The organism is Streptomyces sp. BK208 (genome assembly GCF_004364245.1).
Classification (GTDB): domain Bacteria; phylum Actinomycetota; class Actinomycetes; order Streptomycetales; family Streptomycetaceae; genus Streptomyces.
The window spans coordinates 311,519-369,189 of record NZ_SOAV01000007.1 but is presented as its reverse complement, the minus strand read 5'-3'; the positions used below and the strand labels follow the sequence as shown (position 1 = coordinate 369,189).

The 57,671-nt window shown below is 72.9% G+C and carries 50 protein-coding genes, 1 pseudogene and 1 riboswitch (2 of these 52 running past the window's edge); of the genes and pseudogenes, 9 read left to right on the top strand and 42 right to left on the bottom strand.

Annotation, left to right across the window (positions count from 1 at the left end; translation table 11 throughout):
• A riboswitch (FMN riboswitch) is annotated at positions 1–61 on the bottom strand (it extends 70 nt beyond the left edge of the window).
• A gap of 216 nt (positions 62–277) precedes the next feature.
• Complete coding sequence (locus EV562_RS20010) at positions 278–2,647, top strand: chitinase C-terminal domain-containing protein (protein ID WP_133888162.1); 2,370 nt, start codon at positions 278–280, stop codon at positions 2,645–2,647.
• A 99-nt stretch (positions 2,648–2,746) separates the two neighbouring features.
• Positions 2,747–2,893 (top strand): annotated as a pseudogene (locus EV562_RS35625) (nucleoside-diphosphate sugar epimerase); the annotation flags it as partial.
• A 76-nt stretch (positions 2,894–2,969) separates the two neighbouring features.
• On the opposite strand, the gene EV562_RS20000 reads toward EV562_RS35625, so the two are convergent.
• Complete coding sequence (locus EV562_RS20000; protein ID WP_133888161.1) at positions 2,970–4,169, bottom strand: ROK family transcriptional regulator; 1,200 nt, start codon at positions 4,167–4,169, stop codon at positions 2,970–2,972.
• A 130-nt stretch (positions 4,170–4,299) separates the two neighbouring features.
• Here EV562_RS20000 and EV562_RS19995 point away from each other — a divergent pair, with 130 nt between their 5' ends.
• Positions 4,300–5,511, top strand: a complete 1,212-nt coding sequence (locus EV562_RS19995) for an MFS transporter (protein WP_133888160.1) — start codon at positions 4,300–4,302, stop codon at positions 5,509–5,511.
• On the opposite strand, the gene EV562_RS19990 is transcribed toward EV562_RS19995, so the two are convergent.
• A complete protein-coding gene (locus EV562_RS19990; protein ID WP_133888159.1) occupies positions 5,471–5,929 on the bottom strand; it encodes a thioesterase family protein in 459 nt (152 codons plus the stop codon). The genes EV562_RS19995 and EV562_RS19990 overlap by 41 nt on opposite strands.
• Before the next feature lie 184 nt (positions 5,930–6,113).
• Between EV562_RS19990 and EV562_RS19985 the strand changes: the two genes are divergently transcribed.
• The 3 genes from EV562_RS19985 (at position 6,114) to EV562_RS19975 (ending at position 9,402) form a co-directional block, all read left to right on the top strand.
• A complete protein-coding gene (locus tag EV562_RS19985; RefSeq protein ID WP_133888158.1) occupies positions 6,114–7,538 on the top strand; it encodes a solute carrier family 23 protein in 1,425 nt (474 codons plus the stop codon).
• Positions 7,539–7,662: 124 nt separating this feature from the next.
• On the top strand, positions 7,663–8,358 hold the full coding sequence (locus EV562_RS19980) for a DUF5995 family protein (protein WP_133888157.1): 696 nt from the start codon (positions 7,663–7,665) through the stop codon (positions 8,356–8,358).
• Positions 8,359–8,469: 111 nt separating this feature from the next.
• Complete coding sequence (locus EV562_RS19975) at positions 8,470–9,402, top strand: LLM class F420-dependent oxidoreductase (RefSeq protein WP_133888156.1); 933 nt, start codon at positions 8,470–8,472, stop codon at positions 9,400–9,402.
• 35 nt (positions 9,403–9,437) lie between these two features.
• Here EV562_RS19975 and EV562_RS19970 read toward each other — a convergent pair whose 3' ends face one another.
• The 15 genes from EV562_RS19970 to EV562_RS19900 form a co-directional block, all read right to left on the bottom strand.
• Positions 9,438–11,135: an NAD(P)/FAD-dependent oxidoreductase gene (locus EV562_RS19970; protein WP_133888155.1), complete on the bottom strand. Its 1,698-nt coding sequence runs from the start codon at positions 11,133–11,135 to the stop codon at positions 9,438–9,440.
• A gap of 47 nt (positions 11,136–11,182) precedes the next feature.
• A complete protein-coding gene (locus EV562_RS19965) occupies positions 11,183–11,971 on the bottom strand; it encodes a carbon-nitrogen hydrolase family protein (protein ID WP_133888154.1) in 789 nt (262 codons plus the stop codon).
• 217 nt (positions 11,972–12,188) lie between these two features.
• Positions 12,189–13,439: an MFS transporter gene (locus EV562_RS19960; RefSeq protein ID WP_133888153.1), complete on the bottom strand. Its 1,251-nt coding sequence runs from the start codon at positions 13,437–13,439 to the stop codon at positions 12,189–12,191.
• A 140-nt stretch (positions 13,440–13,579) separates the two neighbouring features.
• Positions 13,580–14,032: an Lrp/AsnC family transcriptional regulator gene (locus EV562_RS19955; RefSeq protein ID WP_133888152.1), complete on the bottom strand. Its 453-nt coding sequence runs from the start codon at positions 14,030–14,032 to the stop codon at positions 13,580–13,582.
• Positions 14,033–14,047: 15 nt separating this feature from the next.
• Positions 14,048–15,538 (bottom strand): amino acid permease, encoded by a 1,491-nt coding sequence (locus EV562_RS19950; RefSeq protein WP_133888151.1) that lies wholly within the window; start codon positions 15,536–15,538, stop codon positions 14,048–14,050.
• A gap of 508 nt (positions 15,539–16,046) precedes the next feature.
• Positions 16,047–16,442, bottom strand: a complete 396-nt coding sequence (locus EV562_RS19945) for a hypothetical protein (protein ID WP_133888150.1) — start codon at positions 16,440–16,442, stop codon at positions 16,047–16,049.
• Positions 16,443–16,512: 70 nt separating this feature from the next.
• Complete coding sequence (locus EV562_RS19940) at positions 16,513–17,955, bottom strand: GuaB1 family IMP dehydrogenase-related protein (RefSeq protein WP_166661893.1); 1,443 nt, start codon at positions 17,953–17,955, stop codon at positions 16,513–16,515.
• Between the two features lie 108 nt (positions 17,956–18,063).
• Positions 18,064–18,417, bottom strand: coding sequence for a barstar family protein (locus EV562_RS19935; protein WP_133888148.1), 354 nt, complete (start codon positions 18,415–18,417; stop codon positions 18,064–18,066).
• A gap of 40 nt (positions 18,418–18,457) precedes the next feature.
• The gene (locus EV562_RS19930) at positions 18,458–19,501 is read right to left on the bottom strand and encodes a sugar-binding domain-containing protein (RefSeq protein WP_133888147.1); all 1,044 of its coding nucleotides are present in this window, start codon (positions 19,499–19,501) and stop codon (positions 18,458–18,460) included.
• Between the two features lie 77 nt (positions 19,502–19,578).
• Positions 19,579–20,265 carry a ribulose-phosphate 3-epimerase gene (gene rpe / locus EV562_RS19925; RefSeq protein WP_133888146.1) on the bottom strand — a complete coding sequence of 229 codons (687 nt, stop codon included), beginning with the start codon at positions 20,263–20,265 and terminating at the stop codon, positions 19,579–19,581.
• Positions 20,266–20,402: 137 nt separating this feature from the next.
• Positions 20,403–21,620 carry an extracellular solute-binding protein gene (locus tag EV562_RS19920; RefSeq protein WP_133888145.1) on the bottom strand — a complete coding sequence of 406 codons (1,218 nt, stop codon included), beginning with the start codon at positions 21,618–21,620 and terminating at the stop codon, positions 20,403–20,405.
• Positions 21,617–22,555: a hypothetical protein gene (locus EV562_RS19915; protein WP_133888144.1), complete on the bottom strand. Its 939-nt coding sequence runs from the start codon at positions 22,553–22,555 to the stop codon at positions 21,617–21,619. The genes EV562_RS19920 and EV562_RS19915 overlap by 4 nt, the downstream gene beginning before the upstream one ends.
• Positions 22,552–24,015 carry a VWA domain-containing protein gene (locus EV562_RS19910; protein ID WP_133888143.1) on the bottom strand — a complete coding sequence of 488 codons (1,464 nt, stop codon included), beginning with the start codon at positions 24,013–24,015 and terminating at the stop codon, positions 22,552–22,554. The genes EV562_RS19915 and EV562_RS19910 overlap by 4 nt, the downstream gene beginning before the upstream one ends.
• Before the next feature lie 208 nt (positions 24,016–24,223).
• Positions 24,224–26,578, bottom strand: a complete 2,355-nt coding sequence (locus EV562_RS19905) for a tetratricopeptide repeat protein (protein WP_166661892.1) — start codon at positions 26,576–26,578, stop codon at positions 24,224–24,226.
• Positions 26,579–26,627: 49 nt separating this feature from the next.
• Positions 26,628–28,343 (bottom strand): serine protease, encoded by a 1,716-nt coding sequence (locus EV562_RS19900; protein ID WP_133888142.1) that lies wholly within the window; start codon positions 28,341–28,343, stop codon positions 26,628–26,630.
• 75 nt (positions 28,344–28,418) lie between these two features.
• Between EV562_RS19900 and EV562_RS19895 the strand changes: the two genes are divergently transcribed.
• Entirely contained in the window at positions 28,419–28,715 is a 297-nt protein-coding gene (locus tag EV562_RS19895) for a trypco2 family protein (protein ID WP_208298380.1), read from the top strand.
• Between the two features lie 244 nt (positions 28,716–28,959).
• On the opposite strand, the gene EV562_RS19890 is transcribed toward EV562_RS19895, so the two are convergent.
• Both EV562_RS19890 and fmt read right to left on the bottom strand, forming a co-directional pair.
• Entirely contained in the window at positions 28,960–30,387 is a 1,428-nt protein-coding gene (locus tag EV562_RS19890; protein ID WP_133888140.1) for a transcription antitermination factor NusB, read from the bottom strand.
• A gap of 83 nt (positions 30,388–30,470) precedes the next feature.
• Positions 30,471–31,403 carry a methionyl-tRNA formyltransferase gene (gene fmt / locus EV562_RS19885; RefSeq protein ID WP_133888139.1) on the bottom strand — a complete coding sequence of 311 codons (933 nt, stop codon included), beginning with the start codon at positions 31,401–31,403 and terminating at the stop codon, positions 30,471–30,473.
• Between the two features lie 304 nt (positions 31,404–31,707).
• On the opposite strand from fmt, the gene EV562_RS19875 reads away from it, so the two are divergent.
• Positions 31,708–32,259: a hypothetical protein gene (locus tag EV562_RS19875; protein WP_133888137.1), complete on the top strand. Its 552-nt coding sequence runs from the start codon at positions 31,708–31,710 to the stop codon at positions 32,257–32,259.
• Between the two features lie 392 nt (positions 32,260–32,651).
• On the opposite strand, the gene EV562_RS19870 is transcribed toward EV562_RS19875, so the two are convergent.
• The 14 genes from EV562_RS19870 to pyrR form a co-directional block, all read right to left on the bottom strand.
• Positions 32,652–34,802 carry a primosomal protein N' gene (locus tag EV562_RS19870; RefSeq protein ID WP_133888136.1) on the bottom strand — a complete coding sequence of 717 codons (2,151 nt, stop codon included), beginning with the start codon at positions 34,800–34,802 and terminating at the stop codon, positions 32,652–32,654.
• A 129-nt stretch (positions 34,803–34,931) separates the two neighbouring features.
• The gene (metK, locus tag EV562_RS19865; RefSeq protein ID WP_133888135.1) at positions 34,932–36,140 is read right to left on the bottom strand and encodes a methionine adenosyltransferase; all 1,209 of its coding nucleotides are present in this window, start codon (positions 36,138–36,140) and stop codon (positions 34,932–34,934) included.
• A 239-nt stretch (positions 36,141–36,379) separates the two neighbouring features.
• On the bottom strand, positions 36,380–37,582 hold the full coding sequence (coaBC, locus tag EV562_RS19860) for a bifunctional phosphopantothenoylcysteine decarboxylase/phosphopantothenate--cysteine ligase CoaBC (RefSeq protein WP_166661891.1): 1,203 nt from the start codon (positions 37,580–37,582) through the stop codon (positions 36,380–36,382).
• A gap of 136 nt (positions 37,583–37,718) precedes the next feature.
• Positions 37,719–37,991, bottom strand: a complete 273-nt coding sequence (gene rpoZ, locus EV562_RS19855) for a DNA-directed RNA polymerase subunit omega (protein ID WP_003977348.1) — start codon at positions 37,989–37,991, stop codon at positions 37,719–37,721.
• Between the two features lie 62 nt (positions 37,992–38,053).
• Entirely contained in the window at positions 38,054–38,647 is a 594-nt protein-coding gene (gene gmk, locus EV562_RS19850) for a guanylate kinase (RefSeq protein WP_133888133.1), read from the bottom strand.
• Positions 38,648–38,684: 37 nt separating this feature from the next.
• Complete coding sequence (locus tag EV562_RS19845; RefSeq protein ID WP_003977346.1) at positions 38,685–39,008, bottom strand: integration host factor; 324 nt, start codon at positions 39,006–39,008, stop codon at positions 38,685–38,687.
• Between the two features lie 223 nt (positions 39,009–39,231).
• Complete coding sequence (gene pyrF / locus EV562_RS19840; RefSeq protein ID WP_133888235.1) at positions 39,232–40,077, bottom strand: orotidine-5'-phosphate decarboxylase; 846 nt, start codon at positions 40,075–40,077, stop codon at positions 39,232–39,234.
• A gap of 5 nt (positions 40,078–40,082) precedes the next feature.
• Positions 40,083–41,189: a quinone-dependent dihydroorotate dehydrogenase gene (locus EV562_RS19835; protein WP_133888132.1), complete on the bottom strand. Its 1,107-nt coding sequence runs from the start codon at positions 41,187–41,189 to the stop codon at positions 40,083–40,085.
• An 82-nt stretch (positions 41,190–41,271) separates the two neighbouring features.
• Positions 41,272–44,580, bottom strand: coding sequence for a carbamoyl-phosphate synthase large subunit (carB, locus tag EV562_RS19830; protein WP_133888131.1), 3,309 nt, complete (start codon positions 44,578–44,580; stop codon positions 41,272–41,274).
• Positions 44,573–45,715, bottom strand: a complete 1,143-nt coding sequence (carA, locus tag EV562_RS19825) for a glutamine-hydrolyzing carbamoyl-phosphate synthase small subunit (protein ID WP_133888130.1) — start codon at positions 45,713–45,715, stop codon at positions 44,573–44,575. The genes carB and carA overlap by 8 nt, the downstream gene beginning before the upstream one ends.
• Positions 45,712–46,290, bottom strand: a complete 579-nt coding sequence (locus EV562_RS19820; RefSeq protein ID WP_133888129.1) for a hypothetical protein — start codon at positions 46,288–46,290, stop codon at positions 45,712–45,714. The genes carA and EV562_RS19820 overlap by 4 nt, the downstream gene beginning before the upstream one ends.
• Complete coding sequence (locus EV562_RS19815; RefSeq protein WP_133888128.1) at positions 46,287–47,573, bottom strand: dihydroorotase; 1,287 nt, start codon at positions 47,571–47,573, stop codon at positions 46,287–46,289. Before EV562_RS19815 ends, EV562_RS19820 begins: the two co-directional genes overlap by 4 nt.
• A 4-nt stretch (positions 47,574–47,577) precedes the next feature.
• Positions 47,578–48,558, bottom strand: a complete 981-nt coding sequence (locus tag EV562_RS19810) for an aspartate carbamoyltransferase catalytic subunit (protein ID WP_061445774.1) — start codon at positions 48,556–48,558, stop codon at positions 47,578–47,580.
• A gap of 123 nt (positions 48,559–48,681) precedes the next feature.
• Positions 48,682–49,311: a bifunctional pyr operon transcriptional regulator/uracil phosphoribosyltransferase PyrR gene (gene pyrR, locus EV562_RS19805; RefSeq protein WP_133888127.1), complete on the bottom strand. Its 630-nt coding sequence runs from the start codon at positions 49,309–49,311 to the stop codon at positions 48,682–48,684.
• A gap of 298 nt (positions 49,312–49,609) precedes the next feature.
• Here pyrR and bldD point away from each other — a divergent pair, with 298 nt between their 5' ends.
• On the top strand, positions 49,610–50,113 hold the full coding sequence (bldD, locus tag EV562_RS19800; RefSeq protein ID WP_007447547.1) for a transcriptional regulator BldD: 504 nt from the start codon (positions 49,610–49,612) through the stop codon (positions 50,111–50,113).
• 225 nt (positions 50,114–50,338) lie between these two features.
• Here the strand turns inward: bldD and nusB are convergent, their stop codons facing one another.
• From nusB to EV562_RS19755, 9 genes are all read right to left on the bottom strand, one after another.
• A complete protein-coding gene (gene nusB / locus EV562_RS19795) occupies positions 50,339–50,767 on the bottom strand; it encodes a transcription antitermination factor NusB (RefSeq protein WP_133888126.1) in 429 nt (142 codons plus the stop codon).
• Between the two features lie 2 nt (positions 50,768–50,769).
• Positions 50,770–51,336, bottom strand: coding sequence for an elongation factor P (gene efp, locus EV562_RS19790; RefSeq protein ID WP_133888125.1), 567 nt, complete (start codon positions 51,334–51,336; stop codon positions 50,770–50,772).
• 63 nt (positions 51,337–51,399) lie between these two features.
• A complete protein-coding gene (locus EV562_RS19785) occupies positions 51,400–52,506 on the bottom strand; it encodes an aminopeptidase P family protein (RefSeq protein ID WP_133888124.1) in 1,107 nt (368 codons plus the stop codon).
• 203 nt (positions 52,507–52,709) lie between these two features.
• Positions 52,710–53,630, bottom strand: coding sequence for a Pro-rich N-terminal domain-containing protein (locus EV562_RS19780; protein WP_133888123.1), 921 nt, complete (start codon positions 53,628–53,630; stop codon positions 52,710–52,712).
• A gap of 166 nt (positions 53,631–53,796) precedes the next feature.
• Positions 53,797–54,888 carry a 3-dehydroquinate synthase gene (gene aroB, locus EV562_RS19775; RefSeq protein WP_133888122.1) on the bottom strand — a complete coding sequence of 364 codons (1,092 nt, stop codon included), beginning with the start codon at positions 54,886–54,888 and terminating at the stop codon, positions 53,797–53,799.
• Complete coding sequence (locus EV562_RS19770) at positions 54,885–55,400, bottom strand: shikimate kinase (RefSeq protein WP_133888121.1); 516 nt, start codon at positions 55,398–55,400, stop codon at positions 54,885–54,887. Before EV562_RS19770 ends, aroB begins: the two co-directional genes overlap by 4 nt.
• Positions 55,397–56,581 (bottom strand): chorismate synthase, encoded by a 1,185-nt coding sequence (gene aroC, locus EV562_RS19765; protein ID WP_133888120.1) that lies wholly within the window; start codon positions 56,579–56,581, stop codon positions 55,397–55,399. The genes EV562_RS19770 and aroC overlap by 4 nt, the downstream gene beginning before the upstream one ends.
• Before the next feature lie 173 nt (positions 56,582–56,754).
• Positions 56,755–57,144, bottom strand: a complete 390-nt coding sequence (locus EV562_RS19760; RefSeq protein ID WP_133888119.1) for a hypothetical protein — start codon at positions 57,142–57,144, stop codon at positions 56,755–56,757.
• 47 nt (positions 57,145–57,191) lie between these two features.
• Positions 57,192–57,671, bottom strand: partial view of a shikimate dehydrogenase gene (locus tag EV562_RS19755; RefSeq protein WP_133888118.1) — the 3' portion only. 360 nt of this gene lie beyond the right edge of the window; 480 of the gene's 840 nt are visible here — the last part of the coding sequence; its start codon lies beyond the right edge, outside the window; the stop codon is at positions 57,192–57,194.

Genomic DNA, 57,671 nt, shown 5'->3' with positions numbered 1-57,671 from the left:
GGCGACCGGGTCGCGGACTGTAACCGCCGGTTCGGACTTTCACCGACCCCGGAGTGCGCTGCTTCTGGTACAGGGCCAGTCTGCCACGACTGATCCCCCTCCATACGGACAGTGCGTGTGGGGTGGCTCACAGGACACCCGGATCCCGGCGGCCGGGGCGCGCCACGGCGACCCAACTGCACGGCCGCGCCGACGCCTTGAGATTGGTCCATACCTATTGACTCACTGGTCTAGTCCTCTCTAGGGTCTGCGCAACTTCCGTGGAGAGGAACCGACTGTGCCTTCCCCGTCACGCTCCAGATCCCGCCACAGAGCGGGTCCGGCCCTGTTCGCGGCGGTCGCCGCCGTGGCCGGCCTGCTGCTCGCCGGTCTTCCGGCCACCGCGTCGCAAGCCGCCGACCAGGAGTCCTGTCGACCCGACGGGCTCTACCGGACCCCCGGCACGGACGTCCCCTACTGCTCGGTCTACGACTCGGCGGGCCGGGAGAAGATGGGCGCCGACCATCCGCGCCGGGTGATCGGCTACTTCACCGGCTGGCGTACGGGCAAGGACGGCACGCCGGCCTACCTCGCCTCGGACATCCCGTGGGACAAGATCACCCACATCAACTACGCCTTCGCGCACGTCGACGGCGGCAACCGGCTCTCCGTGGGCTCGGACGGCGAGAAGAACGCGGCGACCGGCATGACCTGGCCCGGGGTCGCGGGCGCCGAGATGGACCCGGGCCTCCCCTACAAGGGTCACTTCAACCTGCTCAACAAGTTCAAGAAGCAGCACCCGGACGTCAAGACGATGATCTCGGTGGGCGGCTGGGCCGAGACGGGCGGCTACTTCGCGGACGACGGCTCACGCGTGGACTCGGGCGGCTTCTACTCGATGGCCACCAAGGCCGACGGCTCGGTCAACCAGACCGGCATCGACACCTTCGCGGACTCGGCGGTCGACTTCGTCCGCAAGTACGGCTTCAACGGCGTCGACATCGACTACGAGTACCCGACCACGATGAAGGACGCGGGCAACCCGCTCGACTGGTCCTTCGCGAACGGCCGCCGGGCCGGACTGGTCAAGGGCTACGCGGCGCTGATGAAGACGCTGCGCGAGAAGCTCGACCGCGCGGGCGCCGCCGACGGCAGGCACTACCTCCTCTCCGTGGCCGCGCCGTCCTCCGGTTACCTGCTGCGCGGCATGGAGACCTTCCAGGTCCAGAAGTACCTGGACTACGTCAACATCATGTCGTACGACCTGCACGGCGCCTGGAACGAGTACGTCGGCCCGAACGCCTCGCTCTTCGACGACGGCAGGGACGCCGAGCTGGCCGCCGCGGGCGTCTACGGCAGCGCCCAGTACGGCGGCGTCGGCTACCTCAACACCGACTGGGCCTACCACTACTTCCGCGGCTCCATGCCGGCCGGCCGCATCAACATCGGCCTGCCGTACTACACGCGCGGCCACAAGAACGTCCAGGGCGGGACCGACGGACTGTGGGGCAAGGCGTCCGCCTCCTCCTGCCCGGCGGGCTCCGGCCTGGCCAAGTGCGGTGACGGCGCCGTCGGCATCGACAACCTCTGGCACGACCTCGACACCGGCGGCAAGGAGTCCCCGGCGGGCTCCAACCCGATGTGGCACGCCAAGAACCTGGAGAAGGGCATCGTCGGCGACTACGTCACCGACTACGGCTTCCCGGCGGACACGAAGCTGACGGGCACGTACGCCCGCAAGTACGACGCGACGCTGGTCGCGCCCTGGCTGTGGAACGCCGAGAAGAAGGTCTTCCTCTCCACGGAGGACGAGCAGTCGGTCGGGACCAAGGCCGACTACGTGGTGGACCGCGGCATCGGCGGTGCGATGATCTGGGAACTCGCCGGCGACTACGGCTGGAACGCCGCCAAGGGCCAGTACGAGGCGGGCGACACCCTCACCTCGCTGATGTACGACACGTTCAAGTCGGCCGCGCCGTACGGCGCGCGGAAATCCAACGCGGACCTGCCGGCGGAGGCCGTGGACGTGGGCGTGGAGTTCACGGACTTCAAGCTGGGCGACTCCAACTACCCGATCACGCCCAAGCTGCGGATCACGAACAACACCGGGTCCACGCTGCCGGGCGGCACGGAGTTCCAGTTCGACTACGGGACCTCGGCCCCGGGGAACGCCTCCGACCAGTCCGGTTTCGGCACCAAGGTGATCAGCAGCGGTCACACGGGCGGCAACGCGGGCGGTCTGAAGGGCGACTTCCACCGGGTGTCGCTGAAGCTTCCGGCCTGGCAGTCGCTGGCGCCGGGCGCGACCGTCGACCTGGCGTTCAACTACTACCTGCCGGTGTCGACCCCGTCGAACTGGACGGTGACGATCGGCGGCAAGCAGTACGCCCTGGCCGGCGACCTCGGCCGGGGTACGACCGTGGTGACCCCGGGGACGCAGACGCCGACCCCGACGCCCACGGGCACCGGGTCCCCTGAGCCCGGACCCAGTCCGACGGGTGGCACCGGGCAGTGCGCCGCCCCGGCCTGGGACGCGGCCGCCTCGTACGGCGGTGGCAGCACCGTGTCCCACCAGGGGCACACGTGGAAGTCCAAGTGGTGGACGAAGGGCGAGAAGCCCGGGACCACCGGTGAATGGGGTGTCTGGCAGGACCTCGGCGCCTGCTGACCCCACCCGAACGGGCCCGGCGGCGGTGACGAAGGCCCTTGCCCGCCGCCGGGTCTCCCCACTCGCTCACCCGCACGCCGTCACATGCCGCGGGTTCCGGGCGGTCCCGCCGGGCGGACACCCGGCCCGGGTGGTCCCGGGGTGCGCGGCTTCGCTTCGCCGGCCCGCGCCCGTCCGAGCGCGACGGGACGCCGGCGGGCCGTGGTGAACATGCCGCTCGCGGGGAAGGCCCACCGCGCGTTCCGTGAGGCGACGACGGAGCGCCGCCCGGTGCTGACGGCGCCGGCCGCCCCCTGCGTGAGCCTCCCGCCGGCTCGGCGGGTCATCGCTCCGGCGGGCCGAAGAGATCGTCCTGGGCGCGGTCGCGGGCGGTGAGCAGGGCGCCGCGCAGGACCGCGCCGCCGCCCAGGGTGCTGGGCCGTACCTCCGTGGCCAGCGGGGACATCCGGGTGAGACGGCGCTGGACGCGGTCGGCGAGGGCGTCGGTACCGGCCCGGCCGATCTCGCCGGCGAGGACCAGGCAGCCCGGGTCCAGGACGGAGACGACGGCGGCGGCGCCGAGGACGACGCGGTCGGCGAGCGCGTCGAGGAAGCGCTCGGCGGCCGGGTCCGCCCCGGTGGACGAGCGCCGCACCGCCTCGCGGACCAGCGCGGCGGCGTGCGGCTCGGGACCGGTGGGCCGTGCCGTCACCCCGTGCTCCGCGGCGAGCGCGGTCACCGCCGCCGCGCCCGCCACGGAGTGGAAGCCGCCGTCGCAGTCGGTCGCGGAGGGCAGGCCCGCGGTACCCGGCACCGGCATGAAGCCGATCTCGCCCGCGCCTCCGGAGACCCCCCGGCGCAGGGTGCCGTCCAGGACGACGGCGGCGCCGATGCCGAGCCCTAGCCACAGCAGGACGAAGGTGTCCCGGTCCCGGGCGGCTCCGTCACGCTGCTCGGCGAGGGCGGCGAGGTTGGTCTCGTTCTCCACGCCCACGCGCGCCTCGGGGAACTTCTCCTGGAGGGCGGCCATCAGGCGCCGGTGCCACTCGGGCAGGCCCATGGAGTCGCGCAGTTCGCCGCCCGCCGGGTCGATCAGGCCGGGGGCACCGATGCCGACGGTGTGCAGCCGGTCGGCGCCCGCCTCCTTCGCCGCCCGCTCGACCAGGCTCACCGCCTGCTCCACGGCGGGACCGGTGCCGGTGTGGTCGTCGATCGGTCCGGACGCCTCGGCCAGCACCCGGCCGAGCAGGTCGGAGACGAGGACGGCGACCCCTTCGGTGCGCACGTCGAGGGCGGCGAGGTAGGCGCGCTCGGCGACGATGCCGTACAGCTTGGCGTTGGGCCCGCGGCGCTGCTCGCCGGACTCCCCCGCCACCTCGATCAGCCCGGAGACGGTGAGGCGTTCGACGAGGTCGGCGACGGTGGGCCGGGACAGGCCGGTCAGCTGCTTCAACTGGCCTGCCGTCAACGGGCCCTCCTGCTGCAGCAGATGGAGGGCGAGCCGGTCGTTGATGGCCCGGGCGGTGCTCGGGGATGCGGGCATGCCGGGATCCTTCCAGATCGGTGGCGTGGAGGCGCACGCCGGTAATCCACTATCTATCAGGCAGGCTCCCTGATAGTTTACGCCCCGCGCTGCCACACTGCCGCGCGCCGGAGACACGGAGGGGTGGACCATGAGCACAGGGCTGTACGGGCGAGGCGAGGTGAAGCGCGCCCGGTACGCGGTGGCGGCCGTGTTCGCCGTGCACGGCGCCGTCACCGGCTCCTTCGCGACCCGGGTGCCGTGGATCCAGGACCACGCCGGGGTGAGCGCGGGCCAGTTGGGGCTGGCGCTGGCCTTCCCGGCGCTCGGCGCCTCCCTCGCCATGCCGCTGGCCGGGAGCGTCAGCCACCGCTTCGGCGCCCGGGCCGCCCTGCGCGGTCTGCTGGCCCTGTGGACGCTGGCGCTGGTGCTGCCCTCCCTCGCGCCGAACCTGCTCACCCTGTGCCTCGCGCTGTTCGTCTACGGCGCCTCGGCGGGCATGTCGGACGTGGCCATGAACGCGCTCGGCGTCGAGATCGAGAACCGGCTCGACAAGTCGATCATGTCCGGGCTGCACGGCATGTGGAGCACCGGCGCACTGATCGGTTCGGCGGCCGGTACGCTCGCGGCCCATCTGGGCGCGGACGCCCGGACGCACCACCTCCTGGCGGCCGCGGTGCTGACCGTGACGGGCCTGGTCGCCTGCGCCTGGGTCCTGGACCTCCAGCCCGCCGAGGACGAGGACCCGCCGCCGCGCTTCGCCCTGCCGCCCAGGTCGGCGCTGCTCATCGGCGCGGTCGGCTTCTGCGCGGTGTTCGCGGAGGGTGCCAGCCTGGACTGGTCGGCGGTCTACCTGCGCGACGAGCTGGAGACCTCCGCCGGTCTCGCGGCGGCGTGCACGACGGGCTTCACGCTCACGATGGCGGTGGCCCGGCTCGCCGGTGACAAGGTGGTGGACCGGTTCGGCGCGGTGCGGACCGTCCGGGTGAGCGGTGTGCTGGCCACCCTGGGCGGGCTGCTCGTCGTGGTCGGCGGCCACCCGGCGGTGGCGATGACCGGCTTCGCGCTGATGGGTCTCGGCATCGCCGTGGTCGTGCCGCTGTGCTTCGCCGCCGCCGGCCGGGCCGGCTCCAACCCGAGCCTGGCCATCGCGGGCGTTGCCACCATCACGTACACCTCGGGGCTGGTCGCGCCGAGCGCGATCGGCGGCCTGGCCCAGGCGACCAGCCTGGTGGTGTCGTTCGGTCTGGTGACCGTGCTGGCCTGCTGCCTGGTGGCGTTCGCGCGGGTGCTGCGGTCCGGGGACCGCAACCGGCCGACGATCAGTCCGTCGGCCGCAGAAGTGCCCGACCGGCAGTCCTGAACGCCTCGCTCCACGGCGCCGGGCGCAGCGTCCCGGAGTCCAGCCGGACCAGCACGCGGGTGCCGTGGGCGTAGGTGGTGGCGCCGTCCGCCGAGCAGAAGCGGAAGCCGTAGGTCAGTCCGGTGGTGCCCAGCCGGTCCAGCCACAGGTGGACGGCGTACCCTCCGGGCCTGGTGACCGGCGCCTCGTAGCTGATCGTCAGTTCCCTGACCGCGTTGCAGGCGTCGCCGGCCGCCGCCCAGTCGCCCTCGAAGCGGACGCCGTGCCCGGCCCACAGCTCGGTCCAGGCCCGCTCGACCATGACGGGGTAGCGCGCGTTGTGCAGCAGCCCGAGCGCGTCGAGGTCGTCGAAGTGGACGGTGACGGGGACGAGCCGCCCGTAGGACAGGGCGGGTGCGGTGGGGGCTTCGGCGGTCACTGGCGGGACTCCTGGTGGTGCTCGGCGGTGCTCACGTACAGCGGTTCCCCTTCATCCTAAGCGGACGCTCACCGGGAACCCGGGGGAAGGTGCTGGTCAGCGGGGGCGCGGGACGTGAGCACGCCGGGTTACCCCTGACAATGGTCCGGACAGACCTCACGTACAGAGAAAGCGAAACCTCACCATGGACCTCGGCGTGCGCTGGAAGCTGCACGGGGACGGAAAGGTACCCGCCCCCGGAGCGGTGGTACGCCCCGACGAACGGCTCTCGTGGCCCCGCACGGCCGGGCTCGGCGCCCAGCACGTGGTGGCCATGTTCGGGGCGTCCTTCGTGGCCCCGGTCCTGATGGGCCTCGACCCCAACCTCGCGATCATGATGTCGGGCGTGGCGACCGTCATCTTCCTGCTCGCCACCCGCGGCCGGGTGCCCAGCTACCTGGGCTGCTCGCTCTCCTTCGTCGGTGTCGCCGCCGTGATCCGGGCGCAGGGCGGCACCAGCGCCACGGTGACCGGCGCGGTCCTGGTGGTCGGCGTCGCGCTGTTCCTGGTGGGGCTCGCCGTGCAGCGGTTCGGGGCGCGGATCATCCACGCGGCCATGCCGCCGGTCGTCACCGGCGCGGTGGTCATGCTGATCGGCTTCAACCTGGCCCCGGTCACCGCGTCCACCTACTGGCCCCAGGACCAGTGGACGGCGCTGCTGGTGATGCTGTTCACCGGTCTGGCCGTGGTGTGCCTGCGCGGCTTCTGGTCCCGGATCGCGATCTTCCTGGGGCTGGTCTTCGGGTACGTCCTGTCCTGGGCCCTCGACCGGCTCTTCGGCCAGATCCACTCGGTGGACGGCAGCGGCAAGCTCACCGACCACTGGCGGCTGGACTTCTCCGCCGTGGGGCAGGCCGACTGGATCGGGCTGCCGACCTTCCACGGACCGAGCTTCGAGTGGTCGGCGATCCTGGTCGCCCTGCCGGTCGTCATCGCCCTGATCGCCGAGAACGCCGGGCACGTCAAGGCGGTCGGCGAGATGACCGGCGACAACCTCGACGACCGGCTCGGCACCGCCATCTCGGCCGACGGCATCGGCTCCGTGCTCTCCACCGCGGTCGGCGGCCCGCCCAACACCACCTACTCCGAGAACATCGGCGTGATGGCCGCCACCCGGGTCTACTCGACGGCCGCGTACTGGGCGGCGGCGGGCTTCGCCCTGCTCTTCGGCCTCTGTCCGAAGTTCGGCGCGGTCGTGGCCGCGATCCCGGGCGGCGTGCTCGGCGGCATCACCGTCATCCTCTACGGCATGATCGGGCTGCTCGGCGCGCAGATCTGGATCAACGCCGAGGTGGACATGCGCAACCCGCTGAACCTGGTCCCGGCCGCCGCGGGCATCATCATCGGCGTCGGCAACGTCAGCATGGAGTTCACCGACACCTTCTCGCTGAGCGGCATCGCGCTCGGCACCCTGGTCGTCATCACCGGCTACCACGCGCTGCGCGCCTTCGCCCCGGCCCACCTCAAGACGCAGCAGCCGCTGCTCGACGAGGGCACGTCGTCGTACGACGCGAAGAACGCGAGCGGCGACGACGGTGACGGCGGCGGGACTCAGCGCGCCGGGTCGTAGGCGTACGAGGGGGGTGAACGCGTTCGCGGCGCCCTCCCCGCGCGCGGCGGGCGTGTTCCCCCGTTCTGGGGAAGCCCCGGGCCCGCCGGCGCTCCGGTCACCGGAAAGCTGCGACGCTGCCGCCATGGCGCACTGCGAGCAAGTCCCGACGGCCGCCGTGACGGTGGACAGCGTCCTGTCCCGGATGCGCGCCCTCGACACGGCGCTGCCGGCCCGCGACGGCCTGGCGGTCTTCAACCGCGTCTACCTGGCCGTCACGGAGGCCGTGGACCGGCACATCGACGGCGGCCGGTTCGCGGACGCGGGAGCGGCGAGCGCGCTGGACGCGCGGTTCGCGGAGCGCTATCTGGCCGCCGTGGACGCGGCGGAGGAGGACCGCCGTCCGCCCGCATGCTGGCGCCCGCTGTTCCAGTTCCGCCGCCACCCCGGGGTACGGCCACTGCAGTTCGCGCTGGCGGGCATCAACGCGCACATCGGCCACGACCTCGCGCTGGCCGTGGTGGACACCTGTCGTGCGCTCGGCTGCGAACCGCGCGACCTGGAGGACGAGTTCGACCGCGTGGGCGATCTCCTCGTCTCGCTGGAGGAGCGCATCCGCGACGAGCTGATGCCGGGTCCCGACCTCCTCCAGATCGCCGACCCGCTGACCCATCTGCTCGGCTCCTGGAGTCTGGAGCGCGCCCGCGAGGCCACCTGGGCGGCGGCCCGCGCACTGTGGGCACTGCGCCGGCTGCCGGACGTCGCCGGGGAGTTCACCGAACGGCTGGACGCGGCCGTGGGCTTCGCGGGCCGCATGCTGCTCACCCCGCTGCCGGACTGATCCGGCCGGTTCCCGCCGGGTGTGCCCCGCGACGCCCCGGCGATCGCTGTACGTTGAAACCGGTTGGACCCATGGGCAACATCGCACCCCGACTGCGAAGGAGCACCCGGCATGACGACCCGGCTCGGACTCGGCCTCCCCCAGATGCGGCAGTACGACCTCGGCAAGGACGTCCCCGACGTGGCCCGCGCGGCGGAACGGACGGGCTACGACAGCGTGTGGGTGTTCGAGCGCGCCCTGTTCCCCGAACCCGCCACCCAGGGCCTGTACGGCATCGAGGGTCTGCCCTGGCCGGACACGTACCGGAACGTGGCCGAGCCGCTGGTCACCCTCGCCCTCGCCGCCGCGGCCACCGAGCGGGTCCGGCTGGGGACCAGCGTCCTGGTCGCCCCGCTGCACGTGCCCTTCCAGCTGGCCAAGTCCCTGGCCTCGCTGGACGCGGCGAGCGGCGGCCGGGTGGTGGCGGGCTTCGGCACCGGCTGGTCGCACGACGAGTACGCGGCGGCGTCCGTGCGGCCGTTCGCCGAACGCGGCGCCGCCCTGGACGAGCTGATCGGGGTGTGCCGCGCGGTGTGGGGTCCCGACCCGGTGGTGTACGACGGCGAGGTCACGAAGATCGCGTCCGCCGTGGTCGGTCCCAAACCGGCCCGGCCGATCCCGATCCTGCTTGCGGCGGGCGACAGCGGCCGGGCCCGGCGTCGCCTGGTCGACCACGCGGACGGCTGGCTGCCGAACGGTGTCGGCGCCGGGACCGTCGCCGAGCAGTGGCGGCAGCTGCGGGAGCTGGCCGCCGAGCGCGGCCGCACGGAACCGATCCGGACGGTGCTGCGGGTCAACGCCCGGTACAGCGCGTCGAACCACGAGGGCTCCGACCGGCGGCCCTTCCAGGGCGGCGTCGACCAGATCGTCGAGGACCTGGCCGCGCACGCCGAGATCGGCCTGGACGAGATCCTGGTCGACGTGCAGAGCGGCACGCGCGACGCCGAGGAACTCAAGGACGTCGCCGCCCGGGTGTACGAGAAGGCGAGGGCGGCCGGGATCTAGGCCCGCGGCCGGGCCCCCTGCTCCTCCCGGACTCCCTAGTCCTCCGGGAGTTCCACCGGCGCGATCTGCTCGTACAGGTCGCCGGGGCCGGGGTTGGTGGCGTCGGTCTCGCCGCCGAAGTGGTGCATGACGCCCCAGACCGCGTTCAGCGCGGTCTGGACGGCGCCCTCGGCCCAGCCGGCCGTCCAGGAGATGTCGTCGCCTGCCAGGAAGATGCCCCGCTTGTCCTCGGGCAGTTCCTCCTGCATGAAGTGCGTGAACAGGCGCCGCTGGTAGCGGTAGTGACCGGGCAGGTTGGCCTTGAACGCGCCCATGAAGTAGGGCTCGTTCTCCCAGGAGACCGTCACCGGGTTGCCGATGACGTGCTTCCTGATGTCGACCTTCGGGTAGATCTCGCCGAGCGACTTCAGCATGACCTCCATCCGCTCGTTCGCGGACAGCGGCAGCCACTTCAGGCTGTCGTCGCACCAGGTGTAGGAGAGGCAGATGACGGCGGGCCGGTCGGGCCCGTCGTCGAGCAGGTACGTGCCGCGCGTCATCCGGTCGGTGAGCGTCATCGACATGACGTCCCGCCCCGTTTCCTCGTCCTTGTCCAGCCAGAACGGCCGGTCCACCGGGACGAAGAGCTTGGAGGACTCCATGTAGTGGGTCCGCTCGATCGCGGTCCAGTGGTCGATGGGGAAGAGCGAGTCGTCGCAGGCGATCTTCGAGAGCAGCATCCAGGACTGGGCGGTGAAGATCGCCGCCCGGTAGGTGCGGATGTCGCCGTCGGCGTCGGTCACCGTGATGCGGTTGCCGGCGGTGCGGTTCAGCCGGGTCACGGCCGGGCGGGGTGCGCCGTCCGGGTGCAGGGAGCTGAGCGAGGTGCCGTACGGCCAGTGGACGATCTTCTCCGGTTCGCGCTCCCAGAGCCGGAGCGGCAGCTGCTGGGAACCGCCGACGATGCCGCGGTGGTGGTCGTCGGCCTCGGTGTAGACGACGCGGAGGATCTCCAGGATGGAGTTGGGGAAGTCGGTGTCCCAGCCGCCGGTGCCGAAGCCGACCTGGCCGAAGATCTCGCGGTGCCGGAAGGACTTGAAGGCCTCGGAGTCGCACAGGAAGCCGTAGAAGGTCTGGTTGTCGAGCTTCTCGACCAGCTCGGCCCAGATCTCCCGGATGCGCGGGACGTCGCGCTCGCGCAGGGCGCGGTTCATGTCGGAGAAGTCGGCGCCCTCTTCGAGGCACCTGGCCCAGGCCTCGGCCACGTCCCGGTAGACCTGCGGCAGGTCGTCGAGGGTCTCGGCGTAGTGCGACTCGCCCTTGAGGTCGACGACGGTCGACGGCGTCGCCTCGGCCAGCGGGTTGGGGAAGGCCCGGGTCTCGAGGCCCACCAGGTCGATGTAGTGCTGGAGGGCGGTGGAGGACGGCGGGAAGCGCATCGCGCCCATCTCGGCGGTCAGCGACGGGTCGCAGCCGTCGAACCCGACGGTGCGCAGGCGGCCGCCGATCCGGTCGGCCTCGTAGACGACGGGCTTGAGACCCATCTTCATCAGCTCGTAGGCCGCCACGATGCCGGACAGGCCGCCGCCGACGACGGCGACCTCGGTGCCGTGTTCGGTGGCCGGTATCTGGCCGAGTCCGGCCGGGTGGGCGAGGAAGTCGTCGTACGCGTACGGGAAGTCCGGCCCGAACATGGTGATCGGCGGCTGCTGCTCGTCTGCGTGCTCGATCGCGTTGGGCACGGTGGACGTCATGGGGTACGGACTCCTTGCGCGGGTGGTACGGGGGTGGCGGTGGGTGTTCAGACGAGGGACCCGTAGAGACCGGGACGGCGGTCCTTCAGGTACGGGTTGGCCTCGCGGGACGCGGCGAGGAAGGCCGGGTCGGCGTCGGCGAGGACCAGTTCCTCGGCGCGCCCCGCCCTGCCGCGGGCGACGCCGTCGGGTCCGGCGAGGCAGGAGAGGCCGACGAACTCGAACTCGCCCTCCGGGCCGACGCGGTTGACGTACGCGACGTACATCTGGTTCTCGAAGGCCCGCACCGGGACGACGGACTCGGCGACGAACTGGAACGGGTGCATCTGCGCGGTCGGGACGAGCAGCAGGTCGGTGCCGGCGAGGGCGTGGGCGCGCACGTTCTCCGGGAACTCGACGTCGTAGCAGATCATCAGGCCGACGGTGAGGCCGTTCAGCCCGGCCTGCGTGACGGGCCGGCCGCCCGGGGTGAAGTGGTCGCGCTCGAAGCAGCCGAAGAGGTGCGTCTTGCGGTGGTTGGCCAGGCGGGTGCCGTCGGCGGAGATCAGCTGGACGCTGTTGAAGACGTGCTCGCCGTCCCGCTCCGGGTAGCCGTAGGCGACGGCGAGACCGTGGCGTCCGGCGATCTCCGCGACGGCGTCGGCCGCGTCGCCGTCGGCGGGCTCGGCGAGGACGGCGACGTCGTCGCCGATGGCGTAGCCCGTCAGGAACAGCTCGGAGGTGACGAGCAGCGCGGCGCCCGCGGCGGCGGCGCGGCCCGCGGCCTCGTCGAGGACCTCGAGGTTCTCGGCGGTGGAGCCGGGGCGGCCGGAGCTCTGGAGCAGGGCGGTGCGCATGCGGTGTTCCTCGCCGGTGGGAGGGGGGTCGGGGGGCCAGATAGACGGTACGGTCGGCGGACTCGGCCGGACAAGACGGACCTGTTGCGCGCCGGTGAGCGGATCGTTGCGTCCGCCCGGCACCCGGCGGCTGTTCGTTGCGCGCCTCGCGGACGGCGAGCCGCTCTCCCTGCGCCACCGGTCCGCGTCCCCCGGCACCGCCGTGTGGCGCCGGGGATCAGGATGCGGTCCGGCGGCGTCTCCGCCGGGCCGCCACGGCCGGGGCCGCGGTCCGGGCCGCGCCCGTCAGCAGCAGCGCCGTCAGCAGGTACGGCACCGCGGACAGCGCGAAGGCGGTGCCGTGGCCCCACGCCGTGGCCGCCGTGGCGTAGGCGGCGTAGGTGGCGAGGTTGCCCAGCTCGCTGCCCAGGCCCGCGACCGAGGTGAGGGTGGCCCGCCCGGAGTCGTCGATGCGCTGCTGGAGGCGGGCGTCGGCCAGCACGGTCGCCAGCTGGAAGCCGCCGAAGGCGAGCGCGACCAGGACCAGGGCGACCGGTGTGCCGGCCAGCCCGCCCACGGCCAGGGCGAGCGCGGAACCGGTGAGCAGCGCGGCGAAGCCGTTGCCGGTCAGGCGTTCCGCGGGACCGGCCAGCAGACTGCCTGCCGTGGCGCCGGCCCAGATCATCAGCAGCAGCCAGGGCACGGTCTCGGATGCCACGCCCGTGTCGCGGGCCAGCAGCGGCGTGTACTCGTCCAGCGCGCCCCACACCGCGGTCACGGCCGGCACGAGGAGCAGTGCGCCGCGCACGGAGCGGTCGGCGCGGGCCTCGGCGAGTCCCGCGCGCAGGGTCGCGGACCAGCGCTCGCCGCCGCCGGACGGTGTGCGGTGCTCGGGGAACCGGGTCGCCACCACCGCCCCGGCCAGACAGGCCAGCACGCTCGCCGCGCCCACCGCGTCGTAGCCGCCCCAGGCGAACACCGGGCCGGCCAGGCCCATGGCGGACATGGTCGCGGCGATGCCGATGGCCCGGGCCCGGCCCATGACGCGGGCGTACCGGTCGGCCGCGCCGGCCCGTTCCAGCTCGTCGTAGACAAGGGCCTCCAGGGCGCCCGAGCCGAGCGCGCCGCCGGCGCCCCACAGCACGAAGCCGAGCGCGAAGGCGCCGTAGGAGGGCACGAGCACCCACAGGGCGAAGCCGGCGGCGGTGAGCAGCGGGCCGAGGATCAGCAGCAGCCGCCGGGACACGGCGTCGGCCCAGGCGCCGGAGGGCACCTCGAGCAGCACGCCGGTCAGCGACCACAGGGCGAACAGCGAGGTCGTCTGCCAGACGGACAGACCGGTGTCGCTGAACAGCAGCGCGTACACCGGGTAGAGGAGGACGAACTCGTCGCAGAACGCGGAGGCGTACAGCGTGCGCACGAGGCGGCGGGCACCGGCGGGCGGGTGGGCACGCTCGGACGTGGGCGAGGGCGGAGGCGTGACGGACATGAGGCCTTCCCGAGGGGGCGGAATCGGACACCGGATGTACGGCGTCCGGGGCGGCCCTCGGGAGGAGGCGCTACGGGAGGATCAATGTCGCCAGGTCATGGCATCGATGCTAGACGGCACGCGGGGCGCCCGCCATCGGTTTACGCGGGTGAGCCCGACGAGAAGCGCCGCAGCAGCGGCGAGAGCACCAGCACGGACTTGGTCCGCTCCACGAACGGCTCTCCGGCGATGCGCTCCAGGACCCGCTCGAAGTGCCGCATGTCGGAGGCGAAGACCTGGGCGACCGCGTCCGCGTCGCCGGTGACGGTGGACGCGGCCACGACCTCCTGGTAGCGCTCCAGGCCCCGCTGGATGGTCTCCGGCGAGGTGTTGCGGCGGCAGAAGATCTCGACGAACCCCTCGGTCTCCCAGCCGAGCGCGGCGGGGTCGACCCGTACGGTGAAGCCGGTGATGGCCCCGGTGGCGCGCAGCCGGTCCACGCGCCGTTTCACGGCGGGCGCGGACAGGCCGACCGACTGCCCGATGTCCGCGTAGGAGCGGCGGGCGTCCTCGGCGAGGGCGTGCACGATGCGTTCGTCGAGATCGTTCAGCACTGCGGGTCGTTCACTTCACTTCTGGTGCGTCCGGACCTCGGACGGGTCCGGCGTGGCGAGTCGGGAGCGGCGGTGGCCGTACAGGAAGTAGAACACGAGGCCGCCGCCCATCCAGACACCGAAGACCACCCAGGTGACGGTGGACAGGCTGCCCATCATCCAGACGCAGAGGCCGAAGCCGAGGGCGGGCAGCACCGGGGACAGCGGCACCCGGAAGGTGCGGCGCATGTCGGGACGGGTCCGGCGCAGCACCACGACGGCGATGTTGACCAGGGCGAAGGCGAAGAGGGTGCCGATGCTGGTGGCGTCGGCGAGCTGCCCGAGCGGGATCGCGGCGGCGAGGACGCCGCAGAACAGCGAGACGATCAGCGTGTTGGCGCGGGGCGCGCCGGTCTTCGGGTGGACCTTGGAGAACACCTTGGGCACCAGTCCGTCGCGGGACATCGCGAACAGGACCCGGGTCTGCCCGTAGAGGACGGTCAGGACGACGCTGGCGATGGCCACGACGGCGCAGAAGGCCAGCAGGGTGCCCCAGAAGCTCTGGCCGGTGACGTCGCTCATGATCTGGGCGAGGGAGGCTTCGGAGTCGGTGAAGGTCCGCCAGGGCCGGGCACCGACGGCGACGGCCGCGACGAGGACGTACAGCACGGTCACGATGACCAGGGACAGCATGATCGCGCGCGGGAGGTCGCGCTGGGCGTTCTTCGCCTCCTCGCCCGCTGTGGAGGCCGCGTCGAAACCGATGTAGGAGAAGAACAGCGTCGCGCCGGCCGCGCTGACCCCGGCCATGCCGAGCGGCATGAAGTGCTCGTAGTTGCCGGAGCGGAAGCCCTGGACGCCGATCGCGCAGAACAGCACCAGCGCCGCGATCTTGACGACGACCATGATCGTGTTGGCGCGGGCGGACTCGCGTGCGCCGCCGAGCAGGAAGGTCATCGCCAGCAGGACCACGATCAGCGCGGGCAGGTTGAAGATGCCGCCGTCGCCGGGCGGTGCCGACAGGGCCGCGGGGAGGGTCACGCCGATGGTGCCGTCGAGCAGCTCGTTCAGGTACTCGCCCCAGCCGACGGCGACGGCGGCCACGGAGACGCCGTACTCCAGGACGAGGCACCAGCCGCAGATCCAGGCGACCAGCTCGCCCATGGTGGCGTAGGCGTACGAGTACGAGGACCCGGCGACCGGAATGGTGCCGGCCAGCTCGGCGTAGGACAGGGCCGAGAAGAGCGCGGTGAGGCCGGCGATGACGAAGGAGAGCGTGACGGCGGGTCCGGCCTTGGGAACGGCCTCGCCGAGGACGACGAAGATGCCGGTGCCCAGGGTGGCGCCGATGCTGATCATGGTGAGCTGCCAGAGGCCGAGGGTGCGGCGGAGGCTGCCTCCCTCGCCCTGGCCGCCCTCGGCGACCAGGCGTTCCACGGGCTTACGGCGCATGAGGCGCGTGGCCAGGCCCGGGGACGGTGGGGTGGCCGATGCGTCGTGGTGCGGGGGTGCGCCTTGGTCGAGCACGCGTTGACTCCTTTGTCGCTGCCGGGGGCGCCGCCCGGGGTGAACGGGCGGGTTCTCGGCGGGCCTGGGAGCGGCGGGGACCGGCGGGCGCGCTCGTGCAGAACGGGAACCCACCGAGCGGGGTCCCCGCCACGCCACGTACAGCGCAGAACACTACGAGCGGGGAGGTGCCTCGGTAATGCAGCAACCTTGCGCGTGTGAGCACGATCGTTGCGTTCGACGGGACGGCGCGGGTGTTCGTTGCGCGAGGGGCGCACGGCGTTGCGCGGGCGCCCGTGGACGACGGATCGGACCTGGTCAGCGCCGGTACGACGACCGGGGCCGATGCCCTGTACGCCCTGCACGGTTACCCCGTCGGTAGGAGGGGGCGGGGCGGCGGCTGTGCCGCAGCCGGCTGCCGGTGATCCGGCGAAGCCGGCCCGCAGGCGGGGGGGTTCACGGAACGCCTATCCGCAGACACTCGTCCGGCGGCCACCGGTCCCGCACGTGCCCGTCCGGCGGACGCCGGTCAGTGGTCGTCCGGTTCGCCTGCCGTGGCGCGTGCCTCGGCCGCGTCGGCGGGGTCGAAGCCGATCTGGCCGGGCCGGCCGCGGGCTGCTTCCTGGGCGTCGATCCAGCGCATGTGCGCCTCCCAGGCGGCCTGTTTGCTGGTGCCGAGGGCGGCCCCGATCTGCGACCAGGAGGCGCCGGCCTCGCGGGCGGCGCGGACGGTCAGCTGACGCCCCTGGGCGGCCTTGCGGGCGACCACCTCGCTCAGTGCGAGCGATTCGAGGAGCTGGGGACGGTCCAGGGCCTCGTCGTCGCTGCCGAACCCGGCGAGGGACTCCCGGGAGCGCAGTTCGTCGAGACGGGCCACGGCGGTCAGCAGGGTGTGCTCCGGCTCGATGCTCTGTGGAGTCGTCATGGCCCCAGCGTCCCGTCAGGCGTGCTTGACGTCAAGCATGCCTGACGGGGTGTGCCGGCCCCGGCGGGGATCAGCTCCAGCTGGCGTGCAGCGGCTTGCCCTCGGCGTAACCGGCGGCGCTCTGGACGCCGACGATGGCCTTCTCGGCGAACTCCTCCAGGGAGCCCGCACCGGCGTAGGTGCAGGACGAGCGGACGCCCGCGATGATCGAGTCGATCAGGTCCTCGACGCCGGGGCGGGCCGGGTCGAGGAACATCCGGGAGGTGGAGATGCCCTCCTCGAACAGCGCCTTGCGGGCCCGGTCGTACGCCGACTCCTCCGAGGTGCGGTTGCGCACGGCGCGCGCGGAGGCCATGCCGAAGGACTCCTTGTAGGCACGGCCGTTCGCGTCGTGCTGGAGGTCGCCCGGGGACTCGTAGGTCCCGGCGAACCAGGAGCCGACCATCACGTTGGACGCCCCGGCCGCCAGCGCCATCGCCACGTCACGCGGGTGGCGGACACCGCCGTCGGCCCAGACGTGCTTGCCGTACTTCTTCGCCTCGGCGGCGCACTCCAGGACGGCGGAGAACTGCGGCCGGCCCACGCCGGTCATCATGCGCGTGGTGCACATGGCGCCGGGGCCCACACCGACCTTGACGATGTCGGCGCCCGCCTCGATCAGGTCCCGCACGCCCTCGGCGGAGACGATGTTGCCGGCGACGATCGGGATCCGCGGGTCCAGCGCGCGCACGACCCTGACCGCGCTGATCATCGACTCCTGGTGGCCGTGCGCGGTGTCGATGACAAGGGTGTCCACGCCCGCGTCGAGCAGCTGCTTGGCCTTGCCTGCCACGTCGCCGTTGATGCCGACGGCGGCGGCGACACGGAGCCTGCCGTTCGCGTCGACCGCCGGGGTGTACAGCGTGGCGCGCAGGGCGCCCTTGCGGGTGAGGATGCCGGCGAGGCGGCCGTCCTTGTCCACGGCGGGCGCGTAGCGGCGGTTGGCGGCGTCGAGGGTGTTGAAGGCCTCGCGCGGGTCCAGGTCCGCGTCGATGAGGATCAGGTCCTTGGACATGACCTCCTCGAGCTGGGTGAAGCGGTCCACGCCGGTCAGGTCGGTGTCGGTGACCACGCCGACCGGCTTGTGATCCCCGTCCACGACGACGCCCGCGTTGTGGGCGCGCTTGGGCAGCAGGGCCAGCGCGTCGGCGACCGTCTGGTGCGGGGCCAGCACGATCGGGGTGTCCAGCACGTGGTGGCGGCTCTTCACCCAGGAGACGACGTCGGTGACGACCTCGATCGGGATGTCCTGCGGGATGACCACGAGGCCGCCGCGCCGGGCCACCGTCTCGGCCATCCGGCGGCCCGCGATGGCGGTCATGTTGGCGACGACCAGCGGGATCGTGGTGCCGGTGCCGTCCGGGGAGGCGAGGTCCACGCCCTGCCGGGAGCCCACGGCGGAGCGGCTCGGCACCATGAACACGTCGTCATACGTCAGGTCGTACGAGGGCTGGATGTCATTCAGGAAACGCACGTGCTGCACATCCCAGTCGATCAGAGGTGGCCCCCGGACAGGTCAGCCAGGGGGAAAGAGCACGTACTTCATTGTCCCATGAGGGATGGCCGATAATCCCCGGGCAGATCATCCAGGCTGGTCAGCGGCCTCCTTGGAGGTTCCTCCAGGGCCCAGGGTCACGAAGAGCCCCGGACCGCGGTCGGTGGCCTCGGCGAAGACCTCCTCCGCCACGGCCCACTCCTGCGGACGTGCCTCGGCGTACGAGCGCCAGCCCTCCACCACGAGGACCAGCCCCCGGTCCGCGGCGCCCTCGGGCCAGACGGAGGGATCGGCCAGCGAGTCGGCGAGCGCGTCCCAGTTGCGGCCGAACCAGTCGGGCAGCGACAGGTCACGGGCGCAGCGGTCCATCAGGCCCGCCTTGTCCGTGACCCCGCCGAGGTCCAGCGTGACCACGAGCCGCCCCGCGGAGTCCTCGGTCATCCCGCTTCCTTCCTGCTGCGCGTCCCGTTCTGCCGGGCGGTCAGATTCCGTCCGGGTCGGCCCGGTTCAGCGTCGACTTCGGTGCCGATCCCGCCGTCATCAGGTAATCCGCGGCCGACGTGTCCGTCACCAGGCTGGTGACGAGTCCGGAGCGCAGCACCGCGTCGATGGCCGCCGCCTTGCGCTGCCCGCCCGCGATCGCCACCACCTCGGGGATGCGGCGCAGCTGGTCGGCCTTGACCGTGATGCACCGCTCCCCCAGGTCCCGCCCGACCCGGCGGCCCTCGGCGTCGAAGAGGTGCGCGGACATCTCGGCGGCGACCCCGAGCGAGGCGTAGTGCGCGCGCTCCTCGTCGCTGAGCATGTCGTGCACCGTCGAGATGCCCGGCTCCCAGGAGCCGATGGAGACGCAGGCGACCGTGACCTTGTCGAAGTACTCGAAGGCCCGGGCGATCCCGGTCTGGTGCCGCAGCGCCTGCGCGGTGGCGGCGTCCGGCAGCAGCATCGGCGCGTAGATGGGGTGGGCGTCGCCGCCCGACACCTGGGCGGCCCGGCGCACGGCCTCCACCGAGCCGCGCTCGGCGGTCCCGGCGTCGTACACGCCGGTCAGCTGGACCACGGTGCACGGCGGCAGCCGGTCGAGCGCCGCCGCCATGTGGATGGTGGAGCGGCCCCAGGCCAGGCCCAGCACGTCCCCCTCGTTGACCAGCTCGCCGAGCAGGTCGGCGGCCACCTCGCCCAGGTTCTCCGGGTCGGGTGTCTCCTCGGCGTCGGCCGGGGACTCCACCACGACGGCGTGTCTGAGCCCGTAGCGGGCCCGCAGGGCGTCCGAGCGCTCCGCGTCCAGCTCGGCGGGCACCCGGATCTCGATGCGTACAAGGTCCCGCTCGAGGGCGGTCTCGAGAACCCTGGCCACCTTGAAGCGGCTGACGCCGAACTCCTCCGCGATCTGGATCTTGGACTTGCCCTCGAGGTAGAAGCGGCGGGCCATGGCCGCCGCCTGGACCAGCTCAGCGGGTCCCATCCGCATGGCTGAACGGCCCGCCGACATACCCGACACGGCGATCTCCTCACTGATGTTCACACTCTGGATACGCCGTTCATCCTTGCAGATTCGGCGCTGTTGATCAGCCCTGATGGGAGCCGTTCACTTTCTGTTCCTCAGTGGTCGCAGGACCAGGATGCCCCGGCGGTGGCCGCGTCCGCCTGCGTGCGCAGTGCACGTACCGCCTCGGCCGGGTCGGACGCCCCGTACACGGCGGAACCCGCGACGAAGACGTCGGCGCCGGCGTCGGCGCACCGCTCGATCGTGGACGCCGAGACACCGCCGTCGACCTGGAGCCACAGCTCCAGACCGTGCTTCTTGATCAGCTCACGGGTGCGGCGGATCTTCGGCAGCATGATGTCGAGGAACGCCTGCCCGCCGAAGCCGGGTTCAACCGTCATGATCAGCAGCATGTCGAGTTCGGGCAGCAGGTCCTCGTAGGGCTCGATCGGCGTCGCGGGCTTGAGCGCCATGGACGCGCGGGCGCCCTTGGCCCGGATCTCGCGGGCCAGCCGCACCGGCGCGGCGGCCGCCTCGGCGTGGAAGGTGACGGAGCCGGCGCCCGCCTCGACGTACTGCGGCGCCCAGCGGTCGGGGGCCTCGATCATGAGGTGGCAGTCCAGCGGTGTGTCGGTCGCACGGGCCAGCGACTCGACCACCGGCACGCCGAGTGTGAGGTTCGGAACGAAGTGGTTGTCCATGACGTCGACGTGGAGCCAGTCGGCTCCTTCGACCGCCTTGGCCTCGTCCGCGAGGCGGGCGAAGTCGGCGGACAGGATGCTGGGGTTGATCTGCGCGGCCATGGGGCAAGCCTGCCATGCCCTCCGGGGGTGGGTGGGACGGGTCCGGGACGGACGGGGCCGTGCGCCGGCCGCGGCCCCGGTGCCGGGTGCCCGCGCCCGCGGGGCGGAGCCGCACGGTGTCACAGCCCCGCGCCCCTTCAGGGCGCGTCCCGGCCCGTGCTGCACACCGGCAGGTTCTGGGGTCTGCGGAGCGCTTCGAGTTCCTTCAGGCGGCTCTCCAGGTCGGACGGGTCGGCGACGTGGCGCAGGACCGCCTGGTGGAAGGCGTCCCGGGTGGCGCGGGGCATGGCGTCGGAGGCGTCCCAGCACCGGGTGCGGCCGGGTTCGCGCAGGAGGGTTCCGATCTCCCGTTCCGTGGCGTCCTGCTCGGTGTCCGCGGCGGCCGCCCTGTTCGCCGTGTACTCCGGCAGCGCGGTGTCCGGGTCGGCGAGGTAGCGGATCAGCCGCTCCGCCTCCGGGGTCGGATCGAGTACGGCCGCCAGGTCGCCGGAGACCTCCCAGGCGCCGGCGTCCGCACCGGCCTCGGGTACCACCTCGGAGAAGTGGACGTAGTCGCCGCTCTCCTCCCGCCAGTGCCCGGCCCGGAAGGAACCCTGGTGCTCCAGGCGGCCCGCCGCGCAGTCGGCGTCGAAGGCGGTGGTCAGCACCTGTTCGACCCGGGCGGCGTCGCCCGCGCCCACCAGGCCGGCCCAGGTCTGCCAGGCCTTGCGCACGGCGTCGTCGGTCCACGGCAGCCTGCCGTTGGCCCAGTCCGCGTACACCCCCGGTCCGGCCTGCTGGAGCAGGATGTCCTCCACCCAGTCGGTGCCGGGCCAGCCGGAGGTCGCCCCGGACTCCAGGCCGGCGCACCAGCGGGCGGGCGGGCCGGCCGACTGTGCGGTCGGCGCCTGGCCGGCGTACCAGACCATGCTCTTCAGGCCGGTCTTCACGGGCAGCCAGTAGGTGTGGGCGTCCTGCCCGGGCACGGTGACCTCGGGAGCCCAGAAGCGGTCGTACTCCCCGGTGTCGAAGAGGCCGTCCAGCGGGTGCAGCCGGCCGTCGACGGCGTAGGCGAGCAGTTCGCCGGGCCCGGGCAGCACCGCCACGTCGGGCGGGTCGCCGGCCGCCATGTCGGCGGCCAGCACCTGGCTGAGGGCGGAGCTGCCCTGGTAGACCACGTCGATCCGGTACTTCTCCTCGAACGGCTCGACGACGTGCTCCTCGAACTGCTCGCGTTCCGTGCCGCTCCAGTTGGCGAGCAGGGTGACGGAGCCCTCCCAGTCGCGGGCCCAGCGCACCCCGGCGTACACACCGGCGCCGAGCAGGACCAGGCACACGCACAGGACGCCGAGCGTGCGGGCGCCGGGGCGGTTCATCGCCGCCCCCGGAACCGGTACTCGGCGATCCGGGGCCACAGTCCCCACAGCGTCAGCGCCACCACCACGGCTCCTCCCAGCAGTATCCAGTCGGACAGGGAGGCCCAGAACCCGGCGTCGGCGAGCGCGCCCCGGACCTCGTCGGCCGCCTCGGGGATGGCGGCAGGGACGGTCGGCGGCACCCGCATCTCGGCGACGGAGTCGGTCATCGCGCGGTGGGCCGAGAGGGTCTGCCAGGCCAGCACCGGCACGGCGACGGCGCAGAGCGCGGTGGCGGCCAGCAACCGCAGCTGCACGGGCCGCCGGAAGCGGCGCCGCAGGAACCGCTGGGTCTCCAGCAGCGCCCCGCACAGCACCGCGTACAGCACCGCGACGGTGCTCCAGCCCAGCCACAGCTGCCAGGGGAAGGCGGCCTGCCGCCGGGCCTCGGCCAGCTGGCCGGCGCGCAGGGCGTCGAGGCGGCTCATGATGTCGCCCTCGGTGCCCGCCTCGGCCCGCGGACCGAGGACCTTCTCGGCGTAGTGGAGGTAGGCGCCGCGCAGCGGTGAGCCCTCCGGCTCCCGGCCCCGGCGCTCCACCCAGCCCGAGTAGACGGCTATCAGCCCGGTGACGGTCTGGACGTCGTGGCGGCCCGCCAGGCCCGTGACGTTCTCCGAGGCGGCCAGGGCGAGGCTCTGCTGGGCGACGGAGACCTGGGTGAGGAACTCGCCGCTGGTGTCGCCCTCGGCGCCGGCCTGGCGGACCACGTCGTTCGCCTGGCGCAGCGCGCTCTGCGCGGTGTCGACGGCCCGGATGCCGGGGGTGCTCGCGGTGGACAGCGGCACGGTGTCGTCGTGCACGCCCCGGTAGGCGAAGAACAGCGCGAGGGTGGTCGCGGTCGTCAGGGCCAGCAGCAGTCTGAGCCGGCGGACCAGGTCCGGGCCGGTGGTGCTCACGAGCGTGCCTCGAAGCGGTGGCCGCAGGACGGGCAGAACCGGGCGCCCGCCGGAGCCTTGTGCGAGCAGGCGGGGCAGCGCACGGTGGCCCCGTCGCCCGGAGCGGCGCCCGCCGTGCCGGAACCCGTGCCGGTGCCGGGGGCGGGGCCGTAGGTGCTGTGGCTGCTCGCGGTGATCAGGTGCTGGAAGTCGACGGCCGCCACGTCGGGGCGCAGGGCGACCCGGCCGCCCTGCGCGTTCTCGATCCGCACCAGCCGGGCCAGCCGGGCCAGCTGCTCCTCGGCGCCCATGGCATGGGCGAGCCGTACGGCCCGGCCCAGGTGCCGCTCGGCCAGGTCGTGCTGTCCCCGGCGGTGGGCGTCGGTGGCGGCGGCGACGGCCTCGCCGAGCCGCTGGTGCTGCTCGAAGTGCTCGACCTGGGCGTCGGTGTACCGGGACAGGGCCGGATCGTCGGTCCAGTGCACCAGGCAGGCCTGGGGCTGCGGCAGCCGGACCGTGTCACCGCCGGGCACGTCGACGGCGACCACGGCGAGTTGCAGGTCCTCCCGGCGGGGCCGGCCGGCCGGGTCCGCCGCCAGGCACAGCTGGTAGCGGCGCACCTCGTCGCCCCAGGCCCGGGTGACGAACCGGCCGGTGCCCTCCTCGGCGCTCAGCTCGGCCTCGGCCGGGAAGACCTGTTTGAGGTAGCGCACGGTGCACCCGGGCATCGCGGTCACGGAGATCACCAGCTCGGGGACGGTCTTGGTGAGCAGCCGGTTCATCAGCTGCTCGTACTCCCCCGGCAGCTCCGCCTCCGCACGCACCGAGGAGGCGCTGCCGTGCAGCCTGCGGGTGATGCCCAGCAGTTCCCGGGCGTCCCAGCCGTCGCCGATGCCCCAGGCGTCGCAGACGAACCGGCCCGCGCACTCCTCCAGGACCCGGGCCAGCGGCATGTGCTCGTCGTGCTGGTTCTTGCCGTCGGTGAGCAGCAGGACGTGCCCGATGGGCGCGTCCTGCTGCGCCAGCAGCCGGCGGCTCAGGTCCAGCCAGGCGCCGATGCAGGTACCGCCGCCCGCGACCGTCCCGCGCACGGCCCGCTCCGCGCGGGAGCGGGTGTACGCGGAGGCGCGGGCCATGTGCGGGGTCTCCGGGTAGACCACGGCCGCCTCCTCGCTGCCCCGGACCACCGCGAACGGGGTGCCGTCGGACAGCTTGCGGATCGCCGCGACCGCCGCCTGCTGGGCCGCGTGCAGCTTCTCCACCGGCCAGGTCATCGAGCTGGAGCAGTCCATCACCAGCACCTGCGCGAGCACCGGGCCACCCGGACCGCCGGCGCTCCCGGTGCCGTCCACGCGCACGCTGAGGATGGCGTGCATCTGCGGGTCGCCCGCCTCGCCGGACAGGTACTTCCACTGGCTGATCTCCAGCCCTGCGGTCACCTGCCCGGCCGTCTCGCCCGCTCGGGACGTTCCCGTCGCCACGATGTCCGTGCCCCCTCGTCCCCGTAGTCGCCCTCTCACCGCCGCCTCGCCGCGCCGCCGCTGCCGCTGCCGCGTCCGGCGTCGCCGCGGTACCGCCCGCGTCGTCGCCGCGTCGCCCATGTCGTCGTGGTCCCGCCCCCCCTCGGGCGGTACCGCCCATGTCACCGCCGCCTCGTCCGCGTCGTCGTGGTCCCGCGCCGTCACCCGCTCACGCCGTACGCCGCCACCCCCGTACCAGGTCGCGCAGCCCGGCCGGGGCCGGGAGGACCGCGTAGGCGGTGTCCAGCAGATCACCGCGCTCGGCGGCGCTGCCCGCCTGGCCGGCGAGGCGCCTGAGCGACCCGGACAGCAGCCTGCGCAGTGCCTCCTCGGTGTCCTGCGGCCCGAACAGCTCGCCGGCGGGGAAGCCGCTCCCCCAGCCGCCGCGCGGACGGCAGGCGAGCGCGTGTTCGCGCAGCTCGGTCACCAGCCGGTCCCAGGACCCGCTGCCGTCCAGGTGCAGCCCCGCGAGCCGTTCAGCGGCCTCGCGCAGCTCGTCGGCGAGCGGCCCGGGCGCGCCGGGAAGCCGGCCCGCCAGGACCCGCACCGCGGCGACCCGCGCGGCGTCGTAGTGCCGTGAGGTGGTCGGCACCTCGTCCAGCACCTCCACGGCCCGGCGGCGGCCGCCGCGGCGCAGCCGGACCCGGGCCAGCCCGAAGGCGGCGCTGCCCTGGGTGGGGTCGCGCCGCAGGACGGCCTCGTAGAACTCCTCGGCCTGCGTCTCACGGGCCCGCGCGCGTTCCGCCCGCGGCTCGGCGGGCTCACCGGTGTCCGGCTCCCGCAGCCGCTCGGCCAGGTACTCGGCGCAGTACCCGAGCGCCAGCTTGGGCGCCGCCTCGCCGGGCAGCGCCGCGTAGGTGGCGGCGAACTCGTCCTCCGCCTTGTCCACCGCGCCGCGCGTGAGGTGGACCAGGCCCCGGTGCCAGAAGATCCGCCAGTCGTAGTCACCGCTCCACCCCTTGGCCCGGGCCACCCACTCCTCGGCCCGCGCATGGTTCTGGGCGTCCAGGTAGGCGCGGCACAGCCACAGCGCCGTCTCCACGGTGCGCAGCGCCCGGTCGCCCTCCGCGCGTGCGGCGATGCGGTCGGGGGTGTCCGCGGCGAGTCCGCCGAGCAGTACGGCCGCCGGGTCCGACGCGTCGGGCAGCGGGACCGGCAGCGCGCGGGCGGTGTCCCGGGGCTCGGGGGCACCGGCCGGCAGCTCCGGTGCCCCGGTGCCGGAGCGTCGCGTCCACCACTGGAGCGCCGGTACCGCGCCGAGCGCGGCGCCGAAGACGGCCGCTGTGGGCTCGAACCGGGTGGAGCGCTCGGGATACGGTTCCCGGCCGCCGAGCGCCTGGTCCTCGCGCAGCACTTCCCACAGCTGGCGGGACATCTCTGCGGCGGAACGGAACCGGGCGGCCGGCTCGGGGTGGGTGGCCCGGCGGATCAGCGCCTCGAAGGAGCGGGCGGCCAGTCCGGCGGGGCGGGTGGCCCGCTCGGCGAGCACCTTCAGGGTCCGGCCGACGGTGTAGAGGTCGCTGTCGACGTCGAGGCCGCGCCGGTCGCGTTCGCGCCTGGGCGGGGCGTAGCCGTGGGTGTGGACGAGCCCGGAGGAGTGGTCGTCGATCCGGCGGATGGCGCCCAGATCGATGACCTTGATCTCGCGCCCGTAGTGGATGACGTTCTCGGGCTTCATGTCGCAGTAGAGCAGGCCCCGGTCGTGCAGGTACTCCAGGGCGCCGAGGATCTTGCAGCCGTACGTGATGACGTGCCCGAACGCGAAACCGCCCGCGCCGAAGAGCCGCGCCAGCTCCTCCTCGGGGGCGAAGCGGATCCAGGCGAGGGAACGGCCGCCGACGTACTCCATCACGATGTAGCCGGTCGGTTCGGCGTCGCCGGGCGCCCGGTGCTGGACGTGGGTGACGATGCGGACGATGTCACGGTGGTGGAGCGTGCTGAGCGAGCGGCGCTCCTCGACCGCCGCCCGGCGGGCCACGGCGTCACCGGTGTTGATCAGCCCCTTGAGGACGACGTGCAGTCCGGGCACCCGGGTGTCCTCGGCCAGGTAGACCCAGCCGTGGCCGCCGACCGCGAGGTAGCCGAGCACCTCGTAGTGCCCGCCGACCCGGTCACCGGGACGCAGCTTCGGCCGGAACGAGTACTCCGTACCGCACTCCGGACAGAACCCGTGGTCGGGCGCGGGACCGCCGTCGTAGGAGACGCCGATGGTGCCGACGCAGTTGTCGACGCCGCAGCGCCGGCCGCCGGTCGGGGGCCGGGCGACGGTGTCGGCGGCCTCGGCGGGGTCCGGGGAGGGCAGGGCCGGCAGCACCAGGAGCCCGTCGCGGTCCAGTTCACCGGCGGCCGGGGCGACCGGGCCCTGCGGGGGCTTCACCGGTGCGGCCGGGTCGTCCGGGCCGGGGTCCGGCGGCGCCGGAGGGGAATCGGGGGCGAGGGGGCGGCGGAAGCAGGTGTCGCAGAACCCGGTGACCATGACGCGGCCGCCGCGGCAGTCGGCTCTGACGCAAGCTCTCCCGCTCATGCCGAGACCCTCCGATGCGGTCGCGGGGCGGGCCCGGGCGTTCCCGCCGTCATCGCGCGTCCCCTTCCCGGTGGTCGTCCACGCGCCGGGTGTAGGCGTCCACCGCCGCTTCCGCCGCCCGCACGTCGCAGGGGCGCGCCCGGAGCAGCGCGTGGGCCCGGAGGTAGAGGTCGTCCACCGCGGGGTCCTCCTCGCCCCGCAGCGAGTGCTGGTGCAGGACCTGGTAGCCGCGCAGGCGTCCGGCGAGTTCGTCACGCCGGTCGCGGAGTCCGTCGAGCTCCGCTACACCGGTCGCCAGGCGGCCCGCCACCCGGTCGGCCAGCCGTTCGTACCGGTCGAGTCCGGGGGCGGATCCGGAGTCCCGGCCGGGGTCCCGGTGCCCGTCCTCTTGGTCGTCGTCGGCGCGGAGCAGGTCGGCCAGGGCCGCGTGCGCGGCCACCAGTTGCGAGTCGAGCGGGCGCATTCCGTGCGGCACCACGGCGGCGAGGCGTTCGTGCAGGTCCTCGGCGAGCGGTCCGGTGATCTCCCGCAGCCGCTCGACGAGCCGGGCGCGGCGCTCCCGCACGGGCCGGACGAGCAGTCTGTCGCAGGCCAGGCGGTGGCAGTCGCCTGCGGTACGGAACACCAGCAGCAGACGGCTGCCGCCGGTGCGCAGCACGTCCAGGAGGTCAAGCAGGGGCAGCGGGTCGACCGCCTCGTCGACACCGACGACGACCAGGTTGAGGGTGGCCTTCGAGGCCCGGATGCGGTCGAGCGGCGGGTTCTCCGGGTGCTGCCACAGGCCCATGCGTTCGGCGATCCGCTCGGCGATCTCGGCGGCGGTCGTCCCGCTCGCCTCCACGGCGAGGTCGTGGCCGCCGGCCGACGGCACGGTGCCGGGCGGGTCGAGGGACGCGCGGTCGACCGAGACCGCGGTGCGCAACTCGCGGTCGGCGAGGGTGATGGCGCGGCGCAGCGTGGCCGCGCGTGCGGCGTCCCCGGGGTCGACGACGCTGATCTTCACCTGGCTCCCGTCGTCGCGCAGCCAGGCGGCGAGGCGCTGGGCGAAGGGCTCGTCGAGCAGGTCCCGGGAGCTGTCGTCGGCGGCGGGGAGCAGCCGCTCGTCGACGGCCGCGGGACCCACGATGTACGGCTTGAGCCCGGGCAGGTGCCGGGCGATGGTCTCGGCGGGACTCATGAAGGAGAACCGGTTGCCGTGCTGGTCGAGCTGGCCGCTGAGCACCATGCCGATGACCTCGCCGGTCCGGTCGTCGGCGACGCCCGCGCCGCTGCACCCGGGGCTGGCCAGCTCGCCGGGGCTGACCGGGCTCAGCTGCACCTGCCCGTCGCGCCCGCAGCCGCCGACGACGGTGCAGCGGAACCAGATGCCGCCGTTGTGCGCGTAGGGGAAGCCGTACATGCGCACGTCACGGTTGCGCGCCGACAGCCGGTGCAGCCGTACCGTTTCCTCCGTCGGCCGGGGCCGCTCCAGCCGCAGCAGCGCCACGTCCCCGCTGGGGTCACCGTCGGCGTCCCGCGTCTCCGGCACGTAGGCGGTCGCGTCCACCCGGGCGGGCACCGCGGGCACGCTGTGATCGGCCGCGCCGACGAACTCGGCGGTGATCCGGGTCTCGGCCCGGTCCACGACGTGCGCGCAGGTGAGCACCTGATCGGGGGTCAGCAGAATGCCGGCACCCGCGATCTCCCCGTCCGCTCCCCGGATCCGCACCGCCCAACTCGGCGTCTTCATGGGCGAGGCGGCCGGATCTCCCCCGCCAGCAGCCATATGCGAACTATACGGGCGTGTGCTCCTGTCGCATACTGCTGCGGCAAGAGTGAACCAGCTCTGTACGGAGGCGAGTTGACGAACGAACCGGGTTTCGTGGGGCTGGCCGAGGTGATCGGCCGGATACGCGGCGAACTGGAGGAGGCACGCGCCGATGCGGAGGGACGGGACCTCGGTTTCGCCGTGGAGAACGTGAGCCTGACCTTCACCGTGCAGGTCCACCGGGCCGGCAGCGGCCGGGGCGGCGTCCGCATCGGCGTGGTGACGGCCGAACTGGGCGGCTCGGTCGACCACCAGACCACCCATCAGGTCCAGGTGGACCTCAAGCCGGAGCTGACGGGCGGCGAGCGGGTGAAGGTGAACAGACGCTAGACGTGCCTAGACGGACGCAGGACGCGCCCAGGACGGACGCCGGACGCGCCGAGGGCGCAAGCCGGTTCGCGAGACAAAGCCGGTTCGAGGCCGAAGCCGGTTCGCAGAGCGAGGCCCGTTCGCGGAGCGAGGCCCGTTCGCGGAGCGAGGCCCGTTCGCGGAGCGAGACCCGTTCGCGGAGCGAGACCCGTTGGATGCGGGACGCCGGTCCGAAGGCCGGCGTCGATCCGGGGAACGCGGCCGGTCACGAGGTCCGGCGCACGAGTGCCAGGAACATGGCGTCCGTGCCGTGCAGGTGCGGCCAGAGCTGGACGTCCGGGCCGTCGCCCAGGTCGGGAACGCCGGGCAGCAGCGGCCGCGCGTCGAGCAGCTCGGTGCCGGGATACTGCTTGAGGACGTCCGCGACGACGGCGCGGGTCTCTGCAAGGTGCGGAGAGCAGGTCGCGTAGGCGACGACGCCCCCGACCCGTACGGCCTCCAGGGCGCCGCGCAGCAGCCCGCGCTGGAGCGGGGCGAAGCCCTCCAGGTCCTCGGGGCGGCGCCGCCAGCGCGCCTCGGGACGGCGTCGCAGGGCGCCCAGGCCGGTGCACGGCACGTCGACCAGGACGCGGTCGAAGCTCCCGGGCCGCCAGGCCGGGCGGGTCCCGTCGGCCGCGATGACCTGGTACGGCCCCGGGTTGCCGTCCAGCGCCCTGGCCACGAGACCGGCGCGGTGCGGCTGCTTCTCGGAGGCCAGCAGGAAGGCGCCCCGCTCGGCGGCGAGCGCGGCGAGGAGCGCGGCCTTGCCCCCGGGGCCCGCGCACCCGTCCAGCCAGCGCCGGTCCGGCCCGTCCAGGGGCGCGTTGGCGAGGGCCAGGGCGACCAGCTGGCTGCCCTCGTCCTGGACGCCGGCGCGGCCCTCCCGCACGGCCTCGACCGCCCCGGGCTCGCCGCCCTCGCTCAACCGCACGGCGTACGGCGACCAGCGTCCCGGCAGGGCGGCCTCCTCACCGAGGAGTTCCTCGCGGGTGGCCCGGCCCGGCCGCGCGACGAGCGTGACCTCGGGGCGTTCGTTGTCTGCGGCCAGCAGGTCCTCGATGCCGGCCCGGCCGCCGCCCAGCGAGTCCCACAGCGCGGAGACGACCCAGCGCGGGTGCGAGTGCACGACGGCCAGGTGGTCCTCGGGGTCCTCGTCGTAGGGCGGGGCGACCCGCTGGAGCCAGCCGTCGAGATCGTCCCGGGCCACCTTGCGCAGGACGGCGTTGACGAACTTGGCCCGCCCGTCCCCGAGCACGACCCGCGCCAGCTCCACGGAGGCGGAGACGGCGGCGTGACTCGGGATCCGCGTCCCGAGCAGCTGGTGCACGCCCAGGCTGAGCACGTCGAGCACCGGCGGGTCGACCTCGCGCAGCGGGCGGTCGACGCAGTCCGCGATGATCGCGTCGTACGTCCCCTGCCGGCGCAGCGTCCCGTAGACCAGCTCGGTCGCGAGCGCCGCGTCCCGGGTGTCGAACTTCTCCGGGCCCTCCTTCTCCCGCGCCTTGCGCAGCAGCGGCGGCAGGACCAGGTTGGCGTACGCGTCCCGCTCGTCGACGGCCCTGAGCGCCTCGAAGGCGAGGACGCGGACGGGGTCCTTCTGGGGCCTGCGGTACGGCTTGCCGGGCTTGCGGGGACGGCGGGGCTGCTCGCTCACGAAAAAGGTGCTCCGGGTATGAGGTGAAGTGCGCTCACCAGCGTACGCCGGGCCGGTGAACGGTGCGGTGGGGGCGGCGCGGGTCAGCCGCCGAGCAGCTCGCCCTCGGTGATCCGCACGCCGCGCGCCCAGTCCGCGGCCCGCATCGGCTTCTTGCCCTGCGCCTGCACCCACAGCAGCTCGACGGCGTGCGAGCCGGTGCCGACGTACACGTTGTTCTTGCCCGCTGCGAGCTGCCCGGGCGCGAGGTCCGTGCGGTCGGGCAGCGGGACGGCCTGCACGAGCTTGAGGCGCTCACCCCGGAAGGTGGTCCAGGCGCCGGGGGCCGGGGTGCAGCCGCGCACCACCCGGTCCACCCGAAGCGCCGGGGCGGCCCAGTCGATCCGGGCGTCCTCGACGGTGATCTTCGGGGCGAGGGTGACGCCCTCGTCCGGCTGCGGTACGGCCTTCAGGCTGCCGTCCTCGATGCCGTCCATGGTGGCCGCGAGCAGACCGGCACCGGCGAAGGCCAGCCGGGTCAGCAGGTCGCCGCTGGTGTCGGTGGGGCGGACGGTCTCGGTGACCGTCCCGTACACGGGGCCGGAGTCCAGGCCCTCCTCGATCAGGAAGGTGGACGCACCGGTGATCTCGTCGCCGGCCATCAGCGAGTGCTGCACGGGAGCCGCGCCGCGCCAGGCGGGCAGCAGCGAGAAGTGCAGGTTGACCCAGCCGCGGGCGGGCACGTCCAGGGCGACGCGGGGCAGCAGGGCGCCGTAGGCGACGACGGGGCAGCAGTCGGGCGCGATCTCGCGCAGCCGCTCCAGGAAGTCGGCATCGCGCGGCTTCGCGGGCTTGAGCACCTCGATGCCCGCCTCCTCGGCCCGCTCGGCCACGGGCGAGGCGACCAGCCGGCGCCCGCGCCCGGCCGGAGCGTCGGGCCGCGTGACGACGGCGGCCACCTCGTGGCGCCCGGAGGCGATCAGGGCGTCCAGGGCGGGAACGGCGACCTCGGGGGTACCGGCGAAGACCAGCTTCATGGGTGGGACGGGCCTCTCGGGCGGGGACTTTGCGGGCGACGCACCAGTCTACGAGCCGTCAACCGACGAAGAGCCGCCGACGGCGCGGCACCCCGACGGCGGGCGCTCGCGACGCGACCGGCGGCGAACAGGTGGTGCGCGGGTGGGAGACCCTCCGGGGCCGCGGACCGAGGGGGCGCACGAACAAACCCCCACGCCCCCGCCCCGTGACCAAGTCCGCACCCGCACGTTGGTCAAGGAAGAGTTGACACACCGGGCCGTCGCGCGGCCCGATTCCTTCAACGCCGGTTCGAGAGGCTTGTTCATGGCCGACCACGCAACCCACGACGCCCAGGCTCGGGCCAGCCTGCACTTGCTGGTGCGGGACATCGAGCGGGTCCGCCGGCAGGTGGACGCACTGCGCACCCTCACCGCCCAGCTGGGCAACGTCTACCGTCCGCGCCGCCCCGGACCCTCCACGGGCTTCGTCGTGTACGGACGCGCCCCCGCTCCGACCGTCCGCCTCGCCCAGGAGCTGCGGGACAGTGTCGAGACCCTGGTCACGGCCGCCGTGGACTTCGACCGTTCGCTCGGCTTCTCGTGGGACGCGGTGGGCTCCGCGCTCGGCGTCACCAAGCAGGCGGTGCACCGCCGCTACGGCTCCCGCCGCGCCGCGGCCCAGACGGCGTCCACCGCCGAGGCCGCCGAGCACGCACCGGAGCCGGCCGACAGCCGTCCGGTCAACGTGGGCGCCGCCCTCCCGCCGGTGCCCACGGTCCCGGCGGCCCGCTCGATGCCGACCCAGCCCACCTCCGGCAGTCCGTCCCTGCGCGACGAGGTCCGTCCGACCGCCTTCCCCAGCCCGCGCAACGGCTGACCCGCACCGACCGACGCGCAGCCCCTGCCTCCCACCGGCTGCCCCGCACACCGGCCGAGCGACAGCGGTCCCACCGACCGCCCCGCACCCGGCCGAAGCGCGATCTCCGCACCGGCCCTCCGCCCTCCCCCACCCGGGAGACGGAGGGCCGCGGCACGTGCACCCGCCGAGCCGAACCGCCGGCCGGTGCGAGCCCGCCCCCCCCCCAGCCGGGCAAACCGGATCACCGTCGACCGATGCGAGCCCGCCCCCGGCCGGGCAGACCGGATCACCGCCAGCCGGCGCAGACCGGCGCAGCCTCAGCCGGAGAACCGGCACAGCCCCCCACCACTCCGAGCCGGAGGGCCTCCCTCCCCTCTCCTCCCCCCGACGAGGCGGGGCGGGATCACCCCTCAGCCGATGTCGGGCGGATCGATCCGCACCCACACCGCCGTGTCGCTCCCGCGGGCCGTCCGCGCCGCCTGGGCGGCCTTCAGCGCACCGGCGAGTGCGGCCCCGCGCCCCGGCGGGACCCGGATCAGCGCCCGCTCCCAGTGCTCGCCGGGGGGAGGCGCCCCCACCCGGCGCGGCCGTCCCGCCGCCGTGACGGGCAAGGGCACCGGACCGAGCACCTCCGCTTCGGCCGGCAGCTCGACGGCGCCCAGGAAGCCGGTCACCGCTTCCGGAGGTCCGGACACGGCCGCCATCCGCGACACCGGCGGAAAACCCAGCTCGGCCCGTTCGGCCAGCTCCCGCAGCGCGTGTCCGACCGGGTCCCAGCGCACCAGCGCCTGCACCGGCCGCAGCGTCGGCTCGGCGACCGCGACGACGGTGCCCCCGGCGCTCTGCGGGCGCACCAGGGCGGCGGCGGCCATCCAGCGGCGCAGCGCGTCCTCACCGGCGCGCAGATCGGGCCGGCCGAGCATCGCCCACCCGTCGAGCAGCAACGCCGCCGCATAACCGCCCTCGGCGACCGGTTCGGCCCCCGGGGTGCTCACGACCAGCGCGGGAGCCTCGGACACGGTGTCCAGCACGTGCTCGCGCCCGGACGTGCGCACCGGCACGGCCGGGAAGGCCCGCCCCAGTTCCTCCGCGGTGCGGCGGGCGCCCACGACCTGCGCGCGCAGCCGGAACGCCCCGCACTCCGGGCAGTGCCAGGCGGCCTCCTCGCGCCCGCACCAGCCGCACCGCAGGGCGGAGGACGACTGCTGCCCCTCCAGCGGGCCCGAGCAGTGCCGGCACCGCGCGGGCGTCCGGCACGCAGCGCAGGCCATGCGGGGCACGTAGCCGCGCCGGGGCACCTGGACGAGCACCGGCCCGAGCCGCAGCCCTTCCCTGACGGCCTGCCAGGCGAGGGTCGGCAGGCGCGCGGCGCGGGCGGCCTCGTCCCGGGCCAGGTCCTGGTCCCCGACGGTCCGCACCAGGGGCGCGGCGGCCCGTACCTGCTCGCGCGCCGCGACCAGGGGCCGGGCCCAGCCGGTCTCCACGAGCTGGGCCGCCTCCACGGTGCAGCTCCAGCCGCCCAGCAGGAAGGCGCACCGGTCCTGGGCGGCCCGCAGCAGCAGCACCTCGCGGGCGTGCGGCTGCGGGGCGTGCGGCTCGCTGTGGCTGTCGTCGCCGTCGTCCCACAGGGCGACCAGGCCGAGGTCCCGCACCGGCGCGAACATGGCGGCCCTGGTCCCGATCACGGCCCGTACGGCACCGCGGCGCACCGCGAGCCACTGCGCGTACCGCTTCTCGGGGCCGGCGTCGGCGGTGAGCACCGCGTGCCGGCCCTCGCCGAGGAGGGCGGTGAGCGCGGCGTCGGCACGGGCCACGGCCCGCCCGTCCGGCAGGACGGCCAGGGCGCCCCGGCCGGAGGCCAGCGTCGCCGCCACGGCCCGGGCCAGCTCCTCCGCCCACTGCGGGCCCGGCAACGCGTTCCACACCGCGCGCGGCGCGCCTCCCGCCGCGAGCGCCGCCACGAACGCGGGCCCCTGCTCGTAGCGCGCCCACGTCCCCGGCTCGGGCGCGGGGGGTGCGGGCAGCGGTTCGGGCGAGGCCCGCTTCTCGGCGCGCGCGTTGCGCGGGGGTACGGCGAGCTGGAGGACGTCGGCGACGCTGCCCGCGTACCGGTCGGCGACCGCACGGACGAGGCCGAGCAGCTCCTCGTCGAGGATCCGCTCGGGCGAGACGACCTGGGCCAGGGCGGCCAGGGGCCCCGCGTAGTCGGATTCGGCGAGCCGCTCGACCAGGAAGCCGTCGATGAGCCCGCCGCCTTCGCGCCGCCCGTCCCGCACCCGGTGCCGCCCGGCCCCGAAGCGCACCCGCACCCGCACGCCGGGCCGGGCCTCGTCGTCCAGCTCCTCGGGCACGGCGTAGTCGAAGTACCGGTCGAGGTGGAGCACGCCCTTGTCGACGAGGACCCGGGCGACCGGCAGCTCCTTGGCGAGCGCGGCGCCGCGCCAGGTGCGCGGCTTCGCTCGCGGGGTCTTCGCCGCGCGCACGGTCTCCCGAATGAGCGCGAGCTGCTCGGGCGGCGCGTCCTGCGCGCCGCCCTGCTCCGGTCCGTCCTCGCTGCTCACGCCTGCATTCTCGCAAAGACCACTGACAGCGCGGACGGGGTCCGGAGCGTGCGAAGAGGCCCGGTGCCCCCGTCGGGGGCACCGGGCCTCTTCATGTGCCGCCGGGCGCGCCTGCGCCCGGAGCCGTGCCTACAGGCCCGCGGCCTCGCGCAGCGCGTCCACGCGGTCCGTGCGCTCCCAGGTGAAGTCGGGCAGCTCACGGCCGAAGTGACCGTACGCCGCGGTCTGGGCGTAGATCGGGCGGAGCAGGTCGAGGTCGCGGATGATGGCGGCCGGGCGAAGGTCGAAGACCTCGTCGATCGCCTTCTCGATCTTCTCGGCGTCGACCTTGGCGGTGCCGAAGGTCTCCACGAACAGACCGACCGGCTCGGCCTTGCCGATCGCGTAGGCGACCTGGACCTCGCAGCGGGCGGCGAGGCCGGCGGCCACGACGTTCTTGGCGACCCAGCGCATCGCGTACGCCGCGGAACGGTCGACCTTCGACGGGTCCTTGCCGGAGAAGGCGCCGCCGCCGTGGCGGGCCATGCCGCCGTACGTGTCGATGATGATCTTGCGGCCGGTCAGGCCGGCGTCGCCCATCGGACCGCCGATCTCGAAGCGGCCGGTCGGGTTGACCAGGAGGCGGTAGTTCTCCGTGTCGATCTTGATGCCGTCCTCCAGGAGCGCCCGCAGCTCCGGCTCGACGACGAACTCCTTGATGTCCGGTGCCAGCAGCGACTCCAGGTCGATGTCGCTCGCGTGCTGCGAGGAGACGACGACCGTGTCCAGGCGGACCGCCTTGTCACCGTCGTACTCGATGGTGACCTGGGTCTTGCCGTCCGGGCGCAGGTAGGGGATGGTGCCGTTCTTGCGGACCTCGGACAGGCGCTTGGACAGGCGGTGCGCCAGGAAGACCGGCAGCGGCATCAGCGTCGGCGTCTCGTCGGACGCGTAGCCGAACATCAGGCCTTGGTCGCCGGCGCCCTGACGGTCCAGCTCGTCCTCGTCGCCCTCGACCCGGTTCTCGTACGCCGTGTCGACACCCTGGGCGATGTCCGGGGACTGCGCGCCGATGGAGACCGAGACGCCGCAGGAGGCGCCGTCGAAGCCCTTCTTGGAGGAGTCGTAGCCGATCTCCAGGATCTTTCCGCGGACCAGGTTGGCGATGTCCGCGTAGGCCTTGGTGGTGACCTCACCGGCCACGTGCACCAGACCGGTGGTGATCAGGGTTTCGACGGCGACCCGAGAGGTCGGGTCCTCACGCAGAAGCGCGTCGAGAATCGTGTCGCTGATCTGGTCAGCGATCTTGTCGGGGTGACCTTCGGTCACGGACTCCGAGGTGAACAGGCGACGGGACACAACGCTCCCTGGGGTTGCAGCGGCTGCTGGCTGATCATTTGTGGACGGCACGGGGAGCTGCACCCGGCGACGTCCGAGAACAGTTTATCGGTCGCACTCTGCCGCGGGCCCACCTGTCTCAGCTCTCGGGAGGGCTGTGACCTGCGGCACGGGCATTCTGCCCAGAAGGAAGCCCCCTTGGCCAGGGGCGCCACGCTGGAATGCGCCGTCTTCGGAGCGTCTTCGAGCAAATGGGTCATTCACTCCAGACGACGGACGACGAGGTCCCAGACGGTGTCGGCCAGAGCTTCCTTCGGGCCGCGGGCGACCGGCATCTCGCTGCCGTCGGCGCCCAGGACCACCGCCTCGTTCTCCTCGGAACCGAAGGTCTTGCGCTCCCCCACCTCGTTCACCACGAGGAGGTCGCAGCCCTTCCGTTTCAGCTTGGCCCGTCCGTTGGCCAGGACGTCGTCGGTCTCGGCGGCGAAGCCGACGATCACCTGTCCGGAGCGGGCCCGGGTCCCGGAGATCTCCGCGAGGATGTCCGGATTACGCACCAGGGCGATCGGCGCGGGCTCCTGGCCGTCCCGCTTCTTGATCTTCCCGGTGGCATACGTCGCCGGCCGGAAGTCGGCCACCGCCGCGGCCATGACGACGGCGTCGGCGTCCGCCGCGGCGCGCAACATCGCCTCGCGCAGCTCCACCGCCGTGCCGACCGGCACCACGTCCACACCGGCCGGGTCGGGCATGGCCGCGTTCGCCGCGACCAGCGTGACGCGGGCGCCGCGGGCGGCAGCGGTGCGGGCGAGGGCGTAGCCCTGCTTGCCGGAGGACCGGTTGCCGAGGAAGCGGACCGGGTCCAGGGGCTCCCGGGTGCCGCCGGCACTGACGACGACGTGCCGCCCGGTGAGGTCGGGCTCGCGCACCCCGCGGGCGAGGACCCGGCGGCAGACCTCGAAGATCTCGCCCGGGTCGGGCAGCCGGCCCTTGCCGGTGTCGACGCCGGTGAGGCGGCCGACGGCCGGTTCGATCACGACGGCGCCGCGGCGGCGCAGCGTCGCCACGTTCTCCTGGGTGGCCGGGTGCTCCCACATCTCGGTGTGCATCGCCGGGGCGAAGACGACCGGGCAGCGGGCCGTGAGCAGGGTGTTGGTGAGCAGGTCGTCGGCCAGGCCGTGAGCCGCCTTGGCGAGCATGTCGGCGGTGGCCGGAGCGACGACGACCAGGTCGGCGTGCTGGCCGATCCGGACGTGCGGGACCTCGTGGACGTCGGCCCAGACCTCCGTCGACACGGGGTTGCCGGACAGGGCGGACCAGGTGGCGGCGCCCACGAAGTGCAGCGCGGACGCGGTGGGGACGACGCGGACCTCGTGTCCCGACTCGGTGAATCTGCGCAGCAGCTCACAGGCCTTGTACGCGGCGATGCCGCCACTGACCCCCAGAACGACCTCGGGCTTGTCCACCGTCTCTCCCCGGCTCGGATGACGCGCTCGGAGTGCGCGCACGTCCCATCACACACCACAGGCCCGACAGTCGGGCTGCCGGGCCTGTGGATAAGTCAGCGTAAGGCTGAAGATACTACCGCCGATGCTGCTGGTGTTACTGCGCCGGGCCCTCGATGGCCTCGGAGGTCAGCAGCCCCGCGTTGATCTCGCGCAGGGCGATCGAGAGCGGCTTCTCGTGAACGTGGGTGTCGACGAGCGGACCGACGTACTCGAGGAGGCCCTCACCGAGCTGCGAGTAGTACGCGTTGATCTGGCGGGCCCGCTTGGCCGCGTAGATCACGAGGCTGTACTTCGAGTCCGTGGCCTCGAGGAGCTCGTCGATCGGCGGGTTGATGATGCCCTCGGGCGCGGAGATGGAAGAGGACACGCTCTACCTTCCGATGGATGGGAAAGATTCAGTCGGGACGATCGCAGGACGAACAGTGACGATCACACGACGTTCGTCAAGGCTAGCAGCTCGCGCGCCACGTCCTCGACGGAGGTGTTCACCAGGGTCTGGTCGAACTCCGGCTCGGCCGCCAGCTCCACCTTGGCCGCGGCGAGGCGGCGCTCGATGACCTCCGGCGGTTCGGTGCCCCGGCCGGTGAGCCTGCGCACCAGCTCGTCCCAGGAGGGCGGGGCCAGGAACACCAGCCGGGATTCGGGCATGGAGGCGCGGACCTGCCGTGCTCCCTGGAGGTCGATCTCCAGGAGGACCGGCTCACCGGCCTCCAGGCGCTCCAGCACCGCCGTGCGCGGCGTGCCGTAGCGGTTGCCGGCGAACTCGGCCCACTCCAGCAGCTCACCGTTGGCGATCAGCTTGTCCATCTCCTCGTCGCTCACGAAGAAGTAGTGGACACCGTGCTGCTCTCCGGGGCGGGGCTTGCGCGTCGTCGCCGAGACCGACAGCCATACCTCGGGGTGCGCCTTGCGCATATGGGCGACGACCGTGCTCTTGCCGACCCCGGAGGGGCCGGAGAGCACGGTCAGCCGCGGACGTGCGTCCGGGGGTACGGGGGACGTCCCCCAGGGTGTTGCAGCCATACGGCGATTATTCCAGCAATCCCGGAGTGGTCCGGACTCAGCTGCCGGTGCTGCCGAACTCTCGCTCCAGGGACGCGATCTGGTTGGACCCGAGACCGCGCACGCGGCGGCTCTCGGAGATACCCAGTCGCTCCATGATCTGCTTGGCGCGGACCTTGCCCACGCCCGGCAGGGACTCGAGGAGGGCGGAGACCTTCATCTTGCCGATGACGTCGTTCTCCTGACCCTGCTTGATGACCTCGTGGAGGGAGGCGCCGGAGTGCTTGAGTCGATTCTTGACCTCGGCCCGCTCCCGGCGAGCCGCGGCGGCCTTTTCGAGCGCGGCTGCGCGCTGTTCAGGGGTAAGGGGCGGAAGAGCCACGCCTACGTCACCTCGGATGTCGAACTGTCGGATACGGACCGGTGAGGAACCTAGTCGCCCCTCACCTGGTGAGCCGCGAGCAACACGCTTGCCCGTTGACTCTCGACGGAGACTAGCGGTCAAGTCCGCCAGAGTCAGCGAGAACAGCGGAAAAGTCCTGGTCAGCCTCCGTCAGGCCGGACATTTAGGACATATTCCCTCTGATTTGAGGATGTATCCAGAGTCAGGGCGTCGTGACCGCGGTCCGGATCTCCGCCGCGAAACGGTCGGCGGCCCTCCGCAAAGCGCCCACATCGGGACCGTGACGAAGCACACCCCGGCTGGCGCTCGGCACCACGTTGCCCGCCGCGGCCCCGAACACGCGCGGCAGGTCCGCGGGCGTGGCGCCCTGGGCGCCGATGCCGGGGGCCAGCAGCGGACCGTTGATGGCCAGGTCGTACGCGGACAGGTCCCCGAGCGTGGCACCGACCACCGCGCCGAAGGAGCCCAGCGGCTCCTCCCCCGCGTTCTCGGCGGCCAGATGGGCCAGCATCGTCGCGCCGACGTTCCGTCCGCCGTCCCGCACCGCGTGCTGGACCTCGCCGCCCTCCGGGTTGGAGGTCAGCGCCAGTACGAACAGGCCCGCGCCGCTCTCGCGCGCCAGGTCGACGGCGGGCTTCAGGGAGCCGTAGCCGAGGTACGGGGAGACGGTCAGGGCGTCCGAGAACAGCGGGGCGCCCTTGCGCAGGAACGACTCGGCGTACGCGGCCATGGTCGAGCCGATGTCGCCGCGCTTGGCGTCCATCACGACCAGCGCACCGGCCGCCCGAGCCTCCTCCACCGCCTTCTCCAGCACGGCGACGCCGCGCGAGCCGAACCGCTCGAAGAAGGCGCTCTGCGGCTTGAGCACGGCCACCCGGTCGGCCACCGCCTCCACGACGGTGCGGCTGAAGCGCTCGAGGCCGGCCACGTCGTCGTTCAGGCCCCACTCGGCGAGCAGGGAGGCGTGCGGGTCGATGCCGACGCACAGGGGACCGCGCTCGTCCATCGCGCGGCGCAGCCGGGCACCGAAGGGCTCGAGTGCCGACATGCTGGTCATCGGGGATTCCTCACGTCGGCGCCGACCGCGTCGGCGAGGGTGGCGTACGGGCTCTGCCGCAGGCGCGCGGCGAGCCCCTTGTGGATCGCACGGCCCCAGAAGGGCCCCTCGTAGATGAACGCGCTGTAGCCCTGGACCAGCGTGGCGCCGGCCAGGATGCGCTGCCAGGCGTCCTCGGCGGTCTCGACGCCGCCGACGCCCACCAGGGTGATGCGGTCGCCCACGCGCGCGTAGAGGCGCCGCAGCACCTCCAGGGACCGCGCCTTGAGGGGCGCGCCGGACAGTCCGCCGGTCTCCCCCACGAGGGCGGGAGAGGAGGTCAGGCCGAGTCCCTCGCGCGCGACGGTGGTGTTGGTGGCGATGATGCCGTCCAGGCCCAGCTCCACGGCCAGGTCGGCGACCGCGTCCACGTCCTCGTCGGCGAGGTCGGGGGCGATCTTGACCAGCAGGGGGACCCGGCGGGCGGTCACCGCGCGGTCGGCGGCCTCGCGGACCGCGCTGAGCAGCGGACGCAGCGCCTCGGTGGCCTGGAGGTTGCGCAGGCCGGGCGTGTTGGGCGAGGAGACGTTGACGACCAGGTAGTCGGCGTGCGGGGCCAGGCGCTCGGCGGACTTCACGTAGTCGCCGACCGCCTCCTCCTCCGGGACCACCTTCGTCTTGCCGATGTTGACGCCGACGACGGTGCGGAAGACGGGGTTGCGGGAGGCCAGACGCGCCGCCACGGCCAGCGAACCGTCGTTGTTGAAGCCCATGCGGTTGATCAGCGCCCGGTCGGCCACCAGGCGGAACAGCCGCTTCCTGGGGTTGCCGGGCTGCGGCTCCCCGGTCACCGTGCCGATCTCGACGTGGTCGAAGCCGAGCATCGCCATGCCGTCGATCGCGACGGCGTTCTTGTCGAAGCCCGCGGCGAGCCCGAAGGGGCCGTGCATGCGCAGGCCCAGGGCCTCGGTGCGCAGCTCCTTGTGGCGGGGCGCGAGCGCGGCGGCGACGAAGGTGCGCAGCACGGGGACGCGGACGGCCAGGCGGATCCAGCGGAAGGCGAGGTGGTGGGCCGCCTCCGGATCCATGCGGGAGAAGACGAGCTTGAAGAAGATCTTGTACATGTGTCCCTCGGGAAGCCTCTGTGGTGCTCGGGGCTCATGAAGAGGGGGACACCGTTCCGGTGTCCCCCTCTTGCATGAGCCGCTAGTCGCGGGCCGCGGTCAGGAATTCGGCGTGTTCCTGGAGCGAGCGCACTCCCACGTCGCCGTGGTTGAGGGCGTCGATGCCCTGCACCGCCGCCGCCAGCGCCTGGACCGTGGTCAGGCAGGGCACGGAGCGGGCCACGGCCGCCGTACGGATGTCGTAGCCGTCGAGGCGGCCGCCGGTGCCGTACGGGGTGTTGACGATGAGGTCGACCTCGCCGTCGTGGATCAGCTGGACGATGGTCTTCTCGCCGTTCGGGCCGGTGCCCTCGGACTGCTTGCGCACCACCGTGGCGTTGATGCCGTTGCGCTTGAGGACCTCGGCGGTGCCGGAGGTGGCCATCAGCTCGAAGCCGTGGGCGACCAGCTCGCGCGCCGGGAAGATCATCGAACGCTTGTCCCGGTTGGCCACCGAGATGAACGCCCGTCCCTTGGTCGGCAGCGGGCCGTACGCGCCCGCCTGCGACTTGGCGTACGCCGTGCCGAAGACGGAGTCGATGCCCATGACCTCGCCGGTGGAGCGCATCTCCGGGCCGAGGACCGTGTCGACGCCGCGGCCCTGGATGTCCCGGAAGCGGGACCACGGCATCACGGCCTCCTTGACGGAGATCGGCGCGTCCAGCGGCAGGGTGCCGCCGTCGCCGTTCGCCGGGAGCAGGCCCTCGGCACGCAGCTCGGCGACGGTCGCGCCCAGCGAGATGCGGGCGGCGGCCTTGGCCAGCGGCACCGCGGTCGCCTTCGAGGTGAAGGGGACGGTGCGCGAGGCGCGCGGGTTGGCCTCCAGGACGTAGAGGATGTCCCCGGCCAGCGCGAACTGGATGTTGATCAGGCCGCGCACGCCGACGCCCTTGGCGATGCCCTCGGTGGAGGCGCGCAGCCGCTTGATGTCGAAGCCGCCGAGCGTGATCGGGGGCAGGGCGCACGCCGAGTCGCCGGAGTGGATGCCGGCCTCCTCGATGTGCTCCATGACGCCGCCGAGGTACAGCTCCTCGCCGTCGTACAGGGCGTCGACGTCGATCTCGATCGCGTCGTCGAGGAAGCGGTCGACCAGGACCGGCCGGGACGGGCTGATCTCGGTCGACTCGGCGATGTACGCCTCGAGGCGGGTCTCGTCGTAGACGATCTCCATGCCGCGTCCGCCCAGGACGTAGGAGGGCCGCACCAGGACCGGGTAGCCGATCTCGTCGGCGATGGCCTTGGCCTCGCCGAAGGTGGTGGCGGTGCCGTGCTTGGGGGCGGGCAGGCCCGCCTCGGCGAGCACCCGCCCGAAGGCGCCGCGGTCCTCGGCGGCGTGGATGGCCTCCGGGGAGGTGCCGACGATCGGCACGCCGTTGTCCTTCAGCGCCTGCGACAGGCCGAGCGGGGTCTGCCCGCCGAGCTGCACGACGACGCCCGCGACCGGTCCGGCCTGCTGCTCGGCGTGGACGATCTCCAGGACGTCCTCCAGGGTGAGCGGCTCGAAGTAGAGCCGGTCGGAGGTGTCGTAGTCGGTGGAGACGGTCTCGGGGTTGCAGTTGACCATCACGGTCTCGTACCCGGCGTCGGACAGCGCGAAGGAGGCGTGGACGCAGGAGTAGTCGAACTCGATGCCCTGGCCGATGCGGTTCGGGCCGGAGCCCAGGATGATGACGGCGGGCTTCTCGCGCGGCGCGACCTCGGTCTCCTCGTCGTAGGAGGAGTAGAAGTACGGCGTCTTCGCGGCGAACTCGGCGGCGCAGGTGTCGACCGTCTTGTAGACCGGGCGGACGCCGAGCGCGTGCCTCACCTGGCGGACCACGTCCTCGCCCAGGCCGCTGATCTCGGCGATCTGCTGGTCCGAGAAGCCGTGCCGCTTGGCCTCGGCGAGCAGGTCGGCGGTCAGTTCGCGGCTCTCGGCGATCTCGTCGGCGACCTCCTTGATGAGGAAGAGCTGGTCGACGAACCAGGGGTCGATCTTCGTGGCGTCGAAGACCTCCTGCGGGGTGGCGCCCGCGCGGATGGCCTGCATGACGGTGTTGATGCGGCCGTCGGTGGGCCGCACGGCCTCGCGCAGCAGCTCGTCCTTGTCGCCCGTCTCGCCGACGAAGGTGAACTGGCTGCCCTTCTTCTCCAGCGAGCGCAGCGCCTTCTGGAATGCCTCGGTGAAGTTGCGGCCGATGGCCATGGCCTCGCCGACCGACTTCATGGTCGTGGTCAGCGTGGAGTCGGCGCTCGGGAACTTCTCGAAGGCGAACCGCGGAGCCTTCACGACCACGTAGTCGAGGGTCGGCTCGAAGGAGGCCGGGGTCTCGCGCGTGATGTCGTTCGGGATCTCGTCGAGGGTGTAGCCGACGGCCAGCTTGGCGGCGATCTTGGCGATGGGGAAGCCGGTCGCCTTGGACGCCAGTGCCGAGGAGCGCGACACGCGCGGGTTCATCTCGATGACGATGACGCGGCCGTCCTCGGGGTTCACCGCGAACTGGATGTTGCAGCCGCCGGTGTCGACGCCGACCTCGCGGATGATCGCGATGCCGACGTCGCGCAGCACCTGGTACTCGCGGTCGGTCAGCGTCATCGCGGGCGCCACCGTGATCGAGTCGCCGGTGTGCACCCCCATGGGGTCGAAGTTCTCGATGGAGCAGACGACCACGACGTTGTCGTTCTTGTCGCGCATCAGCTCCAGCTCGTACTCCTTCCAGCCGAGGATGGACTCTTCCAGGAGCACCTCGGTGGTCGGCGAGAGGGTGAGACCCTGTCCGGCGATGCGGCGCAGCTCCTCCTCGTCGTGGGCGAAGCCGGAGCCGGCGCCGCCCATGGTGAAGGAGGGGCGGACGACGACGGGGTAGCCGCCGAGCGCGTCGACGCCCTTGAGGACGTCGTCCATGGAGTGGCAGATGTAGGAGCGCGCGGACTCGCCGTGGCCGATCTTCTTGCGGACCTCCTCGACGACCTCCTTGAACAGGTCGCGGTCCTCGCCCTTGTTGATGGCCTCCACGTTGGCGCCGATCAGCTCGACGCCGTACTTCTCCAGGACGCCGTTGCCGTGCAGGGAGATGGCGGTGTTGAGGGCCGTCTGGCCGCCCAGGGTTGGCAGCAGGGCGTCGGGCCGCTCCTTGGCGATGATCTTCTCGACGAACTCGGGGGTGATCGGCTCGACGTAGGTGGCGTCGGCGATCTCCGGGTCGGTCATGATCGTCGCCGGGTTGGAGTTCACCAGGACGACGCGCAGGCCCTCGGCCTTGAGCACCCGGCACGCCTGGGTGCCGGAGTAGTCGAACTCGGCGGCCTGGCCGATGACGATCGGGCCGGAGCCGATGACCAGGACGGACTGGATATCGGTGCGCTTAGGCACGCTGGCCCTCCATGAGGTTCACGAAGCGGTCGAACAGGTAGGCGGCGTCGTGCGGGCCCGCTGCCGCTTCGGGGTGGTACTGGACGCTGAAAGCCGGCCGGTCGAGGAGCTGGAGCCCCTCCACCACGTTGTCGTTGAGGCAGACGTGGGAGACCTCGGCACGGCCGTAGGGGGTGTCGGAGACCTGGTCGAGCGGGGCGTCGACGGCGAATCCGTGGTTGTGCGCGGTGACCTCGACCTTCCCGGTCGTACGGTCCTGCACCGGCTGGTTGATGCCGCGGTGGCCGTACTTCAGCTTGAAGGTGCCGAAGCCGAGCGCGCGGCCCAGGATCTGGTTGCCGAAGCAGATGCCGAAGAGCGGCGTGCCGCGCTCCAGGACGCCCCGCATGACCGAGACCGGGTGGTCGGCGGTGGAGGGGTCGCCGGGGCCGTTGGAGAAGAACACGCCGTCCGGTTCGACGGCGTAGACGTCCTCGACGGTGGCCGTGGCGGGCAGGACGTGCACCTCGATGCCGCGCTCGGCCATGCGGTGCGGGGTCATGCCCTTGATGCCGAGGTCGACGGCGGCGACGGTGAACTTCTTGTCCCCGATCGCCGGGACGACGTACGCCTCGGTGGTGGCGACCTCGGCGGAGAGGTCGGCGCCGCTCATCTCGGGGGCCTGCCGGACCTCGGCGAGCATGGTGCCCTCGTCGGGCAGCGCGTTGCCGGAGAAGATGCCGACGCGCATGGCGCCGCGCTCGCGCAGGTGGCGGGTGAGGGCGCGGGTGTCGATGCCGGAGATGCCGACGACGCCCTGGGCGGCCAGCTCCTCGTCGAGGGTGCGCGTCGAACGCCAGTTGGAGGGCACGCGCGCGGGGTCGCGCACCACGTAGCCGGAGACCCAGATCTTCTTGGACTCCATGTCCTCGTCGTTGATGCCGGTGTTCCCGACGTGCGGGGCGGTCATGACGACGACCTGGCGGTGGTACGACGGGTCGGTGAGGGTCTCCTGGTAGCCGGTCATGCCGGTGGAGAACACGGCTTCGCCGAACGTGGCCCCCACGGCCCCGTAGGCACGGCCGCGGAAGGTCCGGCCGTCCTCCAGGACGAGTACGGCGGGAGTCCGGTGGGCTCCCCTGGTGGAGGTCGTCATCGTGCGCCTTCCGTTTCCGTCTTGTTGTTGATCATGTCGTTCAGGGTGTCGACCCACTCGCTGTGCTCGGCCGCGTGGTCGGAGCGGAAGCCGGAGTCGATCAGCTTGTCGCCGTGGGCCCAGGTGACGACCAGCAGGCCGCCCTCGGTGAGGACCTTTCCGGCGATGCCCTTGTCGAGCCGGGCCTCGCGCAGCGCCGCCACGGGGACGAAGAAGTCGGCGGCGCCGGGGCGCACCACGTCAAGTCCCGCGTCCGTCAGCGTGAGCTCGACCCGGCTGCGGGTGCCCAGGCCGTGCGCCACGATGCGGTCGAGCCACTGTCCGGCGGTGGTGGAGCCGTGGTAGCGGCCGCTCATCGTCAGTCTGGCCCGGCCGGGCGCGTCCGGCGCGGTGGGGAGGTCCGGCAGGTCGCTCTGGAGCGTGCCGCGCCACTTCCAGCCCTCGCGCATCAGCCAGTAGACGAGCGCGACGAACAGGCCGAGGCCGACGACCCAGCCGACGCGGGCGGCCCAGTCGGTCACTTCCGCCGATTCCTTCTCGGCGGCCAGCAGGATTACCGGTGCTGCGAATGTCACGTGAGCTTCCCGTCGACGAGCGTGGCCTTGCCCCGCAGCCACGTGTGCGTCACACGGCCCGGCAGCTCACGACCCTCGTAGGGGGTGTTGCGGCTGCGCGAGGCGAAGCCCGCGGGGTCCACCCGGCCACGGTATGCCGTGTCGACGAGGGTGAGGTTGGCGGGCTCACCAGCCGAGACGGGACGGCCGTGTCCGGTGGCCTGTCCGATCTGCGCGGGCTTGACGGACATCCGGTCGGCGACGCCGGCCCAGTCCAGCAGGCCCGTGTCCACCATGGTCTCCTGCACGACCGACAGCGCGGTCTCCAGGCCGACCATGCCCATGGCCGCGGCGGCCCACTCGCAGTCCTTGTCCTCGTGCGGGTGCGGGGCGTGGTCGGTGGCGACGATGTCGATCGTGCCGTCGGCGAGCGCCTCGCGCAGCGCCATGACGTCACGCTCGGTGCGCAGCGGCGGGTTGACCTTGTAGACCGGGTCGTACGACCGGACCAGCTCGTCGGTGAGGAGGAGGTGGTGCGGGGTGACCTCGGCGGTGACGTCGATGCCGCGGGACTTGGCCCATCGGACGATCTCGACGCTGCCGGCGGTCGACAGGTGGCAGATGTGGACGCGGGAGCCGACGTGCTCGGCGAGCAGCACGTCCCGGGCGATGATCGACTCCTCGGCGACGGCGGGCCAGCCGCCCAGGCCCAGCTCGGCGGAGACGACGCCCTCGTTCATCTGGGCGCCCTCGGTGAGCCGGGGCTCCTGGGCGTGCTGGGCGACGACGCCGCCGAAGGCCTTCACGTACTCCAGGGCGCGCCGCATGATCACGGCGTCGTGGACGCACTTGCCGTCGTCCGAGAAGACGGTGACGCCGGCCGCGGACTCGTGCATGGCGCCCAGCTCGGCGAGCTTGGCACCCTCCAGGCCGACGGTGACGGCGCCGATGGGCTGCACGTCGCAGTAGCCGGACTCCTGGCCGAGCCGCCAGACCTGCTCGACGACGCCGGCCGTGTCGGCGACCGGGAAGGTGTTGGCCATGGCGAACACGTTGGTGTAGCCGCCGCTCGCCGCGGCGCGGGTGCCGGTGAGGACGGTCTCGGAGTCCTCGCGGCCGGGCTCGCGCAGGTGGGTGTGGAGGTCGACCAGGCCGGGCAGCAGCACCTTGCCGCCGGCCTCGACCACCTCGGCGCCCTCGGCGGACAGGTCCCGGCCGACCGCCTCGACGACGGTGCCGTCGATCAGGACGTCCTGCGGCTCGCCGCCGAGCACCTTCGCACCGCGGATCAGGGTCTTGCTCATCGTCTTACTTCTCCTCGGTGGGGCGGGCGTGGGTCACGGCGGGCTCGGCGCCGCCGAGCAGCAGGTAGAGGACGGCCATCCGGACGGAGACGCCGTTGGTGACCTGCTCGACGACGGTGCAGCGGCCGGAGTCGGCGACCTCGGCGGTGATCTCCATGCCGCGGACCATCGGGCCGGGGTGCATCACGATGGCGTGGTCGGGCATCTTGGCCATGCGGTCGCCGTCGAGGCCGTAGCGGCGGGAGTACTCGCGCTCGGTCGGGAAGAAGGCGGCGTTCATGCGCTCGCGCTGCACGCGCAGCAGCATCACCGCGTCGGACTTGGTCAGCGTCGAGTCGAGGTCGTAGGAGACCTCGCAGGGCCAGGTCTCGACGCCGACCGGCAGCAGCGTGGGCGGCGCGACCAGGGTGACCTCGGCACCGAGAGTGTGCAGCAGGTCGACGTTGGAGCGGGCCACGCGGCTGTGCAGGATGTCGCCGACCAGGGTGACGCGGCGGCCGTCGAGGTCCTTGCCGAGCCCGGCGTCGGGGCCGACCAGGCGCCGGCGCATGGTGAAGGCGTCCAGCAGGGCCTGGGTGGGGTGCTGGTGGGTGCCGTCGCCCGCGTTGATGACGTGGGCGTCGATCCACCCGGAGGTGGCCAGGCGGTAGGGCGCGCCGGAGGCGCCGTGCCGGATGACGACGGCGTCGACGCCCATGGCCTCCAGCGTCTGCGCGGTGTCCTTGAGCGACTCGCCCTTGGAGACGCTGGAACCCTTGGCGGTGAAGTTGATGACGTCCGCCGACAGCCGCTTCTCGGCGGCCTCGAAGGAGATCCGGGTCCGGGTGGAGTCCTCGAAGAAGAGGTTGACGACGGTACGGCCGCGCAGGGTGGGCAGTTTCTTGATCGGCCGGTCCGCGACCCGGGCCATCTCCTCGGCGGTGTCGAGGATCAGGACGGCGTCGTCGCGGGTGAGGTCGGCGGCCGAGATGAGATGACGCTGCATCTGTCAGGCTCCGTAGGCGAGTCATGCGGAAGAGCGGGATAATTCGGGCGCCCGGGCGCGCCCGGGCGCGTGCGGGGGCGCGCCGAGCGGACGTACGGCGCGGGTGGGCGCGTACGCGGGGTGTTACGGGTGGGCGCCCGGGACGTCCGGCTTGACGCCGAGCAGCACGGTGTCGCGACCGTCCTCCTCGGCGAGCTGGACCTTGACCGCTTCCCGCAGCGACGTGGGGAGGTTCTTGCCGACGTAGTCGGCGCGGATGGGCAGCTCGCGGTGGCCGCGGTCGACGAGGACGGCGAGCTGCACGGCGCGCGGGCGGCCGATGTCGTTGAGCGCGTCGAGGGCGGCGCGGATGGTGCGGCCGGAGAAGAGCACGTCGTCGACGAGGACGACGAGGCGGCCGTCGATGCCGTCACCGGGGATCTCGGTGCGGGCCAGGGCGCGCGGGGGATGCATCCGCAGGTCGTCGCGGTACATGGTGATGTCGAGCGAGCCGACCGGCATCTTGCGCTCGGTGATCTGCTCCAGCTTGTCGGCGAGCCGCCGGGCGAGGAAGACGCCGCGGGTCGGGATGCCGAGGAGCACCACGTCGTCGGCGCCCTTGGCGCGTTCGACGATCTCGTGGGCGATGCGGGTCAGCACCCGCGCGATGTCGGGCCCTTCCAGCACGGGCCGGGCCTCGGACTGCGCGCCCGACTGCCCGTCGCTCTGCGCGTCGCTGAGCCTGTCCTGCTGCTTGCCTTGTTGCTTGTCCATACGAAACGGACCCCCTTCTCCGCCTCACGGGACGGACCTTAAAGGACGTCGGATATGCGCCACCTACGCTACCAGGCCCGCAGGACCGGGTCGGGCGACCCCCCTCACACCCCCACGTCACTCTTTCGCCGCACTGCGGCCACCCGTTCGGAGCAACGGAGAGCGAATACCACGGAAGCGTCGGTGCGGACCATTCGGCTTGACGCAGGAGAGTAACGCTGCGTAACCTCACAGTGAGTTACCAGCCGCGCGGCCGACATCAGAGCCTGCCGCGTCGACACCTTGTCCGGGGAGCCATATGTCCAGCGAATACGCCAAACAGCTCGGGGCCAAGCTCCGGGCCATCCGCACCCAGCAGGGCCTTTCCCTCCACGGTGTCGAGGAGAAGTCCCAGGGCCGCTGGAAGGCCGTGGTGGTCGGTTCGTACGAGCGCGGTGACCGTGCCGTGACCGTGCAGCGCCTCGCCGAGCTGGCGGATTTCTACGGCGTCCCCGTACAGGAGCTGCTGCCGGGCACCACCCCGGGCGGAGCCGCCGAGCCGCCGCCGAAGCTGGTCCTGGACCTGGAGCGGCTGGCCACCGTGCCCGCCGAGAAGGCCGGCCCGCTCCAGCGGTACGCGGCCACGATCCAGTCGCAGCGCGGTGACTACAACGGCAAGGTGCTCTCGATCCGCCAGGACGACCTGCGCACGCTCGCCGTCATCTACGACCAGTCGCCCTCCGTCCTCACCGAGCAGCTGATCAGCTGGGGCGTCCTGGACGCGGACGCGCGCCGCGCGGTGGCCTCCCACGAGGAGCTCTGAGCCTTCGCCGCTTCAGCAGAAACGTGCCGCCGGGGTGGCCGGAACCGTTCGTTCGGTTCCGGCCACCCCGGCGGTTTTTCGCATGTCGTGAGAGCGACGCCGCAAGGGGCGCGGGGCTGCGCCGACCTTGCGGCTACCGCCCCGTGGGCGCGACCGGCCACGGACAACCCGCAGCCGCTCTCCCACCGCACCCCTACGGCGCCGCGTCTCCGCAAACCCTGCGGACTATTCGCGGCGCAGAGAGGGCTTCAGGTCCTTCAGCCGACCGAGCAGGCCGTTGACGAACGCGGGCGAGTCGTCCGTGGAGAACTCCTTCGCCAACTGCACCATCTCGTCCAGGACGACGGCGTCCGGGGTCGCGTCGACCCAGATCAGCTCGTACGCGCCCAGGCGCAGGATGTTGCGGTCGACGACCGGCATGCGGTCGAGCGTCCAGTCCACGGAGTACTGCGCGATCAGCTCGTCGATGCGCGCGGCGCGCTCGGCGTAGCCCTCGACCAGCTCCATCGTGTACTCGCTCACCGGCGGCTGCCGGGTGTCGGACCGGGAGTGCCGGACCCAGTCGGCGAGCACCGTCAGGACGTCGGCGCCGCGCTGATCGCCCTCGAAGAGGATCTGGAAGGCGCGTTTGCGGGCCGTGTTGCGAGCAGCCACGGTTAGCTGTTCACCCGGCCGAGGTAGCTGCTGTCGCGGGTGTCGACCTTGATCTTCTCACCGGTGGTGATGAAGAGCGGGACGTTGATCTGGTGACCGGTCTCCAGCGTGGCCGGCTTGGTGCCGCCCGTGGAGCGGTCGCCCTGGACGCCCGGCTCGGTCTCCTGGATGGTCAGCTCGACGGCGGCAGGCAGCTCGACGAAGAGGACCTCGCCCTCGTGCTGCGCGACGGTCGCCTCGAAGCCCTCGATGAGGAAGTTGGCGGCGTCGCCGACGACCTTGCGGTCGATCATCAGCTGGTCGTAGGTCTCCATGTCCATGAAGACGAAGTAGTCGCCGTCCATGTAGGAGAACTGCATGTCACGCTTGTCGACAGTGGCCGTCTCGACCTTGACGCCGGCGTTGAAGGTCTTGTCGACCACCTTGCCGGAAAGCACGTTCTTCAGCTTGGTGCGCACGAAGGCCGGGCCCTTGCCGGGCTTGACGTGCTGGAACTCGACGACGGACCAGAGCTGGCCGCCTTCGAGCTTGAGCACCAGGCCGTTCTTGAGGTCGTTCGTGGAAGCCACGGTTGCGGAATCTCCTGGACTGGACTGACGTGGACGACCCGGGAGCGTACGCACAGCGCGAGGCTAGAGCGCGAGCAGCTCCTTGGTCGTGATGGTGAGTAGCTCGGGTCCGCCGTCCGCCTCGGGGCGCACGACGAGCGTGTCATCGATCCGGACCCCGCCCCGGCCCGGGAGGTGGACCCCCGGTTCGACGGTGACCGGCACACAAGCGTCCAGTTTACCCATGGCCGCGGGGGCCAATTGCGGGTCCTCGTCGATTTCGAGTCCGACCCCGTGACCGGTGAGTGCCGGAAGGTTCTCCGCGTACCCCGCCGAGTCCAGCGCCTGGCGGGCGGCGCGGTCCACATCGCGGCAGGCGGCACCGGGTACGAGGGCCTCACGCCCGGCCCGTTGGGCGGAGAAGACGAGGTCGTACAGCTCGATCTGCCAGTCGGCCGGCGAGGTGCCGATCACGAACGTGCGGCCGATCTCGCAGCGGTAACCGCGGTACGTCGCGCCCAGGCACACGGAGAGGAAGTCGCCCTCCTCCACCCGCCGGTCGGTGGGCCGGTGGCCGCGGCGCCCCGAGTGGGGGCCGGTGCCCACGGAGGTGGGGAAGGCGGGGCCGTCGGCGCCGTGGTCGACGAGGCGGCGCTCCAGCTCCAGGGCGAGGTGCCGTTCGGTACGGCCGACCAGGATGGATTCCAGCAGTTCGCCGAGGGCCTGGTCGGCGATCTCGGCGCCGATGCGCAGGCAGGAGATCTCCTCCTCGTCCTTGACCACCCGGAGCTGTTCGACGGCCTGTCCGAGGTCGGTCAGACGCAGCCGGGGCGCGACCGAGCCCATGGCCCGGTGCCGGACCACGGTAAGGTGGTGGTCCTCCGTGGCGAGGGACTCGGCGCCCTGTTCCGCGGCGAGCCCGGTGGCCGTGACGGCCGGATCTCCGCCCGGTCCCGGCAGCGTCCGTACCGGCAGCGACTCGTCGGGACGGCCCTGCGTGGGCCGGTCGTCCGGCGGGCCCGAGCAGACCAGCAGGTCCTCGGTCCTGCCGAGCAGCAGCACGGCGCCGTGCGGGGCGGCGCCCGCGAGATAGCGCACGTTGGCGGGGCGGGAGACGAGCGCCGCCGCGCTGCCGCCCGCGTTGCAGCGTTCCCGTAGGCGCGTCCGGCGGGCCGCGTAGACCTCTGACATGAGCCGAGCGTATGGCTCCACCGGTCGGTGTGCCGCTCGGGTGGGCCGAGTGGGCGGAGGCGAGGGACGCGGGGTGCGCCGAGCGGGGTGGCGCTTCCTGTCGTATCGCGGCCGACCGTCGGTGGGGGCCGGCCGCGCCCCCGCCGCGGAGCCCCATGTCGATACAGTCCCACGCCCTTTTGGGGCGCTGCCCTCAACGACGTCTACCAGCTGGGCGGGCTGGCTATCGAGCGGGAGAGGACCTCGTCGAGGAGCTGGGCGGTTTCCGGGACGTCGAGTTGGGAGTTGTCGATGATGGGGAGGCCGGAGCCGTACCAGCCCGCCATGCGGCCGTGGATGCGGGCGACCTCCTCGTCGGTGAGGCGCCGGTTGCCGCTGCGCTCGGCGTTGCGCTCCAGGACGATGTCCAGGCCCGGCAGGAGGACGACCGGCAGCAGACCGGGACCCACGTGCCGCTTCCAGCCGCCGAGACCGACGACCGGGCGGTCCGGGAAGACCGCGTCGTCGAGGATGCAGGAGATCCCGTTGGCCAGGAAGTTGCGCGCGGAGAAGCCGCAGGTGCGACGGGCGAGGCGGTACTGCGCCTCCGAGTGCTCGTTCCACCCGGTCTGAGGGTCGGCGAAGCCGGAGCGGACCCACTCACGGACGTCGTCCAGGCTGATGTGCGCGGTGGGGACCCGGCGGTGCTCCGCCCAGTACTTGGCCACGCTGGTCTTGCCCGCGCCCGCGGGGCCGATGAGCAGCACCGCGAGCGTGGTGGTGGTGGGGTCGGGCGCGGCGGCCGTGGCGGGCGGCACGCTGGGCACGGCCACCGGACCGCCGGGCGGCAGCGAGAGATGGCCGGTGGAGTCCGGCGGAGGCGGCGCGGGGGCCGGCTGACGGTGCCCGGGGGCGGGGGCCGACTGGTGCGGGCCGGGAACGGGACCCGGGTGCGGACCCGGAACGGCCCCCGGGTGCGGGGCCGGGGCCTGCCGCGGCGCCATGGGGTGGCCCGGCGCGGGAGGCGGTACGGGGGCGGGCCCTTGGGGCGGGCCGGGGTGGTGTGCGGCCGGGGACCAGCCGAGGGCCGGTCCGTGCCCCGTCTGGTGGGGCGGCGGCAGCGGAGAACCCACTGGGTGCTGCATCCGGTGCCACTCCGTCTCGTGCAGGCGATGGGCGCTGGCGACGGGAGGGGGCCCGCCGTCCTGCTACCGAACGGTACCGCCCCCGGCCGTCGTTTGGTGAACGGCCGGGAGCGGCCCGAAGTGCCCGTCCGGCAGCGCGAATCGGGCGGAAGGGCGCAGCCGGGTACTACTCGCCCACCTCGCCGTAGGCGGCGAGGAGGACGGCCGGGTCGGGGCCCTCCAGGACGGTCGGCTTGGCGAGGCCGTCCAGGACGATGAAGCGCAACAGGTCGCCGCGCGACTTCTTGTCGACCTTCATGTTCTCGACGAGCTTGGGCCACTGGTCGTAGCGGTAGTGCAGCGGCAGCCCGACGGCTTCGAGGATGCTGCGGTGGCGGTCGGCGGTGGCGTCGTCCAGCCGGCCGGCCAGGCGGCCCAGTTCGGCGGCGAAGTGCATGCCGACGGAGACGGCGGCGCCGTGCCGCCACTTGTACCGCTCGTTCTTCTCGATGGCGTGGCCGAGGGTGTGGCCGTAGTTGAGGATCTCCCTGAGGCCCGCTTCCTTCAGGTCGGAGGAGACGACCTCGGCCTTGACCTTGATGGAGCGCACGATCAGCTCGGCGGTGTGCGGTCCGGCCGGGGTGCGCGCGCCCTGCGGGTCGGACTCGATCAGGTCGAGGATCACCGGGTCGGCGATGAAGCCGGCCTTGATGACCTCGGCCAGGCCCGAGACGTAGTCGTTGACCGGGAGGGAGTCCAGGGCGGCCAGGTCGCACAGGACGCCGGCGGGCGGGTGGAAGGAGCCGACGAGGTTCTTGCCCTCGGCGGTGTTGATGCCGGTCTTGCCGCCGACGGCCGCGTCCACCATGGCCAGCACGGTGGTGGGGACGGCGATCCAGCGCACTCCGCGCAGCCAGGTCGCGGCCACGAACCCGGCCAGGTCGGTGCTGGCCCCGCCGCCGACCCCGACGACGACGTCGGTCCGCGTGAACCCGGACTGGCCGAGCGCCTTCCAGCAGTACGCGGCGACCTCGGCGGTCTTGGCCTCCTCGGCGTTGGGCACCTGGATGGCGATCGCCTCGTAGCCCTGCTCGGCGAGGTCGGCACGCAGGGCGTCACCGGTCTCGGCGAGCGCCTCGGGGTGGATCACCGCGACCCGCTTCGCCCTGCTGCCGATCAGGCCGCCCAGCTCACCGAGGAGCTGCCGGCCGACCAGGACCTCGTAGGGGTCGGACCCGGCGCTGCCGCCGATGGGGATCCGGGTGACTTCCTCGCTCATGCTTCTTTCCACTCCACTGCGTCCAGGGCGGCTTCGGCCACTTCCTGCGGCGTCCGGCCGTCGGTGGCCACGACGGCCGTGGCGACCTCCTCGTAGAGGTGCCGGCGGGCCTCCATCAGTTCGCGCCACTGCTTGCGCGGGTTGACCGCCAGCAGCGGCCGGGCCACGTTCAGGCCGGTGCGCCTGACCGCCTCCTCCACGTCCATCGAGAGGTAGACGACCCGCTGTCCGGCGAGCAGCGCACGCGTGTCCGCGTCCAGGACCGCTCCGCCGCCGAGGGCGAGGACGCCGTCGTGCCGGGCGAGCGCGGTGCGCACGGCGTCCTTCTCCAGGGCCCGGAAGGCGGCCTCGCCCTCGTCCACGAAGATCTCGGCGATGGTCCGCCCCTGGGCGGCGACGATGTCCTCGTCCGTGTCCCGGTAGCCGGTGCCCAGCCGCTCGGCGAGCAGCTGTCCGACGGTGGACTTGCCCACGCCCATCGGCCCTACCAGGACGATCACCGGTGCGCTCATCGGATGGCCAGGTTGTCGAGGTAGGAGCGCACGTTGCGGCGGGTCTCGGCGACGCTGTCGCCGCCGAACTTCTCCGCCACGGCGTCGGCGAGGACCAGGGCCACCATGGCCTCGGCGACGATCCCGGCGGCCGGCACCGCGGAGACGTCGGAGCGCTGGTGGTGCGCCTGCGCGGCCTCGCCGGTGGTCACGTCCACGGTCTTGAGGGCGCGCGGCACGGTCGCGATCGGCTTCATCGCGGCGCGCACCCGCAGCAGCTCGCCGGTGGTGAGGCCGCCCTCGGTGCCGCCGGAGCGGCCGGAGACACGGCGGATGCCGTCGGGCGTGCTCACGATCTCGTCGTGGGCCTGCGAGCCGGGCACCCGGGCCAGCTCGAAGCCGTCACCGATCTCGACACCCTTGATCGCCTGGATGCCCATGAGGGCGCCGGCGAGTCGCGCGTCGAGCTTGCGGTCCCAGTGGACGTGGGAACCGAGGCCCACGGGCACGCCGTACGCGAGGATCTCGACGACGCCGCCGAGGGTGTCGCCGTCCTTGTGGGCCTGGTCGATCTCGGCGACCATCGCCTCCGAGGCGTCGGCGTCCAGGCAGCGCACGGGGTCGGCGTCCAGCCGCTCGACGTCGTCCGGCGTCGGGTACACGCCGAGCGGCGCCTTCGCCGAGGCCAGCTCGACGACGTGGCTGACGATCTCGACGCCGGTCGTCTCCTTCAGGTACGACCGGGCCACCGCGCCGAGGGCGACGCGGGCGGCCGTCTCACGGGCCGAGGCGCGCTCCAGGACCGGCCGGGCCTCGTCGAAGCCGTACTTCTGCATCCCGGCGAGGTCCGCGTGGCCGGGGCGCGGCCGGGTCAGCGGCGCGTTGCGCGCGAGGCCGGCCAGTACCTCCGGGTCCACCGGGTCGGCGGCCATGACCTGCTCCCACTTGGGCCACTCCGTGTTACCGACCATGACGGCGACCGGGGAACCCATGGTCAGACCGTGCCGGACGCCACCGAGGAAGGTGACCTCGTCACGCTCGAACTTCATCCGCGCGCCGCGACCGTAGCCGAGCCGCCGCCTCGCCAGGTGGTCCGCCACCATGTCGGTGGTGATCGGCACGCCGGCGGGCAGTCCCTCCAGCGTCGCCACGAGTGCGGGACCGTGGGACTCCCCTGCGGTCAGCCAGCGCAACCTGCTCAACGGTGCTCCTCAGTGCTCGCGCCCCGGTATTGCCCCGCGTACGCGCCTTCTCCGCGTACGCGACGGTCCGGCCGGGTGCGCGGCCCCGGCCCGCCGCCTTCGATCCTCCCACGTCCGGCTGCCGGGACCGGCCGCCGGTCCATCTGACGGACGGGCGGCCGGCTCCGGTGGTGTCAGGCGGGCGGGTTGCCCTGCTGCTGCGCGGGAGCGTACGCCCCGAGGAAGTCCGCGCCGCTCTCCTGCCGCCGGGCCGGGGCGTAGGGGCCGAGGAAGTCGGCGCCGCTCTGTGCCGGCCGCGGCGGCTGCTGCGGTGCGTAGGGGCCCGGACGGTCGGCGCCGGTGCCCTGGCCGTACCGCGCCGCGCCGGGCAGCGCCTGCCCCGCGCGGCGCGCACGCCGCCGGGCGATCCCGCGCCGCGCCTTGACCACCCAGCTCGCGACGACGGCGAGCACGATCAGGGCGAGCACCGTGATCTGCACCCAGTCGGGCAGGAAACCCAGCACGGCCTCGAAGATCTGGCTCTTGGCCGAGGCCAGCGGTACGCCCGCGGTCCCTGTGTCCATGGTTCGTCTTCCCCTCCCGTCCCGCCCCCTGCGGAACCGGAGGGATCTTAGCGATCGGCGAGCGCGCGCTCCCCCGCTTTACGCATCGCGGCCAGCGGCGCGGGGGCCCGGCCGGTCATCCGCTCCACCTGGAGCACCGCCTGGTGGAGCAACAGGTCGAGGCCGCTGACGACGGCACCGCCGGACGCCGACCAGCGGGCGGCGAGCGCGGTGGGCCAGGGGTCGTAGAGCACGTCGAAGAGGGTGGCCGGCCGCTCGGGGACGGCGGCGGCCAGGGCGTCGGTGGCGCCGGCCGGGGTGGTGGCCACGACCAGAGGCGCGTGCAGCGCCTGCGCGGCGTCGGCCCAGTCCGCGAGGCGCACGTCGACGTCGAGCCGCTGCGCCCAGCCCCGCATCTCGGCGGCGCGTGCCGCGCTGCGCACGTAGACGGTGATCTCGCCGGTGCAGATCCGGGCCAGCGCGGCCAGCGCGGAGGACGCGGTGGCGCCGGCGCCGAGGACCGCGGCGGTCTCGGCCTTCTCGACGCC

Excerpts from the sequence above, each read along its gene's own strand:
- EV562_RS19985 (WP_133888158.1), top strand. The coding sequence starts at position 6,114 with ATGGACCTCGGCGTGCGCTGGAAGCTGCACGGGGACGGAAAGGTACCC.
- EV562_RS19970 (WP_133888155.1), bottom strand. The coding sequence starts at position 11,135 with ATGACGTCCACCGTGCCCAACGCGATCGAGCACGCAGACGAGCAGCAG.
- EV562_RS19760 (WP_133888119.1), bottom strand. The coding sequence starts at position 57,144 with ATGGACACAGGGACCGCGGGCGTACCGCTGGCCTCGGCCAAGAGCCAG.
- pyrF (WP_133888235.1), bottom strand. The coding sequence starts at position 40,077 with ATGTCGGCACTCGAGCCCTTCGGTGCCCGGCTGCGCCGCGCGATGGAC.
- bldD (WP_007447547.1), top strand. The coding sequence starts at position 49,610 with ATGTCCAGCGAATACGCCAAACAGCTCGGGGCCAAGCTCCGGGCCATC.
- EV562_RS19815 (WP_133888128.1), bottom strand. The coding sequence starts at position 47,573 with ATGAGCAAGACCCTGATCCGCGGTGCGAAGGTGCTCGGCGGCGAGCCG.
- EV562_RS19980 (WP_133888157.1), top strand. The coding sequence starts at position 7,663 with ATGGCGCACTGCGAGCAAGTCCCGACGGCCGCCGTGACGGTGGACAGC.
- EV562_RS19965 (WP_133888154.1), bottom strand. The coding sequence starts at position 11,971 with ATGCGCACCGCCCTGCTCCAGAGCTCCGGCCGCCCCGGCTCCACCGCC.
- rpe (WP_133888146.1), bottom strand. The coding sequence starts at position 20,265 with ATGGCCGCGCAGATCAACCCCAGCATCCTGTCCGCCGACTTCGCCCGC.
- gmk (WP_133888133.1), bottom strand. The coding sequence starts at position 38,647 with ATGGCTGCAACACCCTGGGGGACGTCCCCCGTACCCCCGGACGCACGT.
- EV562_RS19810 (WP_061445774.1), bottom strand. The coding sequence starts at position 48,558 with ATGCAGCGTCATCTCATCTCGGCCGCCGACCTCACCCGCGACGACGCC.
- EV562_RS19905 (WP_166661892.1), bottom strand. The coding sequence starts at position 26,578 with ATGAGCGGGAGAGCTTGCGTCAGAGCCGACTGCCGCGGCGGCCGCGTC.
- fmt (WP_133888139.1), bottom strand. The coding sequence starts at position 31,403 with ATGAAGCTGGTCTTCGCCGGTACCCCCGAGGTCGCCGTTCCCGCCCTG.
- carA (WP_133888130.1), bottom strand. The coding sequence starts at position 45,715 with ATGACGACCTCCACCAGGGGAGCCCACCGGACTCCCGCCGTACTCGTC.
- pyrR (WP_133888127.1), bottom strand. The coding sequence starts at position 49,311 with ATGGACAAGCAACAAGGCAAGCAGCAGGACAGGCTCAGCGACGCGCAG.
- aroB (WP_133888122.1), bottom strand. The coding sequence starts at position 54,888 with ATGAGCGAGGAAGTCACCCGGATCCCCATCGGCGGCAGCGCCGGGTCC.
- EV562_RS19900 (WP_133888142.1), bottom strand. The coding sequence starts at position 28,343 with ATGGCTGCTGGCGGGGGAGATCCGGCCGCCTCGCCCATGAAGACGCCG.
- EV562_RS19770 (WP_133888121.1), bottom strand. The coding sequence starts at position 55,400 with ATGAGCGCACCGGTGATCGTCCTGGTAGGGCCGATGGGCGTGGGCAAG.
- EV562_RS19780 (WP_133888123.1), bottom strand. The coding sequence starts at position 53,630 with ATGCAGCACCCAGTGGGTTCTCCGCTGCCGCCGCCCCACCAGACGGGG.
- EV562_RS19875 (WP_133888137.1), top strand. The coding sequence starts at position 31,708 with ATGGCCGACCACGCAACCCACGACGCCCAGGCTCGGGCCAGCCTGCAC.
- EV562_RS19975 (WP_133888156.1), top strand. The coding sequence starts at position 8,470 with ATGACGACCCGGCTCGGACTCGGCCTCCCCCAGATGCGGCAGTACGAC.
- EV562_RS20000 (WP_133888161.1), bottom strand. The coding sequence starts at position 4,169 with ATGCCCGCATCCCCGAGCACCGCCCGGGCCATCAACGACCGGCTCGCC.
- EV562_RS19935 (WP_133888148.1), bottom strand. The coding sequence starts at position 18,417 with ATGACCGAGGACTCCGCGGGGCGGCTCGTGGTCACGCTGGACCTCGGC.
- EV562_RS19785 (WP_133888124.1), bottom strand. The coding sequence starts at position 52,506 with ATGTCAGAGGTCTACGCGGCCCGCCGGACGCGCCTACGGGAACGCTGC.
- EV562_RS19995 (WP_133888160.1), top strand. The coding sequence starts at position 4,300 with ATGAGCACAGGGCTGTACGGGCGAGGCGAGGTGAAGCGCGCCCGGTAC.
- EV562_RS19945 (WP_133888150.1), bottom strand. The coding sequence starts at position 16,442 with ATGACGACTCCACAGAGCATCGAGCCGGAGCACACCCTGCTGACCGCC.
- EV562_RS19960 (WP_133888153.1), bottom strand. The coding sequence starts at position 13,439 with ATGTCCGTCACGCCTCCGCCCTCGCCCACGTCCGAGCGTGCCCACCCG.
- EV562_RS19835 (WP_133888132.1), bottom strand. The coding sequence starts at position 41,189 with ATGTACAAGATCTTCTTCAAGCTCGTCTTCTCCCGCATGGATCCGGAG.
- EV562_RS19920 (WP_133888145.1), bottom strand. The coding sequence starts at position 21,620 with ATGAACCGCCCCGGCGCCCGCACGCTCGGCGTCCTGTGCGTGTGCCTG.